This window comes from Marinobacterium iners (genome assembly GCF_017310015.1).
In the GTDB taxonomy this organism is placed as follows: Bacteria; Pseudomonadota; Gammaproteobacteria; order Pseudomonadales; family Balneatricaceae; genus Marinobacterium; species Marinobacterium iners.
The window spans coordinates 115,344-173,014 of the sequence record NZ_CP022297.1 but is presented as its reverse complement, the minus strand read 5'-3'; the positions used below and the strand labels follow the sequence as shown (position 1 = coordinate 173,014).

49 protein-coding genes, 2 tRNA genes and 3 rRNA genes (2 of these 54 cut by a window edge) are annotated in these 57,671 nt (G+C 56.0%); 17 read left to right on the top strand and 37 right to left on the bottom strand.

Going from position 1 to position 57,671, the window contains the following annotated elements; genetic code table 11:
• Together CFI10_RS00810 and gshA are read left to right on the top strand one after the other, a co-directional pair.
• Positions 1-826, top strand: partial view of a Tex family protein gene (locus tag CFI10_RS00810; RefSeq protein WP_206838060.1) — the final stretch only. 1,439 nt of this gene lie to the left of the window's left edge; only the last 826 of its 2,265 coding nucleotides appear in the window; its start codon lies off the left edge, out of view; its stop codon occupies positions 824-826.
• 66 nt (positions 827-892) lie between these two features.
• Positions 893-2,464, top strand: coding sequence for a glutamate--cysteine ligase (gene gshA / locus CFI10_RS00805; RefSeq protein WP_242530070.1), 1,572 nt, complete (start codon positions 893-895; stop codon positions 2,462-2,464).
• Positions 2,465-2,467: 3 nt separating this feature from the next.
• Here the strand turns inward: gshA and CFI10_RS00800 are convergent, their stop codons facing one another.
• Positions 2,468-2,866 (bottom strand): flagellar basal body-associated FliL family protein, encoded by a 399-nt coding sequence (locus tag CFI10_RS00800; protein ID WP_206838055.1) that lies wholly within the window; start codon positions 2,864-2,866, stop codon positions 2,468-2,470.
• Positions 2,867-3,004: 138 nt separating this feature from the next.
• Here CFI10_RS00800 and rsd point away from each other — a divergent pair, with 138 nt between their 5' ends.
• On the top strand, positions 3,005-3,469 hold the full coding sequence (gene rsd / locus CFI10_RS00795; protein WP_091826265.1) for a sigma D regulator: 465 nt from the start codon (positions 3,005-3,007) through the stop codon (positions 3,467-3,469).
• 2 nt (positions 3,470-3,471) lie between these two features.
• Positions 3,472-4,452 (top strand): WD40 repeat domain-containing protein, encoded by a 981-nt coding sequence (locus CFI10_RS00790; RefSeq protein WP_091826264.1) that lies wholly within the window; start codon positions 3,472-3,474, stop codon positions 4,450-4,452.
• 89 nt (positions 4,453-4,541) lie between these two features.
• Here CFI10_RS00790 and bamJ read toward each other — a convergent pair whose 3' ends face one another.
• Both bamJ and CFI10_RS00780 read right to left on the bottom strand, forming a co-directional pair.
• A complete protein-coding gene (bamJ, locus tag CFI10_RS00785) occupies positions 4,542-5,240 on the bottom strand; it encodes a BamJ family beta-barrel-assembly machinery protein (RefSeq protein ID WP_341868542.1) in 699 nt (232 codons plus the stop codon).
• A gap of 59 nt (positions 5,241-5,299) precedes the next feature.
• Positions 5,300-5,785, bottom strand: a complete 486-nt coding sequence (locus tag CFI10_RS00780; protein WP_206838041.1) for a TIGR02444 family protein — start codon at positions 5,783-5,785, stop codon at positions 5,300-5,302.
• 21 nt (positions 5,786-5,806) lie between these two features.
• Here CFI10_RS00780 and CFI10_RS00775 point away from each other — a divergent pair, with 21 nt between their 5' ends.
• Entirely contained in the window at positions 5,807-7,735 is a 1,929-nt protein-coding gene (locus CFI10_RS00775) for an ATP-binding cassette domain-containing protein (RefSeq protein WP_206838038.1), read from the top strand.
• Here the strand turns inward: CFI10_RS00775 and CFI10_RS00770 are convergent, their stop codons facing one another.
• On the bottom strand, positions 7,736-9,052 hold the full coding sequence (locus tag CFI10_RS00770) for an HDOD domain-containing protein (protein ID WP_242530069.1): 1,317 nt from the start codon (positions 9,050-9,052) through the stop codon (positions 7,736-7,738). It abuts the gene before it with no gap.
• A 99-nt stretch (positions 9,053-9,151) separates the two neighbouring features.
• On the opposite strand from CFI10_RS00770, the gene CFI10_RS00765 reads away from it, so the two are divergent.
• Together CFI10_RS00765 and ggt are read left to right on the top strand one after the other, a co-directional pair.
• Positions 9,152-9,637 carry an asparaginase domain-containing protein gene (locus CFI10_RS00765; protein ID WP_206838021.1) on the top strand — a complete coding sequence of 162 codons (486 nt, stop codon included), beginning with the start codon at positions 9,152-9,154 and terminating at the stop codon, positions 9,635-9,637.
• Positions 9,634-11,376: a gamma-glutamyltransferase gene (gene ggt / locus CFI10_RS00760; protein ID WP_206838018.1), complete on the top strand. Its 1,743-nt coding sequence runs from the start codon at positions 9,634-9,636 to the stop codon at positions 11,374-11,376. Before CFI10_RS00765 ends, ggt begins: the two co-directional genes overlap by 4 nt.
• A 20-nt stretch (positions 11,377-11,396) precedes the next feature.
• Here the strand turns inward: ggt and spoT are convergent, their stop codons facing one another.
• The 6 genes from spoT to CFI10_RS00730 all read right to left on the bottom strand — a co-directional run bounded on the left by spoT (position 11,397) and on the right by CFI10_RS00730 (position 17,558).
• Positions 11,397-13,520: a bifunctional GTP diphosphokinase/guanosine-3',5'-bis pyrophosphate 3'-pyrophosphohydrolase gene (gene spoT, locus CFI10_RS00755; RefSeq protein WP_206838004.1), complete on the bottom strand. Its 2,124-nt coding sequence runs from the start codon at positions 13,518-13,520 to the stop codon at positions 11,397-11,399.
• Between the two features lie 81 nt (positions 13,521-13,601).
• On the bottom strand, positions 13,602-13,814 hold the full coding sequence (rpoZ, locus tag CFI10_RS00750; protein ID WP_091826252.1) for a DNA-directed RNA polymerase subunit omega: 213 nt from the start codon (positions 13,812-13,814) through the stop codon (positions 13,602-13,604).
• Positions 13,815-13,870: 56 nt separating this feature from the next.
• Complete coding sequence (gene gmk, locus CFI10_RS00745; RefSeq protein ID WP_206838002.1) at positions 13,871-14,497, bottom strand: guanylate kinase; 627 nt, start codon at positions 14,495-14,497, stop codon at positions 13,871-13,873.
• Positions 14,498-14,584: 87 nt separating this feature from the next.
• Positions 14,585-15,868, bottom strand: a complete 1,284-nt coding sequence (locus tag CFI10_RS00740; protein WP_091826248.1) for a TRAP transporter large permease — start codon at positions 15,866-15,868, stop codon at positions 14,585-14,587.
• A 37-nt stretch (positions 15,869-15,905) separates the two neighbouring features.
• Positions 15,906-16,478, bottom strand: a complete 573-nt coding sequence (locus CFI10_RS00735; RefSeq protein ID WP_091826246.1) for a TRAP transporter small permease — start codon at positions 16,476-16,478, stop codon at positions 15,906-15,908.
• Between the two features lie 60 nt (positions 16,479-16,538).
• Positions 16,539-17,558 carry a TRAP transporter substrate-binding protein gene (locus tag CFI10_RS00730; RefSeq protein WP_206837999.1) on the bottom strand — a complete coding sequence of 340 codons (1,020 nt, stop codon included), beginning with the start codon at positions 17,556-17,558 and terminating at the stop codon, positions 16,539-16,541.
• A gap of 357 nt (positions 17,559-17,915) precedes the next feature.
• On the opposite strand from CFI10_RS00730, the gene CFI10_RS00725 reads away from it, so the two are divergent.
• The 3 genes from CFI10_RS00725 to CFI10_RS00715 are packed head-to-tail and all read left to right on the top strand — an operon-like array spanning position 17,916 to position 20,872.
• Entirely contained in the window at positions 17,916-19,238 is a 1,323-nt protein-coding gene (locus tag CFI10_RS00725) for a DASH family cryptochrome (RefSeq protein ID WP_206837996.1), read from the top strand.
• Positions 19,231-20,742, top strand: a complete 1,512-nt coding sequence (locus CFI10_RS00720) for a cryptochrome/deoxyribodipyrimidine photo-lyase family protein (RefSeq protein WP_206837981.1) — start codon at positions 19,231-19,233, stop codon at positions 20,740-20,742. Before CFI10_RS00725 ends, CFI10_RS00720 begins: the two co-directional genes overlap by 8 nt.
• Positions 20,720-20,872, top strand: a complete 153-nt coding sequence (locus CFI10_RS00715) for a DUF2256 domain-containing protein (RefSeq protein WP_206837978.1) — start codon at positions 20,720-20,722, stop codon at positions 20,870-20,872. The genes CFI10_RS00720 and CFI10_RS00715 overlap by 23 nt, the downstream gene beginning before the upstream one ends.
• Positions 20,873-20,875: 3 nt before the next feature.
• Here CFI10_RS00715 and CFI10_RS00710 read toward each other — a convergent pair whose 3' ends face one another.
• Positions 20,876-21,727, bottom strand: a complete 852-nt coding sequence (locus CFI10_RS00710) for a YicC/YloC family endoribonuclease (protein ID WP_242530068.1) — start codon at positions 21,725-21,727, stop codon at positions 20,876-20,878.
• A 107-nt stretch (positions 21,728-21,834) separates the two neighbouring features.
• Between CFI10_RS00710 and rph the strand changes: the two genes are divergently transcribed.
• Positions 21,835-22,605, top strand: coding sequence for a ribonuclease PH (rph, locus tag CFI10_RS00705; RefSeq protein ID WP_277987736.1), 771 nt, complete (start codon positions 21,835-21,837; stop codon positions 22,603-22,605).
• A gap of 39 nt (positions 22,606-22,644) precedes the next feature.
• Here the strand turns inward: rph and CFI10_RS00700 are convergent, their stop codons facing one another.
• Positions 22,645-23,418 carry an exodeoxyribonuclease III gene (locus CFI10_RS00700; protein WP_091826237.1) on the bottom strand — a complete coding sequence of 258 codons (774 nt, stop codon included), beginning with the start codon at positions 23,416-23,418 and terminating at the stop codon, positions 22,645-22,647.
• 169 nt (positions 23,419-23,587) lie between these two features.
• Between CFI10_RS00700 and pyrE the strand changes: the two genes are divergently transcribed.
• On the top strand, positions 23,588-24,235 hold the full coding sequence (gene pyrE, locus CFI10_RS00695; RefSeq protein WP_091826235.1) for an orotate phosphoribosyltransferase: 648 nt from the start codon (positions 23,588-23,590) through the stop codon (positions 24,233-24,235).
• A 158-nt stretch (positions 24,236-24,393) separates the two neighbouring features.
• Here pyrE and rrf read toward each other — a convergent pair.
• From rrf to CFI10_RS00625, 14 genes are all read right to left on the bottom strand, one after another.
• Positions 24,394-24,509, bottom strand: a 5S ribosomal RNA gene (gene rrf / locus CFI10_RS00690).
• A gap of 167 nt (positions 24,510-24,676) precedes the next feature.
• Positions 24,677-27,563, bottom strand: a 23S ribosomal RNA gene (locus CFI10_RS00685).
• Positions 27,564-27,792: 229 nt separating this feature from the next.
• A tRNA-Ala gene (locus CFI10_RS00680) sits at positions 27,793-27,868 on the bottom strand.
• 38 nt (positions 27,869-27,906) lie between these two features.
• Positions 27,907-27,983: transfer RNA gene (locus CFI10_RS00675), tRNA-Ile, on the bottom strand.
• A gap of 98 nt (positions 27,984-28,081) precedes the next feature.
• Positions 28,082-29,624: ribosomal RNA gene (locus tag CFI10_RS00670) — 16S ribosomal RNA — on the bottom strand.
• The 16S, 23S and 5S rRNA genes sit together here with 2 tRNA genes alongside, the layout of an rRNA operon.
• A gap of 549 nt (positions 29,625-30,173) precedes the next feature.
• Positions 30,174-30,950, bottom strand: a complete 777-nt coding sequence (gene tatC, locus CFI10_RS00665) for a twin-arginine translocase subunit TatC (RefSeq protein WP_091827459.1) — start codon at positions 30,948-30,950, stop codon at positions 30,174-30,176.
• On the bottom strand, positions 30,947-31,297 hold the full coding sequence (gene tatB / locus CFI10_RS00660; RefSeq protein ID WP_091827460.1) for a Sec-independent protein translocase protein TatB: 351 nt from the start codon (positions 31,295-31,297) through the stop codon (positions 30,947-30,949). The genes tatC and tatB overlap by 4 nt, the downstream gene beginning before the upstream one ends.
• Positions 31,298-31,308: 11 nt before the next feature.
• Positions 31,309-31,563 (bottom strand): twin-arginine translocase TatA/TatE family subunit, encoded by a 255-nt coding sequence (gene tatA, locus CFI10_RS00655; protein ID WP_206837972.1) that lies wholly within the window; start codon positions 31,561-31,563, stop codon positions 31,309-31,311.
• 96 nt (positions 31,564-31,659) lie between these two features.
• Positions 31,660-31,992, bottom strand: a complete 333-nt coding sequence (locus tag CFI10_RS00650; RefSeq protein ID WP_206841800.1) for a phosphoribosyl-ATP diphosphatase — start codon at positions 31,990-31,992, stop codon at positions 31,660-31,662.
• Entirely contained in the window at positions 31,985-32,395 is a 411-nt protein-coding gene (gene hisI, locus CFI10_RS00645; RefSeq protein WP_091827463.1) for a phosphoribosyl-AMP cyclohydrolase, read from the bottom strand. The genes CFI10_RS00650 and hisI overlap by 8 nt, the downstream gene beginning before the upstream one ends.
• Positions 32,396-32,471: 76 nt before the next feature.
• On the bottom strand, positions 32,472-34,103 hold the full coding sequence (ubiB, locus tag CFI10_RS00640; RefSeq protein ID WP_206837969.1) for a ubiquinone biosynthesis regulatory protein kinase UbiB: 1,632 nt from the start codon (positions 34,101-34,103) through the stop codon (positions 32,472-32,474).
• Between the two features lie 37 nt (positions 34,104-34,140).
• Positions 34,141-35,709 carry a GGDEF domain-containing protein gene (locus tag CFI10_RS00635; protein WP_206837951.1) on the bottom strand — a complete coding sequence of 523 codons (1,569 nt, stop codon included), beginning with the start codon at positions 35,707-35,709 and terminating at the stop codon, positions 34,141-34,143.
• A gap of 122 nt (positions 35,710-35,831) precedes the next feature.
• Positions 35,832-36,455, bottom strand: coding sequence for a thiol:disulfide interchange protein DsbA/DsbL (locus CFI10_RS00630; RefSeq protein ID WP_206837948.1), 624 nt, complete (start codon positions 36,453-36,455; stop codon positions 35,832-35,834).
• A gap of 125 nt (positions 36,456-36,580) precedes the next feature.
• Complete coding sequence (locus CFI10_RS00625) at positions 36,581-37,183, bottom strand: c-type cytochrome (RefSeq protein WP_206837934.1); 603 nt, start codon at positions 37,181-37,183, stop codon at positions 36,581-36,583.
• Positions 37,184-37,385: 202 nt separating this feature from the next.
• Here CFI10_RS00625 and yihA point away from each other — a divergent pair, with 202 nt between their 5' ends.
• Complete coding sequence (yihA, locus tag CFI10_RS00620; protein WP_091827541.1) at positions 37,386-38,057, top strand: ribosome biogenesis GTP-binding protein YihA/YsxC; 672 nt, start codon at positions 37,386-37,388, stop codon at positions 38,055-38,057.
• A 166-nt stretch (positions 38,058-38,223) separates the two neighbouring features.
• Here the strand turns inward: yihA and polA are convergent, their stop codons facing one another.
• Entirely contained in the window at positions 38,224-40,968 is a 2,745-nt protein-coding gene (gene polA / locus CFI10_RS00615) for a DNA polymerase I (protein ID WP_206837930.1), read from the bottom strand.
• Between the two features lie 96 nt (positions 40,969-41,064).
• Between polA and CFI10_RS00610 the strand changes: the two genes are divergently transcribed.
• From CFI10_RS00610 to uvrD, 3 genes are all read left to right on the top strand, one after another.
• Complete coding sequence (locus CFI10_RS00610; RefSeq protein WP_242530067.1) at positions 41,065-41,346, top strand: DUF2782 domain-containing protein; 282 nt, start codon at positions 41,065-41,067, stop codon at positions 41,344-41,346.
• A 6-nt stretch (positions 41,347-41,352) separates the two neighbouring features.
• A complete protein-coding gene (locus CFI10_RS00605) occupies positions 41,353-42,324 on the top strand; it encodes a homoserine kinase (protein WP_206837925.1) in 972 nt (323 codons plus the stop codon).
• 103 nt (positions 42,325-42,427) lie between these two features.
• Positions 42,428-44,638, top strand: a complete 2,211-nt coding sequence (gene uvrD / locus CFI10_RS00600) for a DNA helicase II (protein ID WP_206837922.1) — start codon at positions 42,428-42,430, stop codon at positions 44,636-44,638.
• 4 nt (positions 44,639-44,642) lie between these two features.
• Here uvrD and astB read toward each other — a convergent pair whose 3' ends face one another.
• The 8 genes from astB to CFI10_RS00560 form a co-directional block, all read right to left on the bottom strand.
• Positions 44,643-45,968 (bottom strand): N-succinylarginine dihydrolase, encoded by a 1,326-nt coding sequence (gene astB, locus CFI10_RS00595; protein ID WP_206837919.1) that lies wholly within the window; start codon positions 45,966-45,968, stop codon positions 44,643-44,645.
• Positions 45,965-47,443, bottom strand: a complete 1,479-nt coding sequence (gene astD / locus CFI10_RS00590; protein ID WP_206837914.1) for a succinylglutamate-semialdehyde dehydrogenase — start codon at positions 47,441-47,443, stop codon at positions 45,965-45,967. Before astD ends, astB begins: the two co-directional genes overlap by 4 nt.
• A 2-nt stretch (positions 47,444-47,445) precedes the next feature.
• A complete protein-coding gene (locus CFI10_RS00585; protein ID WP_242530066.1) occupies positions 47,446-48,666 on the bottom strand; it encodes a hydrolase in 1,221 nt (406 codons plus the stop codon).
• A gap of 63 nt (positions 48,667-48,729) precedes the next feature.
• Entirely contained in the window at positions 48,730-49,485 is a 756-nt protein-coding gene (locus CFI10_RS00580; RefSeq protein WP_341868540.1) for a sulfite exporter TauE/SafE family protein, read from the bottom strand.
• The gene (locus CFI10_RS00575; RefSeq protein WP_091827544.1) at positions 49,482-50,705 is read right to left on the bottom strand and encodes an EAL and HDOD domain-containing protein; all 1,224 of its coding nucleotides are present in this window, start codon (positions 50,703-50,705) and stop codon (positions 49,482-49,484) included. The genes CFI10_RS00580 and CFI10_RS00575 overlap by 4 nt, the downstream gene beginning before the upstream one ends.
• A gap of 130 nt (positions 50,706-50,835) precedes the next feature.
• Positions 50,836-51,375, bottom strand: a complete 540-nt coding sequence (locus CFI10_RS00570; protein WP_206837911.1) for a DUF411 domain-containing protein — start codon at positions 51,373-51,375, stop codon at positions 50,836-50,838.
• 78 nt (positions 51,376-51,453) lie between these two features.
• On the bottom strand, positions 51,454-51,855 hold the full coding sequence (locus CFI10_RS00565) for a hypothetical protein (RefSeq protein WP_206837908.1): 402 nt from the start codon (positions 51,853-51,855) through the stop codon (positions 51,454-51,456).
• Positions 51,856-51,938: 83 nt separating this feature from the next.
• Entirely contained in the window at positions 51,939-52,838 is a 900-nt protein-coding gene (locus CFI10_RS00560; protein WP_175527688.1) for a DUF1853 family protein, read from the bottom strand.
• Between the two features lie 158 nt (positions 52,839-52,996).
• On the opposite strand from CFI10_RS00560, the gene CFI10_RS00555 reads away from it, so the two are divergent.
• Positions 52,997-53,785 (top strand): TIGR00266 family protein, encoded by a 789-nt coding sequence (locus CFI10_RS00555; protein ID WP_206837905.1) that lies wholly within the window; start codon positions 52,997-52,999, stop codon positions 53,783-53,785.
• Positions 53,786-53,831: 46 nt separating this feature from the next.
• On the opposite strand, the gene CFI10_RS00550 is transcribed toward CFI10_RS00555, so the two are convergent.
• Positions 53,832-56,978: a type I restriction endonuclease subunit R gene (locus CFI10_RS00550; protein WP_206837902.1), complete on the bottom strand. Its 3,147-nt coding sequence runs from the start codon at positions 56,976-56,978 to the stop codon at positions 53,832-53,834.
• A gap of 242 nt (positions 56,979-57,220) precedes the next feature.
• Positions 57,221-57,671 carry the 3' portion of a restriction endonuclease subunit S gene (locus tag CFI10_RS00545; protein WP_242530210.1) on the bottom strand. It continues 278 nt past the right edge of the window, so the window shows 451 of its 729 coding nt (coding positions 279-729); its start codon lies beyond the right edge, outside the window — the gene reads right to left on this strand; the stop codon is at positions 57,221-57,223.

Genomic DNA, 57,671 nt, shown 5'->3' with positions numbered 1-57,671 from the left:
TTGCGTCAACCATGTCGGTGTGGACGTGAATACCGCCTCGGCAGCCCTGTTAAGCCACGTGGCAGGCCTTAACCGCACCACGGCAGAGAACATTGTCGCCTGGCGCGATGCCAATGGCGCTCTACGCAACCGACGCCAGCTGCTGAAGATTCCGCGTCTTGGACCAAAAGCGTTTGAGCAGTGCGCCGGCTTCCTACGCATTCGTGAAGGTGAAGAGCCACTGGATAACTCGGCGGTACACCCGGAGAGCTATCCTCTTGCCGAAGCGATTGCCGACAGCTGCAAGTTGTCACTCAAAGCCCTGCTGCAACAGCCGGAGAAACTGCAGCGGGTCGACAGAGCCCGGCTGGAAGCACAGGGTTATGGCACCTATACCCTTCGTGATGTGATCGCCGAGCTGGAAAAGCCCGGCCGTGACCCACGTCCGGAGTTTCGATCGGTACAGTATGCCGCCGGCGTCGAAACCCTGAAGGACCTACAGCCTGACATGGAGCTGGAAGGTGTCGTTACCAACGTGACCCACTTCGGCGCCTTCGTCGATATCGGAGTGCATCAGGACGGGCTGGTGCACATATCTCAGCTGTCCGACCGCTTCATCAGCGATCCACATACAGTGGTCAGCAGCGGCCAGATCGTACAGGTCCGAGTGCTGGAGGTAGACGAAAAACGCAAGCGGATTGCGTTGAGCATGAAGTCAGGCTCCAGCAAGCAGCCAACCGGCGCGACGGGACAGTCCTCCGCCCCGCCGTCTCGTCCGGCACCAGCTGCTGCAGGTGGAACTCTGGCGGACAAACTGCGCGCGGCCGGCCTCAAACAAGGCCGTTGACAGCAAGCGGATGCATTTAAACCGGGGCAGGGCGTATAATGCGCCCCTTCAACGCAAGTGACAGGAATGATGACGGTGCTGGCAACTCTGGAACACCAACTTGAACTTCTGGCCCGCCAGGGCTGTGCCAACCTCCTTACCCGGACCCTGCAGGGCATCGAGAAGGAGGGCCTGAGAGTGCGTCCTGACGGGCAGATCGCACAGACACCCCACCCTCAAGGATTGGGGTCGGCACTGACTCACAAGTACATCACGACCGACTACTCTGAAGCGCTGCTGGAGTTCATCACCCCGGTACACGAAAGCCCGGAGTCTGCACTGGCGTTTCTTTCCGATCTGCACGCCTTCAGCTGGCAGCAGCTCGGTGATGAGCAGCTATGGTGTGCCAGCATGCCGTGTGAAATTGCTGGAGAGGATGCGATCCCCATCGCCAACTATGGCAGCTCAAACGTGGGCAGGCTCAAGCACGTGTACCGTCAGGGGCTGAAATACCGTTACGGCAAGATGATGCAGACCATTGCAGGCATCCACTACAACTTTTCCCTGCCGGAAGCCTTCTGGCCACAGTGGCAGGCGATATGTGAAAACAGTGACAGCCTGCAGGAGTTTCGCTCTGCCAGCTACTTCCGTTTGATCCGCAATTTCCGTCGCTACGGCTGGCTGCTGCTGTATCTGTTCGGAGCCTCTCCGGCACTGTCCGCCTCTTTCATGGCTGGACGGTCTCACCAGCTGGAAACACTGAATGCGAACACGCTCTATCTGCCATGGGCCACCTCCCTGCGTATGAGCGATCTGGGCTATTCAAACAAGGCTCAGGCATCACTGCAGATCTGTTTCAACCATCTGGACAGTTACGCCGACTCGCTGCAGCAGGCGATTCACACTTCGCACGCGGCCTATGAAGACATTGGTGTCAAAGTCGATGGCGAATACCGTCAGCTGAACACCAACGTGCTGCAGATCGAAAACGAATACTACAGTGACATCCGTCCAAAACGGGTGACACAGTCCGGGGAAAAGCCCGTGCACGCCCTGATCAAGCGCGGGGTTGAGTATATAGAGGTACGTAACACCGATATCAACCCACTGCTGCCCCTGGGCATGGATCTGGATCAGGCCCGCTTCCTCAATGTCTTCCTGATCAGCTGTTTGCTGGGACAGGCCGATGACCTGGACGAAGCCGAGTGCCGGATGGTGGCTGAAAACCACAGCCGTGTCGTCAACCGCGGTCGCGAGCCGGGTCTCAAGCTGCTGACGCCCGCCGGTGAAGTCAGCCGTGAGGCGCTGGGCTACCAAGTGCTGGAAAAAGTGGCCAAAACCGCTGCGCTGCTGGACGATGCACAGGGCACCGACCACTACCGCCGATCTGTCTCGCTGCAGCGCGCCAAGCTGGAAGACTCCGCGTTGACGCCATCGGCCCAAGTGCTTAAAGCCCTGCGTGAAAGCGGCATGGGCTACAGTGAATGGGTACTGGCAATCAGCTCAGAGCATCGAGCCAATCTTGAGCCCCTTATCGACCCCGCCGTGAAGCAATCCCTGCTGGACGAAGCCGCTCGCTCGCTGACGGAGCAGGCTGAACTGGAGCAGGCCGAACAACCGCCGTTTGACCAGTTCCTGGCCGACTACGTGGCACGCTGAAAACTACTGGGTTACAAAGCTGGTAAAAAAGAGGTCGGCCACATGTGTGTTGCCGGTCTCTTCCTTCAACAGCTGCTGTACCGTCTGCAGGGCCCGTTCTGCCAGTACCTGCTGGGCGGCGATGCTGCCTAGATCTTCTTCCGTAACACCCGAAAACAGAAACACCAGATCATTGCGGATGTGCGCAACGTGAGCATTGACGGCATGATGCGCTGACGGGGCATCCACCTGGATCGTCACTTCAGCCTTCAGGAAACGAACCGGTCCCGGGCCACCGTAGTTGGTCACAAAAGGCTTGAGCTCAATGTAGTTGATGTAGTCTTCAGCTGTTTTTTCCGCCTGCGCAGGCAGGCTGACACTGGCTGCCAACAGCAGTAATGCCAGCATTTTGCTTTTCCACATCCCAAAACTCTCCGCATCGTGTGTGCAAAAACTCAGTATACCGCTGCACGGTGCGCAATCTCCATGCCTTCGGATGCTTGTTGCACCCGCTGGCTGCCTGGCAGTAGTATTGAGGCAGTCAATCGGGAGGGATCGAACATGCTGGAAAAATGCCGCGACGCCAAAGAACGCTGGGGTGGTGTCAGCACAATCATTGATCACTGGCTGGAGGAGCGACAGCAGCTGATTTCGGTGTTCGTTTCCCTGCAGGGTCAGGAGGCCGGTGCCCCACTCAACAGTTCCCTGTCAGAGTTTTGTGTACTGCTGATGGACTACCTGTCTTCAGGCCACTTCGAGGTCTACGAGCAGCTGCTGCGAGAAGGCAGTGAATTCGCTGACGGCAGTCTCGAGCGCTCTCAGGCAATCTTTCCGAAAATTCAGCCTTCCACTGATGCATCGCTGGATTTCAACGATCATTATGGCAAGCTGGAACGCCCCACCTTGCGTCAATTGTGCCAACTTTCGAAAGATCTGTCGGCACTTGGCGAGGCCCTGGAGGAGCGTTTTGAGCTGGAAGATCAACTCATCGAAACGCTGCACAACGCCCACAAGGACATGGTGTAGCCGTGCAACGATCCGTCTGCCTGCTGTTGTCTGCATTCGCTCTTGCCGGCTGTGACGGCAGCGCTCACTCGCCAAGCCGCTGGCTTGAGCTGACCGAGCAAAGCGGTGCCTACAGCACGGCCATTGCCCCCGACGGAGGGCATGCACTGGTCGGTGCCGTGACCCATGGTGGCAGTCTCTGGGATCTGAATAATGAAGCGCGCCTGTATGACTGGAACCACCAGCCTGGCGTATTCTCGGTGTTACCGGCGGTGGACTTTTCCCCCGATGGCCGCTACGCCCTGACTGCAAACCCACAGGATCTTGTGCTGTGGAGCGTCGATACCGGCATGGCAGAAGGCTTCTGGAGCTCACCCGGCGAAATTCTGGCGGCCGATCTTTCCAGCGGCGGTGCCTATGCACTGCTTGGGCTGGCCAACCATGAGGCGGTCTACTTCGATATTCGCAACGGCGGTATCCGCACCAGCCTCCGCCACCAGGCGCGGGTACGCAGCGTCGCCCTCAGTGGCGACGAGCGCACGGCCCTGACCGGGGCTGATGACTACAGCGCCCGCCTGTGGGATCTAGACAGCGGCCAGATTCTGCAACAGGTGAAACTTGGCAATACGGTCGACACTGTTGCACTTTCACCCAATGGTCGCTTTGCGTTCAGTTCCGGCAGTTTGGATCAGGCACTGGTCTGGGATACATCCAGCGGCGAGACGTTGTTTCACCTCAGTGGGGGCGAGACCCTGTTTCCACGCAAGCTCAGCTATCTCAGCGCCCGTTTTTCGGACAACAGTGATCGCCTTCTGGCCGGACGTGCAGATGGTACGGTAGAGCTCTGGGATGTAAACCGGGGCGAGCTGATCAAACGCTGGAAGGGACACAAGCGAGCCGCCTACGGACCTACCAGTACCGGTATCATTGCACTGGCGTTTGGTGCGGACGGAAACAGCTGGCTGGCTGCAGGGTCCAACGGGGTCATGAACTGGCTCAGGTAGGACGGTACAGCTGGTGACAGGAGCAGCAGTGGCCGGCGAGCCCGCTGCCTCTGTCTGAAGGCAGCGGGCTCACCCTGACCGGAACAGCCTTACTCTGAAGGATTCACTTCCAGCAGCTCCACTTCGAACACCAGTGTCTCGTTCGGGCCGATCGCATTACCCATACCACCCGGGCCATAAGCCAGGTCTGCCGGAATCACCAGGCGGCTTTTGCCACCTTCTTTCATCAGCTGCAAGCCTTCGGTCCAGCCCGGAATCACACCATCGAGCGGGAAAGAAACCGGCTCATTGCGGGCGTAGGAACTGTCAAACTCAGTACCATCAATCAGGTGGCCACGGTAGTGGACCTTGACGGTATCCGTGGTTTTGGGGCTCTTGCCCTCGCCGGCTGTCAGAACTTCATACTGCAGCCCTGAATCAGTGGTTTTAACACCTTCCTTCGCGCCATTTTCAGCCATGTAGGCGGCGCCCTTGGCGCTGTTTTCATCGGCCAGCTTTGCCATCGCCTGACGCTGCTCTTCCATCTTGCGACTCTGGAACGCCTGCATCACCTCGGCAACCTGCTGCTGATCAAGTGCCGGCTCCTCGCCGGAAAACACAGCTTCGACACCCTGGCTGAATGCAGTGATATCCAGCTCTTCAACATCCGCCTGGATACGCTCGCCCAAAATCAGCCCCAGGCTGTAGCTCAGTTTCTGCTGTTCAGTTTCCAGTGCCTGTGCCTGCACTGTTGCCGTTGTGGCCAGTGCTCCACTTAGAGCCAGTGCCAGCATGCTTTTTTTCATCATGTGAATCCTTAGTGTTGTTCGGACATGTTCTTGTTAGTACATCTTGCCCGGAGGAAAGTTCAGTCATCATCAAGCAGTGCAATCGCAGCCGACTGCAGTTGCAGCAGAAGCACACCTGAGACCCGATTGTAGGGTTCGCCGAGCGCCTGCTGCAGGTTGTGCCGGAACAGCGCCGCGCCCACCTCACTGTCAGGTAACCAGCTCTGGCCATCTTGCCACAGCAGCATGAGCTCCAGCTGCTCTGCCACCAGCTCCGCCTGACGTAAAGCTCGATAACAGGCTTCAGCCTCAGGCAGCGCGGCCAACTGCTCACGCACCCTGAAGCGCACTGCCCGCAATGGCCGGGTAACCTCAGGCTGCCAACGGTTGCCTGATTGGTGTAACCGATCATGATCAAGCTTGATGCCCTGACTGGCAAGCCAGCAGGCAAACAGGAGGCGATTGACTACGGCTCCCTGATCCTGCAACTGCAGGCAGCATTGTTCAACCCCCGGCCGAGAATAAAGTGTCAATGCGTACTGCCAGAGAGGATTTTCCAGACTCATGCTGTGCTAAAATCTCGCGCCATGATTCAGATACAGAACCTAAGCTTACATCGCGGTACCCAACAGTTGCTAGCACAGACCAGCCTGACGTTTCATGCCGGCTGGAAGGTGGGTATTGTCGGCGCCAATGGCGTGGGCAAGTCATCCCTGTTCAAGCTGCTGCTGGGCCAGCTGCAACCCGACGGCGGTGAGCTGCAACTGCCCTCACGGCTTCGTATTGCCCATATGGCACAGGAAGTGGATACGTCCGAGCGCAGTGCACTGGACTATGTAGTGGATGGAGACCACCGTCTGCGTGCCGTTGAGGCCGCACTGGCAGTCGCAGAAGCGGAGCATCAGGCTAACCGGATCGGCGAGCTGCATGCCGAGCTGGATGCGATGGATGGCTATCGCGCCGAAGCACGCGCGCATCAGCTATTGGCCGGGCTCGGGTTTGCCCCGGATGACGCAGGACGGCCAGTCAACAGCTTTTCCGGCGGCTGGCGTATCCGGTTGAATCTGGCCCAGGCCCTGATGTGCCCGTCCGATCTGTTGCTACTGGACGAGCCCACCAACCATCTGGATCTGGATGCCACCATCTGGCTGGAGCAGTGGCTGCGCCAGTACCCCGGCACCCTGCTGCTGATCTCCCATGACCGAGACTTCCTCGACAACGTGGTGAGCCATATCGTGCATCAGGCCCAGCAGACCCTGACACTCTATAAAGGCAACTACACCGCGTTCGAAGGCCTCCGTGCCGAAAAACTGTCACAGCAGCAGGCTGCGTTCGAAAAACAGCAGGCCCGCGTCGAACAGATCGAACAGTTTGTACGCCGTTTCCGGGCCAAGGCCACCAAGGCCAAACAGGCTCAGAGTCGGCTCAAAGAGCTGGAACGCATGGAGCAGATTGCGCCGGCCCATGTAGACTCTCCTTTTTCCTTCCGCTTCGATACCAGCGACAAGATCTCCTCTCCCCTGCTTACGTTGGCGGAAGCAGATCTGGGCTATCCGGATCGTACTATTCTCAAGGGTCAGTCTCTGAGTCTGATCCCCGGAGCCCGCATTGGTCTGCTCGGTGCCAATGGTGCAGGCAAATCCACCCTGATTAAGACCCTGGTGGGCGATCTGGAGTTGCTGACCGGCGAACGCCACGAAGGGGAGCATCTGCGTATTGGCTACTTCGCTCAGCACCAGCTGGAGGCGCTGGATATGGACGCCTCTCCCCTGCTGCACCTGCAGCGCATCAGCCCCGACGCCACTGACCAGGAACTGCGCAACTTTCTCGGCAGCTTTGGCTTTATTGGTGATGACGCACTGGATCCAGTGGGTCGTTTTTCCGGCGGTGAGAAGGCGCGTGTGGCGCTGGCCCTGATCGCCTGGCAGCAACCCAATTTGTTGTTGCTTGACGAACCGACCAACCATCTGGATCTGGAGGTTCGACTCGCTCTAAGCCTGGCACTGCAGGCGTTCGAAGGTGCGTTGATACTGGTGTCACATGATCGCCATCTGCTGCGCAACACAGTCGATCAGTTCCTGTTGGTCGCCGATGGCCAGATCAGCGAGTTCGATGGCGATTTGGAGGACTATCACCAATGGCTGGCCCAACAGCGCCGAGAAGAGCAGAAACGCAGCGAGCCTGAAACCACCAACGACAGTGCCGCCGAGCGCTCACTCAGTGCCACCGAGCGCAAGGAGCTCAAGCGAGTCCAGGCTGAGCAGCGTGCTCGCTTGCGGCCGCTGAAACAGCAGGTCGCTCGCCTGGAGCAACAACTTGAGCAGGTCACCACCCAGATCGGCGATCTCGAAACACAGCTGGGGGATGCCGACCTGTACAGTGAGAACCGCAAGACAGAGCTGAAAACACTGCTGCAGCAACAAGCCGATCTGAAGCAGCGGCAGGTACAGATTGAAACCGACTGGCTGGACCAGCTGGAGGCACTGGAGCAACTGGAACAGTCACTTGAGGATTGATCAGCTCACTGAACCGCTGAATAGATCAGACAGCTGCGACAGCCCTTCCGCATCGGCTTTCAGCACCAGCATGGCCTGTTCCAGGTCCGCCTGCTGCAGGCCCAGCTCCTGGACCACCTCATCCGGCAGCGGCCCTGCCGGACCTGCACTCATGCCATGCTGACGCAGCAGCCGGCTGGCCAGATACAGCAGGCGCGCATACTCCGCGTGCTCACCTTCAAAGCCGGGTTCATGCTGATAGCGTACCGCAACCGACACTTCAGCCGGCAGCTTCCAGCTTTCCAGCAACCACCCACCCACCTGCTCACGGGTCACATGCAACACTTCCTGCTCAATCAGGCTTTGCTCCAGCTGAGGGTTGGCCTCGATATGACGTGACAGGCGCGAAAAGTGAGGCGGGAACAGATGCCCCAACACCAGATAACCAAAGTTGTGCAACAAGCCAGCCAGATAGGCCAGCCCTGGACGGGGCCGTCGCTCCAGCGGAATGGATCGCGCCAGCTTTTCGCTCAGCGTAGCCGTATAAACAGCCTGCTCCCAGTAGGGCACTGTACCCCGTGGAGTATCTTCGGGCAGCCGCAGCACCTGCCCCATGGCAACCCCCAGCGCCAGGTTGATTACCAGGTCGAACCCCAATACCCGAATGATCGCGTCCTCGATTGAGCGTACGCGTCCGGGGGCAGCATAATAGGGTGAAGACGCCCAGCCCATCACCTGTGCAGACAGACTCGGGTCCAGCTTCACGACCGGCACCAGCTCATCCACGCCGGCTTCCGGGTCGGAGCGCAGCATTACAATCTTGCGCATGGTCTGAGACAGACCCGGCAGACCCAGCGTATCTTCCAGTCGTTGCTGAACCCGCAAACTGGTGAATCGCTCAACGGCCCGGGTGATCACGGTCGCATCATCCAGCCCAGCGCTACCCACACCGCTGGTTGCCGGATCACAACTGACCTGACCGCGACTGACCTGGTCGTGCGTGGGCACGCTGCTGAGTGTAAAACAGAGACCGGAATGAAGCTCGTTGCAACTCAGTGGCGCTTCGCCAAGGCTACTGTCGAGCAGCAACGGCAACGACAGTAGTTTTGCCTGACCGGCCTCTGTCTGCAGACCCGGCTGAGTAAAAAAGCGTTGCGCATCATCCACTCGTGCAGCCTGAAGCTCGCGCCCATACAGTTTCGCTACCGAGGTCAGGTCCAGCATCCGTGACGGAGGCAGCAGCGCCAATACCTTACCCTGACGATCATGCAGCAGCACCAGCCGAACCTGCTGTGCCGGGGTGCTCATCTCTGAGAGTGTGCCGATATCTACAGACAAGACTTTTCTCCGCTGGCGGATTAGTTGGCGCTTTTGTGACACTATTCGATGCTTTAAGCTTGCATTAAGAATAACGGAAATAGAGGCTACAGGCATCCAATGCAGATCAAGATTCTGACAATCGGGGGCACAATCGACAAGGTCTACTACGATGCACTGAGTGACTATCGTATCGGTGAGCCGGCGGCGACAGAACTGCTGGCACAGGCCGGTGTGAGTTGCCAATACAGCATCGAAAGCCTGCTGCGCAAGGACAGCCTTGAAATGGATGCACATGACCGGGCGCTGATTCGTGACCATATTGAAGCCGATACCTGCCGACATATCGTCATTACACACGGTACCGACACCATGGTTGATACAGCCCGTGCCCTGCAGGCGCTGAATGACCGCACCATCGTCCTCACCGGCGCCATGCAACCGGCCCGATTTCGCGACAGTGATGCGGCCTTCAATCTGGGAGGAGCCATGGCCTTGGCCCAAACGCTGCCTGCGGGGGTCTACATCTTTATGAACGGACGTGTTTTCAACCCTGAGCACACCATCAAGAATCGTGCAGCCGGACAATTTCAGGTGTCTACATGAGCATTTTTCGCCAAGCAATTATCGCCCTGCTGGCTTTGCAGATCCCTTTCCTCTGGGCTGCTGATGAGTCGATCGCACCGGAAAGCGCTACCGGCTGGCAACACCCCCAGCGCGTCATCGCTGAGGATTCGCTGGTGGTCACGGCTCACCCACTGGCGACTGAAGCGGGCTTTGATATGCTCCGCCAGGGCGGCACCGCTGTGGATGCAGCCATCGCTGTTCAGGCAATGCTGACCTTGGTCGAGCCCCAGTCTTCTGGCCTTGGTGGCGGTGCCTTTCTGCTCTACTGGGACCAGTCCAGCCAAACATTGCACGCCTATGATGGCCGTGAAACCGCCCCGGCTGACGTCACTGAAAATCTCTTCCTACAATCTGACGGTAGCACTATGCCATGGCATGAAGCGCTTGTTGGCGGGCGCTCAGTTGGGGTTCCGGGAGTATTGCGGATGCTTGAACTGGCCCATCAGCGCCATGGCAGACTGGACTGGTCGATGCTGTTTGACGCCAGCATTGCCCGTGCCGAGCAGGGGTTCCATATCGGTAACCGGTTACACAAACTGATCTCAGACAGAGTCAATCCCGGGCTGGATCGCTATGCGGCCAGTCGCCAGTACTTTTTTGACCACTCCGGTGCGCCGCTGCCTGCCGGAGCTCTGCTGCGTAACCCTGAACTGGCCGAATCGTTGCGACTGATCGCCGCCCAAGGGGCGGACGCCCTGTATCACGGTCCTATTGCAGACCAGATTCTAACCAGCATATCCGAGGCTAAAGACAACCCGGGCATGATCAGCCGAACGGATCTGGCGAGCTATGTTGCACGGGAACGCAAGCCGATATGTTTGCCCTATCGCGAATACCGTGTCTGTGGCTTTCCACCACCGACTTCGGGTGGTGTGACGCTGCTGCAAATACTGGGCCTGCTGCAGCACACTCCGTTGGCTGCACTGCCTCACGACAGTAGTGGCTTTGCTCATCTGTTTACCCAGGCCAGCCGCCTGGCCTATGCCGACCGGGGTCGCTACCTAGCTGATCCGGACTTTGTGGAGGTCCCAACAGCGGCGCTCCTCGATCCCACATACTTGCGCCAGCGCGCCAGCCTGATCAGCTCTGAGCACGACATGGGGCAGGCCCAGCCAGGCCAGCCAATGGAACTGCCCCGTGCCGATGACCGCTCGCCCGAGTTGCCGTCAACCAGCCACTTCGTCATTCGAGACAGATATGGCAACCTGCTGTCGATGACCAGCAGTATTGAGATGGCATTCGGCTCGACCCTGATGGCAGGGGGCTTTCTGCTCAACAATCAGCTCACTGACTTTTCCTTTATCCCCGAGATCAACGGCGTGCCAGTGGCTAACCGGGTTGAACCAGGCAAGCGCCCACGCAGCTCAATGGCACCGGTGATGGTATTCAACGCCGATAATCGCCCGATCGCTGCGCTCGGCTCTCCTGGTGGCAGTCGTATCATCAACTATGTGGCACAAACTCTCCTGCTGATGCTGCATACCGATATGTCACTGCAGGAGATCCTCTACCAGCCCAATATAAGTAACCGTAACGGCGATACCGAACTGGAGGAAGCCACCTCCGCCGAGCAACTGCTGTTCGAGCTCAGGGATATGGGGCATCGCGTAAGCATTCGGGAACTCAACAGCGGAGTACACGCCATTCGTCAACGGTCCGATGGTCGCTGGGAGTCGGGGGTCGATCCGCGCCGCGAGGGAAAGGCACTGGGACGCTGAACTATCAGCCAGCCATATGTTTACTGGCGGTTAATGTGATTGACTGAACGCAGGCTGCGCAGCTTGCGAATCACCCGTGCCAGATGCACACGGTTGTAAACCGTCAGCTCCATGTTCACGCTGAACAGCTGACCATCACGCTCGCCACTGTCGATTTTAAGCAGGTTGGCACCCATACTGGCAGCGGCCGTCGCCAGGTTGGCAATGATGCCGCGCTGGGATTCAACCTCAAGGAAAAGCCCGACCACAAATTCTTCTTCGTTGCTTTGTGGTGCTGACCACTCCAGATAGATGGTTTTTTCGGGGTTATCACGCAGGTAACCTATGTTGCGACAGTCGGTACGATGTACCACAAGCCCACGACCACTGCTGATATGCCCGATGATGCTGTCTCCGGGAATGGGGTGGCAGCAGCGGGCATACTGCATGACCATCCCCTCAGCACCCCGAATAGCCAGAGGCCGGCCCTGTTCAGTCAACCCAGGGTCCTGCTCAACATGCTCGGCAGGGCGCAGACGGCGCGCTACCACATACGCCATGCGGTTGCCCATGCCGATATCTTCCAGCAGGTCATCCAGCTGCTTGAACTCAGCCTCGTCCAGCAGCTGCGCCAACTGATCAGGGTCAATGTCATCAAGGCTTGCACCGTAGTTGCCCAAAAACTGGCTCAACAGTCGACGCCCCAATTCGATCGATTCATTGCGTTGTTGATTCTTCAGAAAGTGTCGGATGCTGGTGCGTGCCTTGCCGGTCACCACAAAATTGAGCCATGCCATGTTCGGCTGGGCCCGCGGCGTAGTGATGATTTCGACCGTTTGACCGCTTTCCAGAGGTTCCGACAGTGGCGCCAGGCGACGGTTGATACGGCAGGAAACACAGGAGTTACCCACGTCCGTATGCACGGCGTAGGCAAAGTCGACCGGTGTTGCACCACGCGGCAACTCCAAAATCCGCCCTTTGGGGGTGAAGATGTAGACCTCGTCCGGGAACAGGTCTTTTTTCACGCTCTCGATAAATTCCATCGAGTCACCGGCACTTTGCTGCATCTCCAGCAGCCCCTGTACCCATTTACGAGCACGGTTGTAAGAACCCAGTGCGCTTTCAGTACTACCCTTGACCTTGTAATGACTGTGTTCGGCAATCCCCTGGCTGGCGACCGCATCCATGTCACGGGTACGGATCTGTACCTCGATGGTCATGCCCCGGGCGCCAAACAGCACCGTGTGCAACGACTGGTAACCATTGGCCTTGGGAATGGCAATATAATCCTTGAAGCAACCCGGTACCGGCTTGTACAGGTTGTGCACGGCCCCCAGAATACGGTAACAGTCATCAACGCTGCCGGTCACAATCCGAAAGGCAAACACATCCATAATGTCGGCGAACGCCTTACGCTGTACCTTCATTTTGCGATAGATGCTGTAGAGGTGTTTCTCGCGACCGGATACACTTCCGCTGAGCCCTTCCTGATCCAGCCGGGCCTGGATCGATTCTCGCACCTGTTCAATGATGTCCTTACGCTGTCCGCGCGCATGCACCACCGCTCGCCGAATGCGCTTGGCTCGCATCGGGTAATAGGACTGGAATGCCAGATCCTCCAGTTCAACCTGCAGGTCTCGCATACCCAGACGCGCGGCAATGGGTGCATAAATATCGAGGGTTTCGCGGGCAATACGACGCTGTTTGTCAGGCCGCATGGCACCGAGGGTACGCATGTTGTGCAGCCGATCTGCCAACTTGACCAGAATGACGCGGATATCTTCCGCCATCGCCAACACCATTTTCTGGAAATTCTCGGCCTGGGCTTCCGCCTTGGTCTCGAACTCCAAATGGGTCAGCTTGGAGACGCCATCGACAATATCCGCTACAGAGGTGCCGAACTGCCCCTCAATGCCCGCATATTCGATCTCGGTATCTTCGATTACATCGTGCAACATGGCCGCCATCAAGCTTTGATGGTCCATGTGCATCCCGGCCAGTACATTGGCTACGGCCAGTGGATGAGTCACATAGGGTTCGCCGCTTTTACGGCGCTGACCATCGTGGGCCTGCTCGGCATAGAAATAGGCGCGACGAACCCGAGCAATCTGATCCTGTGTCAGATACTCTTCGAGGCGATGTGAAAGGGCATCAATGGTCGGCATCTATCACTCCGTCAGGCCAGGGCTGGCACTTGGGCCAGCCATATACCCTGATGATGCCGTATTACGCGTGCGGGGGAAAGATCAGCGCTGTACCTGCTCATCCAGCACGCTGCGATCGACCAGTTTTTCAGCGATTTCACGCAGGGCAACAACGGTGGGCTTATCGTTTTCCCAATCGACCTTGGGGTCCTTGCCGCCAACTGCGATCTGGCGTGCACGCTTAGATGCGATCATCACCAATTCAAAACGGTTTTCGACATTTTCCAGACAATCTTCAACGGTTACTCGTGCCATTGCGGACCTCAGACAGGGTTGGAGCCAGAGAAAAGACCGATAAGTCTACGGGGGTTTCAGCGTTCAGACAAGAGCTCACTCAGCAGTTCAGCCTGCAACTGCTGTTGCACCTCCTGCCGCAACCGCCGTGCCTTGAAAAGACTGGCAAGCTGATCGAGTGCAACTTCGAACCGGTCGTTAATCACCAGATAGTCATACTCCGGGTAGTGGCTCATTTCGCTTACTGCAGCAGACATCCGTCCGGCGATGATGGCATCACTGTCCTGACCCCGGTTGGTCAGTCGCTCACGCAGAGCGGCTCGGCTGGGAGGCAGAATGAAAACCGTTACCGCTTCGGGCATCAAACGCCTGACCTGCTCGGCACCCTGCCAGTCAATTTCAAGGATTACATCCTGCCCTGCAGCCAGCTGCTCACGCACCCACTGCTGGGAGGTGCCGTATTTGTTGCCGAACACTTCGGCATACTCAAGAAACTGGCCCTGCTCGATCAGCTCGTTGAATGCATCCATGCTGACAAAATTGTAATCCTGGCCACCCACTTCACCAGGACGCCTTGCCCGGGTGGTATGGGATACCGATACCACCAGTTGGGGGTCCTGCTCCAGCAGAGCCTTGACTAGTGTGGTCTTGCCAGCGCCAGAGGGAGCCGAAAGAATGTACAGTGTGCCTGCGAGCTGAGTCATTGCCTGTTGTCCCGGTGTCATCCTGATTGCGAACCGAAACTATAGCACGCAGCTCCAGACTGACCCAGCACCCTGCTTCCAATACCCTCAGCCAAACGCCAGGTCACGCAGGAACAGAGAGATCTGCGGGAAGATGATCAGCAAGGCCGCAGCCAGTATCAGCATGAAGACAAAAGGAGGAGTGCCTTTGATCACTTCAATATAGGGACGCCTGAATATGGCGATCGCGGTGAATATATCGCAGCCAAACGGCGGGGTAGCGGAACCAATGGCCACCTGCAGCGTAATCAACACCCCAACCAGCACAGGATCAAGCCCTGCCGAAGCGACCAGCGGGGCAAAGATCGGCACCAGTACCAGAATCACCACGATCGGATCGACAAACATGCAGCCGATAAAAAACGCTATACAGATCGCGATCAGCACCCCTGTAGGGCTGGCATCGGCCAGCCCCAGTGAGGCGATAATGGTTTGGGGTATCTGCGCGAAGGAGATGATCCAGGAAAAGGCCGCTCCGGCCGCCACCAGAATGAACACAACCGCCGTGATAAGGCCGGTCGACTTGGCAATCTTGTACAGCTCAGCGGGTTTGAGAGCCCTGAACACGATGAATTCGAGGATTACGGCATAGAGGACACACACAGCTGCCGCTTCGGTCGGGCTGAATATACCGCCATAGATACCGCCCACAATGATGACCGGAAAGCCCAAGGGCCAAATCGCCTTGCGCACGGCCTGCCAGCGCTCGGGCCAGCTGGCTTTTTCCTCTGTGGGCACTCGGTTAATGCAGGCATAGATATAACTGTAGAGTGCAAACATGCCAAGAATCAGCAAACCCGGCCCGACACCTGCGATAAACAGTTCAGAAATTGAGGTGTTGGATACCACACCATAGATGATCATGCCGATGCTGGGGGGGATAAGGAAAGCGATATCGCTGGCGTTGATGATCAGCGCCAGCACGAAGCTGTCCTTGTAACCTGCCTTGAGCATTTTTGGGCGCAGGGGGGAGCCGACGGCGACTACGGTTGCCTGTGTTGAGCCGGAAACAGCTCCGAACAGGGTGCAGGCGGTCGCTGTACTGATCGCCAGCCCGCCCCGTACGTGGCCAATGAACTTCATCACCATATCGATCAAACGATCCGCCGAGTGCCCTCGGGTCATGATGTCCGCAGCCAGAATAAACATGGGAACTGCGATCAGGGAGGTAGGACGAATGCCGGCCATAAACTGCTGGATCATGAAATCCATCTGATCAAAGCCGCCAAACATGCTGTAAAAACCGATGAAAGCCGCAACAATCAGCGGAATCATCATCGGAAATCCAAGCAGCAACAGCACGATCATGGTACTGACCATAATGGCGGTCATCTATCGACTCCCTTCCGTAGTGGAACCATATACAGCATCAGTTGCGGTCATATCCATCTCTCACTTCTGTCGATAGATACACCGCGTCAGAAGAAACCAAATTTTTAAGTGCCGTCAGCAGATACTGAACCCCGGTCACGCTCAGTCCGACTGGCACCCACAGAAAAATCCACCATACCGGTACCTGCAAAGATGAAAGCACCCGTCCGGAACTGGCTACCGAACCGATGTAACGAATGGAAAAGAAAGCCAGTGCGAACATTACAAGCGACGTCACCAGCGCAATCAGCATCATCAGCCAACGTCTGCCGCCCGCTGGCAGCACATCAAACAGGGCCGACATGCGAATGTGACGCCCATGGCGTGCGGCATAGCCAATCCCCGCAAAGGTGATCATGACGATCAGAATGCGATTCACTTCTTCGGTAAAGAAGAAGCTGTGCTGAAATACAAACCGTCCAACCACATTCGCGACGGTATTCAGTGCCATCAGCAACACTCCGGCACCCAGAATGAATGCCTCGGCACGCCCAAGCCAGCGATCCAGATACCCGAGAGGTCCGGGCAGAGCTGAAACAGGCTTACTCGATATATCAGTGTCAGCGGACATCCAGCCCTCCACTCAGCGATCAGCCAAGGGAGAGCCAAGGCCCTCCCTTGTTCATCACGGTTATTCAGCGGTTGCCGCTTCCAGATCCTGCTTGAGCTGCTCCAGCAAGGCCTTGCCGCTGTCGCCTGTCATTTCGATGTATTTGGCTTCAACCTCTTTGGCTGCGGCACGGAAAGGCGCGCGCTGCTCCTCTGTCAGGCGCACGACCTCAATCTCGGGCTTCTGCTCAAAAATTTTCTCCAGTGACCGTTCACTGAGCCCCTTCTGGTACTCCATGATATGGTCGAACGCCACGTCCATCGCTTCATGTATCAGGGCTTGATCAGCCTCTGGCAGTCCATCAAAGAAGCGCTTGTTGGCCATCACGGCAGTGGTGAAGTTGTTATGGCCTGTAAAGGTAATCACGTCACTGACTTCATACATCTTGGCTGACTCAACCCAGAACAAGGGGTTTTCCTGTCCCTGGATGATGTTGGTCTGCAATCCGCCATACACCTCACCCCAGGCCAGTGGAGTGGGCGTTGCACCGAATGCCTTGTAGGACTCCACCAACAGCGGGTTAGTCATGACACGGATTTTGACGCCGTTAAGGTCAGCTGGCTTTTCAAACGGTTCCTGAGTGGTAATGACCACTTCACCTTCGGGAAACATTTTCAGCAATTCAAGGCCATGCTGTGCATAGATTTCCTTGAAGTCTTCATTGATCGCATTGCTGTTGCGGAAAAAACTGTCCAGTGCTTCATGAGTTTCCGGCAACAGATAGGGAATGAAGAACACTTGAGCTTCGGGAATCAGAGAGCCGGTAAAACCCGGAGACTGATCAACAAACTGCAGCAGTCCTGCCTGGGCCTGTTCCATGGTATCGGCAGACTCCCCCAACGTACCGTAGGGAAACAGCTGGATATTGTGGTCGGAGTTGGCTTCGATATGCTCCTTGAACTTGGTGGCATAGACACCTTGTACATCGGTAATGGCCTCCTCGAAAGCGTATCGCCAAGTTGCCGCCTGAGCTGTAGCGGCCGTTCCGAGTGTTGCCAGAGCCACCGTACAGGCGCCTACCAGTGTCTTGAGCTTGTGCATGATTTTGGTCTCCAATCCAGGGTTCGCAAAACGAGTGCTCGGCCAGATTATGGGTTCGAGGCACCGCCGCTCCCGTTACAGAATAGTTCCTTTTTAAATACTTAGCACATCTAAGCATCTTAACGCAAAAACAGGCCCCCTCTGTTGAGAGGCCCATACCCCCACCCAAAAAACCGCGAAAAATCGGCAAAAACTTAACTAAAAAACAACAAAAAACCTAATTGCGTTCTTTTTAAAGAAATGAAATTCCATCGAACAATGGCGTAATTTTCACAATTTTCGTTTCGTTCCTCATTGTATCGGATCTGACTTGGGTGCCATTTCGTACAGAACAAGGCTTTGGATGGAGAACACACAGTGAGCCTTACACTTTACTGGATAACCCAGGATCTGCGACTGGACGACAACCCGGCATTGCTCAAGGCCGTTGAGGACAGTACGGAGCTTGTATGTGTTTATTGTCTGGACAACCAATGGCGGCAACCTGATCGCTATCAGAGCCTGCCCATGGGCAGGCATCGCAGAGCGTTTCTCCAGCAAAGCCTGCTGCAGCTGGATCATGCATTGGCACTCAAGGGTCAGCGACTGCTGTTGTTGGAGGGTGACCCGGTTGAAAAACTGCTTTGGCTGGTGCGCGAACTGAAGCCCGAACGACTGGTGGTGAGCGAACAGGTTGGCCTGTACGAACAGCGACAGATCAACCGCGTCCGGGCCGCCCTGACCGAGATTGAGATTCTGTTAGTTTGCTGTCATACCCTGTTCAGCCCGGAGCAGCTGCCCTTTACACTGACACAGCTGCCAGACCAGTTCACACCCTTTCGCCATCAACTTGAAGCCGGACCCGATCCCACCAGCGCGGTTTCCGCCCCTGCGGCATTGCCACCCCCTCCGCATGGATTGCCCGGGGGTATGCTTCTGATGCCATCTATGGAGCTGCGGGACACTGCCTTTCGTGGCGGATGTACCGAGGCCATGGCACACCTGGAGCACTATTTCAGCCAGTCTCATGCCTCGATTTACAAACAGACCCGTAATGCGCTTCAGGGCTGGAGCAACAGCACCCGTTTCAGTCCCTGGCTAGCCAATGGCTGCCTGTCGCCACGTCGCATTCTGAGTCGACTGAAAGCCTACGAGCAGGCACAAGGCAGCAACGAGTCAACCTACTGGATCAGCTTTGAACTGCTTTGGCGCGAGTATTTCCAGTGGTATGCACTCAAGCACCGGGCGCGTCTGTTCGCACGCAGTGGCATAGCCACACGGACACCCCTGACCAGCTTTTATCCCGAACGTTTCAGGCGGTGGTGCCAGGGCACGACCCCCTGGCCACTGGTCAATGCCTGTATGCGTGAGCTCAACGTCACCGGCTTTATCTCCAACCGTGGGCGTCAGATTGCCGCCAGTTGTCTGGTAAACGAGATCAACATCGACTGGCGCTACGGTGCGGCCTGGTTCCAGCAGCAACTGATTGACCACGATGTGGCCAGCAACTGGGGCAACTGGCAGTATATTGCCGGTGTTGGCGCCGATCCCCGCGGCGGACGCCACTTCAACCTTGCGCGTCAGGCTGAACAGTTCGACCCCGATGGGGAGTATGTCAGCCGCTGGGCGCCGGAAACCGCCAGCAGTGCTCTCGACAGCCGCGACGCCGCCGACTGGCCTGTTTGGGTTCGTCATGACTGAGCGCAGGGCCATCAATGTAGTATGGTTCAAGCGCGATCTGCGCCTGCAGGACCACGCTCCGCTGCTCAGTGCCATTGAGGCCGGTCTGCCAACCCTGCTGCTGTTTATGGTTGAGCCGTCTCAACTGCAGAACCCTCATCTGAGCCTGCGTCACTGGCGCTTCATGCACGAATCAATCCGGGACATGAATCGACAGCTGGCAGCCGCATGCAGCAAGGCCGAAGTCACGCTGATGCATGGGGAGTGCATCGAGGTGATGGCGCGCCTGCAGCAACGGTATGCTGTCCAAAACGTGTTCAGTCACGAGGAAAGCGGGGATGCCAGTACCTTTTCTCGCGACAGAACCCTTAAGCACTGGTGCACGGAGCAGGGCATTCACTGGCGGGAGTTTCCCAGCAACGCGGTCGTGCGTGGCTGCTTCAATCGCGACAACTGGGACACACACTGGAAAGCTGTGATGCGTGCCCCCGTGTTTGATCCGACCCTGGCTCGGCTGCAGACTGTGTCTGTACCTCCCTCCTGGCACTGGCAGCCACCCGACAGCTGGTTGCTGGCTGAACCCGCTTTTCAATCCGGTGGAGAGTCCGCAGCACAGGCTTGGTTGAACGACTTCTTCGAGTTTCGTGGCAAGGGGTATGTCGCAGCCATTTCAAGCCCTTCACTCAGCCGCACAGGGTGCTCGCGCCTTTCACCCTATCTTGCCTTCGGTAACCTGAGTCTGCGTCAGGTCTATCAGAGGCTGCTGGCACACTGGCACACGCCCGGGTGGCGTCGCAGCCTGAGTGCACTGGCTTCCCGTCTGCACTGGCATTGCCATTTCATTCAGAAATTTGAAACCGAATGCGCCATGGAGTTTCGTCCGGTCAACAAGGCCTATCTGGATTTTCCCTATCGACATGATGAGCAGGTCGAGGCTGATTTCAACGCCTGGTTCAATGGGCAGACTGGCTACCCCCTGGTTGATGCGTGCATGCGTTGTCTGCATGCAACCGGTTACATCAACTTCCGCATGCGTGCCATGCTGGTGAGCTTTCTCTGCCACCAGCTCAACATTGACTGGAAACGGGGCGTGAAGCCACTGGCCAGACTGTTTCTCGATTACGAGCCCGGCATTCATTACCCCCAGTTCCAGATGCAGGCGGGCGTTACCGGGATCAATACCATTCGCATCTATAACCCGGTTCTGCAGTCGCAAGAGCAAGACCCGAACGGCGTGTTCATCCGTCAATGGGTTCCCGAACTGAATGGACTACCTGACGATCTACTGCACACTCCCTGGGAAATGACACCTATGGAGGAGCAGATGTTTCAGTTGCACATCGGTACTGATTATCCTGCCCCGCTGGTTGAACTGAAGACCACGGCTGCCGCTGCCCGTGAGCGCTTGTGGCAGTGGCGTAACCGGCCCGAAGTACAGACCGAAGTCCGCCGCCTGCTGCGTCGGCATGTTCGCAACCCCGGCAAACCGACAGGACGCAAACATGCACAAAAGGCATCTGCCTGAGAAGATCTGTCGTGGCTGCAACCGCCCGTTCAGTTGGAGACGCAAGTGGGCGCGCTGCTGGGATGAAGTGGTCTACTGCTCCGAACGCTGCAGACGCAACCGCAAACACCCTGTCGACAAAAGCAACTGAGGCTTATTCGATATTCTGGATCTGTTCTCGCATCTGCTCGATCAGAACCTTCAGCTCTACCGCACTGCGCGTAGTGGCCGCGACTATCGACTTGGAAGACAGTGTATTTGCCTCCCGATTCAGCTCCTGCATCAGGAAATCCAGCCGCCGTCCAACTGGACCTTTTTGTTTTAGCACACGGCGGACCTCCTGCACATGTGTCTGCAAGCGGTCAGTCTCTTCATCCACATCCGCCTTCTGCGCAATTAATACAATTTCTTGCTCAAGGCGCGCAGCATCCAACTCTGCACTAAGCTCCGTTAGCCGGGAACGCAAAGTGTCACGCTGTCCCTGCAGGATCTTCGGCATCAGGGTACGTACGTCCGACGTAATCTGCTCAATGGCAGTAAGCCGCTGCTGAATCAGCTCGGCCAGTTCAGTGCCTTCACGCTCACGTCCGACAACCAGATCCTTCAACGCCTGTGAAAACAAGAGCACTGCCTGGGCCCTGACCTCTGACATATCGATCGTTGATTCCTGCAGCACACCAGGCCAAGCCATTACCTCCATGGGGTTGATCGGCTGCGACTCTGGGATCAATTCGCTGACTTGGGTTAACGCTGATATGATCTCTTGAGCACGCACCTGATCAATGTGCACCGACTCAGTACTACGCTCCGGAATAAAGCGCAACGTGCACTCTACCTTGCCTCTACTCAACAGCTGACGCAGCTGTTCACGAAGTTTGCCCTCAATATCGCGCAAGGATTCCGGTAAACGGAAATGCGGCTCCAGATAGCGATGATTCACCGATCGCAGTTCCCAAATGAGGGTCCCCCAAGATTGTTGCTGCTCCTGGCGGGTAAAGGCGGTCATGCTTCGTGTCATAATCAGGCGATCTCTATTAGAATTGCTACCTGATCCATTTTAACAGTCATCGGCCAGTCCTGCGCGGGCCATGACAGCGACCAAGGGTAGGTAACATGAGTTCCAGCTTCTCCGAACAGATACAGAACCTCGGGCTGAACAAAATGCGTCCAAGCGGCCGACAAGCGGACCAGATGCGTGATATACGCATCACCCGCAATTTCACTCGCCACGCAGAAGGTTCTGTTCTGGTGGAGTTTGGTGATACCAAGGTGATCTGTACCGCTACTGTGGACCGCGGTGTTCCACGTTTCCTTCGCGGCAGTGGCTCAGGTTGGGTTACCGCCGAATATGGCATGCTACCCCGCTCAACCAACACTCGCTCCGACCGCGAAGCCGCCCGCGGCAAGCAGACAGGTCGTACCATTGAAATTCAGCGCCTGATCGGTCGTTCCCTCAGGGCAGCGCTTGATCTTAAAAAGCTAGGCGAGAACACTATCACTATAGACTGTGATGTCATTCAGGCGGATGGCGGCACACGCACGGCTTCAATTACCGGAGCCTGCGTGGCCCTGATGGATGCCATTAACGTACTGAAGAAGGACAAAAACGGCGCCATGAAGGGTAACCCCGTCAAGCAGATGATCGCTGCCGTATCCGTGGGTATTTACAGAGGTGAAGCAGTGCTGGATCTGGACTATGCCGAAGACTCAGCAGCGGAAACGGACATGAACGTCATCATGACTGAAGCGGGCGGTTTCATTGAAGTGCAGGGAACCGCAGAGGGTGCCCCCTACTCTCAGGAGGAGCTGAACGCAATGCTGGATCTGGCTCGCAAGGGCATTTCCGAGCTGGTTGAACTGCAAAAGCAGGCACTGGCAGGCTGAACAGCAAGCCGCCGGTTTTACGGCCGGCGGCTGATGCTGTCAGATATCGATGTCGTAATCGATTGTCAGGGGCGCGTGCTCCGAGAACCGTTGGTCACGGTAAATCCGCGCATTTTTTACAACCTTGCGCAGGTTTGCCGTTGTAATCTGATAATCCAAACGCGCACCTTCGTTCAGCGACCAGGCACGGTTATAGTCGGGCCACCATGTAAACTGTCGCTCAGCTTTATTAACCTCCCTGAAAGCATCGACATAGCCCATCTCATCCAGGACCTCTTCAATCCAGGTCCGCTCTTCTGCGAGAAAGCCCGAAACTCGCTGATTAACATACCAATTGCTCAGGTCGACTGGTCTGTGGGCAATATTGAAGGTTCCAGCGAAGATAAACTCTCTGCGTTTTCGTAGCGTTTTCTTCAGGTGCCCCATGAGCAGCTCCAAATACTCCATTTTTCCTGCCTGAGCTTCTTCACTGCGCAGACCGGAAGGGATGGTCATCGAGCTGACGCTGACCTTATCAAAGTCTGCCTGAATAAAGCGACCGTTGAAATCGCACTGCTCAAAGCCAAGACCAGTCATGATCGCCTTCGGCAGATGCCGTGTATAGATGGCTACACCACTGAAGCCATCTTCGAAAGCGTCAAAAAAATACGCATGATATCCATCCGGATGGTAGCGATCACCATCAAGCTGGTACTCTTTTGCCTTGAGATTCTGCAGACACACCACATCAGCATCCTGCTGGGCCATCCAGTCAAAAAAGCCATTATCTGCTGCCTGTTCAATACCCTGAGTATTGAAGGTAATAACACGCATACTGTCTTTGCCCCGTGAGCGTATTCGAACGAATCTGGGATGGAAGGTCAAAGCGGAATTGTACCGGCTGCGCACCGGAAATTGAAATTTTTCTACAGGCCTTCTCGTGGATGAGAACAGCCCCAGCAGGTATTATTAGCGCCACACTCACCTGCATGTGGAGAAAAAGATGCTCGACTACAAACGTGATTTTATCGACTTTGCCTTGAAAAAAGAGGTTCTTCGCTTTGGCGAGTTTACCTTGAAGTCAGGTCGTAAGAGCCCCTATTTCTTCAATGCAGGCTTGTTCAATACAGGATCTGCCTTGGCTCAGCTTGGCCGCTTCTATGCTGCAGCACTGCAGAATGCCGGCATTGAATACGACGTGATGCTTGGCCCTGCCTACAAGGGTATTCCTCTGGCAGCCGCCACTTGCGTGGCCCTGGCCAATGAATATGATCTCGATATCCCTTACGTATTCAACCGCAAGGAGGCCAAGGATCATGGTGAAGGTGGTAACCTGGTAGGTGCGCCGCTTACAGGCCGTGTTTTAATCATCGACGATGTAATAACGGCTGGCACAGCCATTCGCGAGGTAATGGCAATCATTGAACAGGCCGGTGCAGCACCTGCCGCAACACTGATTGCTCTGGACCGACAGGAGCGAGGCACAGGCGATTTATCTGCGATTCAGGAAGTGGAACGTGACTACGCCATGCCGGTCATCAGTATCATCAGTCTTGATGATCTGGTGCAGTACCTGCATGAACAAGGCAACATGCAACAGGAGTTGTCGGCTATTGAAGCCTATCGTGCCGAATATGGTATCAAAGACTGAGTACAACTGAGCTCTCGCAAGCTCAGTGACAGGGAAGTCAGTGACAGGGCCCGCCGCAGGGAATGCGCCGGGCCCTTTCTTTTGCCTGCCGTCTGCGCGTGTTTAGCCCCAATGCAAAAACCCCGGCCTCAACGAGACCGGGGTTTCTGGTATTAAGTGCCTGGCGATGACCTACTCTCACATGGGGAAGCCCCACACTACCATCGGCGATGACGCGTTTCACTGCTGAGTTCGGTATGGGATCAGGTGGTTCCACGTCTCTATGGTCGCCAGGCGAAACTGGTACAAACCGGATCTGATTGAGCCTCGTGCTGATATGTCACGTTGCTCTGATTGTCTGTGTTGTTGCTACAAGCGTTCAATCGGTGCTCTTGCGAGCCGATAATCGTGTCTTTGACTGTTTCCAGTCGAACCATTCATTTCAAACGCCTTGGGCGTTATATGGTCAAGCCTCACGAGCCATTAGTACAGGTTAGCTCAACGCCTTACAACGCTTACACACCCTGCCTATCAACGTCCTGGTCTCGGACGGCTCTTCAGGGGGCTCAAGGCCCCGGTGAGATCTCATCTTGAAGGGGGCTTCCCGCTTAGATGCTTTCAGCGGTTATCCCGTCCGAACGTAGCTACCCGGCAATGCCACTGGCGTGACAACCGGAACACCAGAGGTTCGTTCACTCCGGTCCTCTCGTACTAGGAGCAACTCTTCTCAAATCTCAAACGCCCACGGCAGATAGGGACCGAACTGTCTCACGACGTTCTAAACCCAGCTCGCGTACCACTTTAAATGGCGAACAGCCATACCCTTGGGACCGGCTTCAGCCCCAGGATGTGATGAGCCGACATCGAGGTGCCAAACACCGCCGTCGATGTGAACTCTTGGGCGGTATCAGCCTGTTATCCCCGGAGTACCTTTTATCCGTTGAGCGATGGCCCTTCCATACAGAACCACCGGATCACTAGAACCTGCTTTCGCACCTGCTCGACGTGTCTGTCTCGCAGTCAAGCACCCTTCTACTCTTGCGCTCATTGGCTGATTTCCGACCAGCCTGAGGGTACCTTCGTGCTCCTCCGTTACGCTTTGGGAGGAGACCGCCCCAGTCAAACTACCCACCACACAATGTCCTCGATCCGGGTAACGGATCTGAGTTAGAACCTCAACAGTACCAGGCTGGTATTTCAAGGTCGGCTCCACCGGAACTGGCGTCCCGGTTTCAAAGCCTCCCAGCTATCCTACACAAGTAATGTCAAAGTCCACTGTGAAGCTATAGTAAAGGTTCACGGGGTCTTTCCGTCTAGCCGCGGGGACGCTGCATCTTCACAGCGAGTTCAATTTCACTGAGTCTCGGGTGGAGACAGTGTGGCCATCGTTACGCCATTCGTGCAGGTCGGAACTTACCCGACAAGGAATTTCGCTACCTTAGGACCGTTATAGTTACGGCCGCCGTTTACCGGGGCTTCGATCAAGAGCTTCGCGTGAGCTAACCCCATCAATTAACCTTCCGGCACCGGGCAGGCGTCACACCCTATACGTCCACTTTCGTGTTTGCAGAGTGCTGTGTTTTTAATAAACAGTCGCAGCCACCTGGTATCTTCGACCGACATCAGCTTAGGAAGTAAATTCCATCACCGACATCGGCGTGCCTTCTCCCGAAGTTACGGCACCATTTTGCCTAGTTCCTTCACCCGAGTTCTCTCAAGCGCCTTGGTATTCTCAACCTGACCACCTGTGTCGGTTTGGGGTACGGTCGTCTGTAACCTGAAGCTTAGAAGCTTTTCCTGGAAGCATGGCATCAACCACTTCGTCTCACATGGAGACTCGTCATTAGGTCTCAGCCTTAAGGGAGAGCGGATTTGCCTACTCTCCCAGCCTACACCCTTAAACGCGGACAACCATCGCCGCGCTGGCCTAGCCTTCTCCGTCCCTTCATCGCAGTTACAGCCGGTACAGGAATATTAACCTGTTTCCCATCGACTACGCATTTCTGCCTCGCCTTAGGGGCCGACTCACCCTACCCTGATTAGCATTGGATAGGAAACCTTGGTCTTCCGGCGAGGGGGTTTTTCACCCCCTTTATCGTTACTTATGTCAGCATTCGCACTTCTGATACCTCCACCATGGTTTACACCTTTGGCTTCAACGGCTTACAGAACGCTCCTCTACCATGCCCTAAGGCATCCGCAGCTTCGGTGTCTGGTTTGAGCCCCGTTATATCTTCCGCGCAGGCCGACTCGACTAGTGAGCTATTACGCTTTCTTTAAAGGGTGGCTGCTTCTAAGCCAACCTCCTAGCTGTCTGAGCCTTCCCACATCGTTTCCCACTTAACCAGAACTTTGGGACCTTAGCTGGCGGTCTGGGTTGTTTCCCTTTCCACGACGGACGTTAGCACCCGCCGTGTGTCTCCCATGATTGCACTCTTGGGTATTCGGAGTTTGCATCGGGTTGGTAAGTCGGGATGACCCCCTAGCCGAAACAGTGCTCTACCCCCCAAGGTGAGACATGAGGCGCTACCTAAATAGCTTTCGAGGAGAACCAGCTATCTCCGGGCTTGATTAGCCTTTCACTCCGATCCACAGGTCATCCGCTAACTTTTCAACGGTAGTCGGTTCGGTCCTCCAGTTGATGTTACTCAACCTTCAACCTGCCCATGGATAGATCGCCCGGTTTCGGGTCTACTCCCAGCGACTGATCGCCCTATTAAGACTCGGTTTCCCTACGCCTCCCCTAAACGGTTAAGCTTGCCACTGAAAGTAAGTCGCTGACCCATTATACAAAAGGTACGCAGTCACCGTCCGAAAACGGCTCCCACTGCTTGTACGTACACGGTTTCAGGGTCTATTTCACTCCCCTCACAGGGGTTCTTTTCGCCTTTCCCTCACGGTACTGGTTCACTATCGGTCAGTCAGGAGTATTTAGCCTTGGAGGATGGTCCCCCCATATTCAGACAGGATAACACGTGTCCCGTCCTACTCGATTTCACTGCATATAGGTTTTCGCATACGGGGCTATCACCCACTATGGCCGCACTTTCCAGAGCGTTCTGCTAACCACAACACAGCTTAAGGGCTGGTCCCCGTTCGCTCGCCGCTACTAAGGGAATCTCGGTTGATTTCTTTTCCTCCGGGTACTTAGATGTTTCAGTTCCCCGGGTTCGCCTCTCAAAGCCTATGTATTCAGCTAAGAGATACCCGCAAGCGGGTGGGTTTCCCCATTCGGAAATCCTCGGATCAAAGTCTGTTTACCGACTCCCCGAGGCTTATCGCAGGTTACTACGTCCTTCATCGCCTCTGACTGCCAAGGCATCCACCGTGCACGCTTATTCACTTGACCATATAACCCGAAGGCGTCTGTTCAAATGAATGGTTCGTAACGATTATCGCCGATTGGCGCTTGTATCAAACAATACAAGACAATCTTTCAGATCCAATTTGTTAAAGAGCGTTTAAAGCATGATGCTTTAAAAGATAGACTCGGCATTGATGCAAGGGACAGACTGTCCAGTGACGGATACCTGAGCGTATGTTTTAAAACTCATTCAATCACCATTCCAGGCAAGGAATGGTGGAGCTATGCGGGATCGAACCGCAGACCTCCTGCGTGCAAAGCAGGCGCTCTCCCAGCTGAGCTATAGCCCCAACGAGATATTCCAAACAGCCATAACCGAATGGAAAATTGGTAGGCCTGAGTGGATTTGAACCACCGACCTCACCCTTATCAGGGGTGCGCTCTAACCAACTGAGCTACAAGCCTACTGTGCGAGCTATCGATTCAGATCGACAACTCTACGCTCTCTCTAACGTTATGATCAGGTAATATGTGTGAACGCTTGCCAGAATTTCACAATCGTTTAAGGAGGTGATCCAGCCCCAGGTTCCCCTAGGGCTACCTTGTTACGACTTCACCCCAGTCATGAATCACACCGTGGTAACCGTCCTCCCGAAGGTTAGACTAGCTACTTCTGGTGCAACCCACTCCCATGGTGTGACGGGCGGTGTGTACAAGGCCCGGGAACGTATTCACCGTGACATTCTGATTCACGATTACTAGCGATTCCGACTTCACGCAGTCGAGTTGCAGACTGCGATCCGGACTACGACCGGTTTTGTGAGATTAGCTTACTCTCGCGAGTTTGCAGCCCTCTGTACCGGCCATTGTAGCACGTGTGTAGCCCTACTCGTAAGGGCCATGATGACTTGACGTCATCCCCACCTTCCTCCGGTTTGTCACCGGCAGTCTCCTTAGAGTTCCCGACATTACTCGCTGGCAAATAAGGATAAGGGTTGCGCTCGTTACGGGACTTAACCCAACATTTCACAACACGAGCTGACGACAGCCATGCAGCACCTGTCTCAGAGTTCCCGAAGGCACCAATCCATCTCTGGAAAGTTCTCTGGATGTCAAGAGTAGGTAAGGTTCTTCGCGTTGCTTCGAATTAAACCACATGCTCCACCGCTTGTGCGGGCCCCCGTCAATTCATTTGAGTTTTAACCTTGCGGCCGTACTCCCCAGGCGGTCAACTTATCGCGTTAGCTTCGCCACTAAAGGATCAAGTCCCCCAACGGCTAGTTGACATCGTTTACGGCGTGGACTACCAGGGTATCTAATCCTGTTTGCTACCCACGCTTTCGCACCTCAGTGTCAGTATCGGTCCAGGTAGTCGCCTTCGCCACTGGTGTTCCTTCCGATCTCTACGCATTTCACCGCTACACCGGAAATTCCACTACCCTCTACCGTACTCTAGCTCAGCAGTATCAGGTGCAGTTCCCAGGTTGAGCCCGGGGCTTTCACATCTGACTGACTGAACCACCTACGCGCGCTTTACGCCCAGTAATTCCGATTAACGCTCGGACCCTCCGTATTACCGCGGCTGCTGGCACGGAGTTAGCCGGTCCTTCTTCTGCTGTTAACGTCACAGCAAGCGGGTATTAACCACTCGCCTTTCCTCACAGCTGAAAGTGCTTTACAACCCGAAGGCCTTCTTCACACACGCGGCATGGCTGGATCAGGGTTGCCCCCATTGTCCAATATTCCCCACTGCTGCCTCCCGTAGGAGTCTGGGCCGTGTCTCAGTCCCAGTGTGGCTGGTCATCCTCTCAGACCAGCTACGGATCATCGCCTTGGTGAGCCTTTACCTCACCAACAAGCTAATCCGACGCGGGCTCATCTGATAGCGTGAGGTCCGAAGATCCCCCACTTTCCCCCGAAGGGCGTATGCGGTATTAGCAGTCGTTTCCGACTGTTGTCCCCCACTACCAGGTAGATTCCCACGCGTTACTCACCCGTCCGCCGCTCGTCACCCAAGAAGCAAGCTTCTCTGTGCTACCGCTCGACTTGCATGTGTTAGGCCTGCCGCCAGCGTTCAATCTGAGCCATGATCAAACTCTTCAGTTTAAAATCTTGTGAACTCAAAGCTGCAAGCAGCTTTTCATTCGGCTCAAGGTATTACACAACGCTAAATGAATATTCAGTTAGGTTGCTTGCCTTGATTAAGCTTTGTGTGCTCAATCCTGACAAGCGCCCACACATATTACCTGATCAATTTGTTAAAGAGCGGGCTTGGCCAACCGCACCGTTCGGTGCAACCTGTTGTCTCAAGCGAGGCGCGCATTCTACCGCAACCCGTTTCAGTGTCAACCGTTTTTTTCGTTTTCTGTTTCAGTGCTGAGCACTCAAACAACGATTCGGCAGTCACTCAAGAAGCGCAATGATGAACCAAAAAACCACTTAATTCAACATCTTACCACTTGCTCAATCGATCTGCCCTGAACCGTTTCCGGTGGGGCGTCTCAAGCGAGGAGGCGAATTCTACAGACACCACTGAGGGAGTCAACACCTGCGTGTAAAAAAGTTTCAGAAAGATGAAAACCGGCATTGCCCGACCCCAAAACAACAACAACAGGCGCCAGAGCGCCTGTTGTTGTTGTTTTGGATGTAGTAACACTACTTATTAGGATCAGCCGCGGAGTCACTTTCATCCTCAGCTTCATCCGGCTTCCGAACCAGTATGGTTCCAAGCAGTATGCCAAGTTCAAACAGCAACCACATCGGAACAGCCAGCAGGCTCTGGGAAATTATATCGGGCGGAGTCAGCAGCATGCCAAGAACAAAACAGCCGACGACGACATAGGCACGCTTCTCTTTTAGGCTTTTGACCGTCACAGCACCAGACCATAACAGCAGCAGGGTAGCCACGGGTATTTCAAAGACGATGCCGAAAGCAAAAAACAGTTTGAGGACAAAATTGAGATAGCTGCTTATATCGGTCATTACCGCAATATTTTCAGGCCCTACACTGGTAAAGAAACCGAAGATGATCGGAAACACCACATAGTACGCAAACGCGATACCCATATAAAACAGCAGGATGCTCGAAATCAGCAATGGAATGGCTAGACGCTTTTCATGCTTGTACAAGCCAGGCGCAATGAAGCTCCAGGCCTGATGCAAAAGAAAGGGCATGGCAATGAAAGCTGATGCCACCAGTGTTAGCTTGAATGGCGCAAAGAAAGGAGAGGTCACATCCGTTGCGATCATGCTTGTGCCTTGCGGCAGCAAGGCTGTCAATGGCGCGGAAATCCACGTGTAGAGGTCGTTGGCAAAGTAGAACAGACCGAGAAAAATCACCAGTATCGCCAAGACGCTGTAAAGCAGTCGTTGACGAAGCTCCACCAGATGGGCAATCAAAGGTTGTTCCTGATCAGAGTGATCCACGCTCATGGTGTCTCTTTCTTGTCACTGGTTTTACTTTCATCCGTATTAATACCGGCCTCGCCTGAACCTTTGGCCTTATCGGCGGTGCCGGTTTCAAAAGGCGAGTCTGAGAATGGTTGGCTCATCTCCCGCAGTTCTCGCTCAAGTTGCTCTTTTTCGATCGCCGTTGTCCGCTTCAGCTCTTCCATTCTGAGCTCTTCCCTGATCTCACTCTGGATGGAGCCAACGGTACGCCGCAGACGCCCCAGCCACAGGCCGCAGGTGCGTGCGGCCATCGGCAGACGCTGAGGACCCAGCACCAGCAGCGCAACAACACCTATGACCAGAAGTTCAAAGAAACCGATATCAAACATCTGCCGTCAGCTTACTTGTCTGACTTGCTGTCGGATTTGGTATCAGTCTTTTCAGACTCTTTGAACTGAGCATCCTGCTCGGCCGATATCTTTTTCTGCTCGGCTTCACTGTCGCTCTTACCTGCATCATCCTCATTCACGGCCTTCTTAAAGCTTTTCAGGGCACCACCCAGATCACCACCAATATTGCGCAGCTTTTTCGTACCAAACAGCAGAACGATGATCACTAGAACAATCAACAGCTGCCAAAGGCCTATGTTACCCATCTACCACCTCCCGCGGTTATAAAGATTCACTGTAGTGAATATATCAGTCATATCTTATAGCACTGTTACAGCCCGCAGCTGAAACGGTTTTAATGTTTATTGCTTGCCTCGCGAGGCCTTCTCTTCCAGACCTGAAAGATCAAAACGACGTGCCAACTCCTGCAGTACAGCCGTATGACTCTCTCCCAGATGTGACAGCATCACGAGTGTATGGAACCAGAGGTCTGCGGTTTCATAGATCAGGTCGGTATTATCACCGCTGAGACCGGCATCCTTGGCAGCCAGTATCGTTTCGACACTCTCTTCACCGACCTTTTCCAGAATCTTGTTGAGCCCCTTGACATGCAGAGATGCCACATAGGAAGTTTCAGCATCCGCCTGCTTACGAGCCTCAAGTACCTGTTGTAGTTGATCAAGCACATCACTCATCATGCGAGCCTTTGCTGGTATAGATTTGATTCGGATCCTTGCGTACGGCATCAACGGTTTCCCATTCTGTGCCATTGCGCAGTACACGATAGAAGCAGCTCTCACGACCGGTATGACAGGCGATGTCGCCCAACTGTTCAACACTGAGCAGAATCACGTCCCCGTCACAGTCCAGTCTAAGTTCATGCAGTTTCTGCACATGTCCGGATTCTTCACCCTTGCGCCAAAGCCTGTTGCGCGAGCGCGACCAATAGATGGCTCGCTGTTCGGACACCGTCAACTGCAGCGCCTCTTCATTCATCCAGGCCACCATCAGGATGCGCCCGGTTCTGAAGTCCTGGGCGATGGCCGGGATCAGGCCCTTTTCGTCCCACTTGATCTGCTCAAGCCAGTCTGCAGACATGATGCCTCTCTGTACTGTTCCGATTGAATTGGAAGCGTCGAAGCATAACTGATCGTGACGACCTGAACCAGCAGCCTCAGGCTCGCCAGATCAACAGCCAGCCGCAGCCCCCCGCTAGCAGCGCATACCAAGGCAGATCCTGTAGGCTTTGTTGCAATGCTGGCAGTGCAGTCACCGTCGCGGCAGCCAGTAGGGTTATCCCCGTCAGCAGATAACGTCTTTTACGTTGTTCATCCCGTACCCGCTGTTGCTGAAGCTTGAGTTGCAGCCCCTCATTGTTCTCGGAACCAAGCTTGAGTTGTTGCAGGCTGTCATACACCAGCTGGGGTAAGTGGGGCATTTTTTCCAACCATTCCGGCGCCTGTTGCTTGATGCTTTGATAGGCTGCCTTAACGCCCATCCGCTGCTGCATCCAGTTTTCCAGAAACGGTTTGGCGGTCTGCCAAAGGTCAAGGTCAGGGTAGAGCTGGCGCCCCAGCCCTTCAATATTAAGCAGGGTCTTCTGCAACAATACCAGCTGCGGCTGAACTTCCATATTGAAGCGACGCGCGGTCTGAAACAGCCCCAGCAGCACCATACCAAAAGAGATATCCTTCAGCGGCTTCTCAAAAATCGGCTCACAAACGCTGCGGATCGCTGTCTCGAACGCATGCACGTTAGTATCTCTCGGTACCCAGCCTGAGTCGATGTGCAACTGCGCAACCTGCCGATAATCGCGCTTAAAAAAAGCGAGAATATTACGTGCCAGATAGTTTTGATCCTCGGCATTGAGTGAGCCGATGATGCCAAAGTCCACGGCAATATATTGTGGATTGGCCGGATTATCTCGTGATACGAAAATATTGCCCGGGTGCATGTCGGCATGGAAAAAGCTGTCACGGAATACTTGCGTGAAAAAGATCTCCACGCCACGCTCTGCCAGCAGTTTCATGTCAGTCCCCTGCGCCCGCAGCTGTGCCACATCAGCAACAGGGACCCCCTGTATACGCTCCATCACCAGAACTTGCTGACGGGTGTAATCCCAGAATATTTCGGGCACATACAGGATGTCAGAGTCATCAAAGTTGCGTCTCAGCTGCGACCCGTTGGCAGCTTCCTTGCGTAAATCCAGCTCGTCGAAAATGGTCTGTTCATACTCATGCACCACCTCGACAGGGCGCAGCCGTCGCCCTTCAGACCAGATCGCCTGCATCAGCCGCGCCAGCAGATACAGCAGCGCCACATCTTGACGGATAACGCTGCTGATACCGGGGCGTATCACCTTGACCACAACCGCCTTGCCATCATTCAGTGTCGCCGCATGTACCTGCGCCACCGAGGCAGACGCCATTGGCTCTACACTGAATGATGAGAAAATCTCCGTAACAGGTCGCTTCAATTCACGCTCGATTATCTTCTGCGCCAACTGACCGGAGAAAGGCGGTACCCGGTCCTGCAGTTTTGAGAGTTCCTGTGCGATGTCATCCGGCAGCAGATCTCGACGCGTAGACAGCATCTGACCAAACTTGATGAACACCGGCCCCAATGCCTCAAGCGCCAGGCGCAAACGTTCCGCCTGCGGGTGGCGAGCAGGAATAAGGTAGCGGGATGGGAGTAGCCAGAACAGAGCCCTCACATACCAGGGCAACAGTGGCTGATTGAAAAACGTGTCGAGACGATAGTAAGAGAAGATCCAGACGATCTTCAATGAGCGCAATACGGTCCGCACAGCTCAGGATATCCCGTGGTTGACGAAAAGCCCCATTCTACCCTGTCGTGGCCAGCTGTGTCTGGTTTCGGCCCTGTTGCTTGGCTCGATAAAGTGCCTGGTCCGCACGTGTAAACAGATTTTCTGCGTCATCTTCGGAGGCAACCTCAGCGACACCAAAGGAGATACTGACCTCAACCCGCTCACCCTTGAAGTTGAAGGGGCTGTCGGCAATGGCCTGACGCAACTTCTCGGTGGCACGGTAGGCCTCATCGGCACTGGTTGAGGGAAACAGAATAACAAACTCTTCACCGCCAAAACGGGCAATAAAATCAGTGCTGCGCAGACTATGCATCAACACCTTGGTTACAAGGCGCAACACTCTGTCACCAGCAAGGTGCCCCAAATCATCATTGATTTTCTTGAAAAAATCGATATCTCCGACAGCAAGGGAAAACCGTGTTTGATAGCGTCGCCAGCGATCCATCTCCGATTCCAGATGCTGCTCATAGGCAGTTCTGTTCGGCAGACCGGTCAGGGGGTCCGTGCGCGCACGCAGTTGCTCCTCTTTCATCCTTGCCTTGACCTTACTGGTTTCGACTTCCATCTGCTCAACCTTGTGCAGCAAGTCATCATAACGCCGGTTCAGACGGTCTTCGCGCGCCTGCTCCTGCTGTCGGTAGCTGTCCATGGTACGCACGATAGAGGCCAACTGCCGGGCAACACTCTGCTTCAGCAGGTTGAGGTCCTCGGACTCTTTCACCGTAAGATGAATGTTGCGTACGTCACGACGCACCGTCGAGTCCAGCTGATGATGCGCCTGCACCGCCTGCGCCTCATCAGTTCGACTTTCTTCCAGAAACTGTTGTACATACGAGAGCTGGGAGTTCAACGTCAGCAGGTAATTTTCAAAATCTTCCTGAGTGTTTCCTCCTGCAAGACGTACCAGCTCAACCACTGTAGACAGCATCTCAGGCAACTGCTCCAGTTCCAGCCCTTCCTCGAGCTGGCATACCAGGTTCCGAGCACGTTCAACACCCTCTGCCGGCACCTGCAATGCTTCAAGCAGCTGCAGCATCTCCGATGCGACACTGGCACGGAGCATATCAATATCCTGGCCCGCATCAGCGTTCAGTTCAAAATCATTTTCAGGGGAGCAAGAGGTTGCGTTACTCACCAGCATGCCATTTTGCAGCTCGACCAGGTCCATCAGCAAATCAGATAGCTTGTACAGACGCTCGACTGCATCAGGGATACGGTTTTCAACGTTGCCCAGAAGATTATCAACAGAAGGAACCTTATTGACCCGACGCAACTGCTGGCTCCAGCGGCGCAGCACCTTGGCAAGGCTGTCGGAGACTCCGTGCCGATCCTGATCCAGTTGCTTGACGCTTTTACGGACCTGACGTGACAACGATGCCACACGTTCGGTATTCTGTGACTTCAGTGAAGTCAGAAGGGAAGCAAGTTCACTGTCGAGTTCGGATCCATTGCCCTGCAGGCCCAGTGCCATGTGCTCGACCAGTGCAGTAAGCTCACTTTTGATACGGGCATCAGACTGCTGCTGCCGCTCAACTTCGAGCGTCAACTCCGTATATTTGCGCTTCCAGTTTTCCTGGTCAGACACTCACTTTCCTCACCACAAGACAATCTACGCTTCTGAGCTACAGCATATTACCTTGCGTTTCTGAATGGAAACGAAAAAACCGCCTGCAAAAGGCGGTTTTTGGTGTTGCGGCATGACCTGAATCAGAGTGCCGAGCGTTCGCGCTCAACCAGATAATCCACGACCTCAAGCATTTCCTTGTGCCCCCCGGCTGAAGCAGCACTTACACGGTACTTGCCATTCACAACCATGGCCGGCACACCGGTAATTTCATAGCCACGCAGCTTAGAGTCTCCCTGCTTGAGTTTCATGTTAACGGCAAAGGAGTCATAAAGCTTCGTGAACTCTTCCTTCTCAATACCCAAGGTAGCATAAAACTCAGCAAGCGCTTCCACACTGCTGAAACGCTTGCGCTGAAGGTGGATGGCATCAAACATTGGCTGGTGCGTTTCTTCAACTTTATCGCTCAGTTCGGCAACATAATAGGCCCGCGCCAGCGGCTCCCAGCTGCGACCAAACACCACAGGCAGACCAACGAAGGCAACATCATCAGCCTGCTGTTTGCGCCAGTGAGCCAACATAGGCTCAAAGGTGTTGCAGTGAGGACAGGCATACCCGAAGGCCTCAACCACTTCTACCTTGTCATCCGCGACCGTTTTAACCGGATGAGACAGAGCGAAATAGTGCTCACCCTCGCGATAGTCCTGCGCCCAGGACAGTGCGGCAAACAAAGACAGCGATGCTGTCAGCAACAGCTTTTTCAACATTTCAATTCTCCCAGAGCTGGCATCTTGTCGAATAGTGACCTCGACAAGCCTGAATAAGTTTCATGCTCAACAAAAAAGGCAGCCTATGCTGCCTTTTTGATCAGACTGGACGCAACGCCTGCCGCTTAGTGCAGGCCCTGAACGTACTGGGAAACCGCTTTCATTTCCGCTTCGCTCATTTTGGATGCAATATCGCGCATCATGTTGGCCGGATCGTTGTTGCGGTCACCGCTGGCAAACTTCTTCAGCGTAGACTCAACATACTGGGCGTGCTGACCGCTAAGCGACGGGTAGGCCGCAGAGTCGATCCCCTTGCCGTTGGGGCCGTGGCAGGCAGTACAGGCTGCTACGCCCTTATCTGCAACACCGGCGCGCCATATTTTCTGACCCGCCTCAACCTGGTCTGCTGCAGCCTGCCCCAGCTGAACTTTCTTGCTGGCGAAGAACGCCGCAATATCAGCCAAGTCCTGTTCATTGAGGTTATCCAGCATACCGGTCATTTCCGGCACGGAACGGACACCGCTTTTGATTTCGAGCATCTGCTTGAGCAGATATTTTTCACCTTGCCCAGCCAGTTTTGGGAAGTTACCCACGACGCTGTTACCATCGGTGCTGTGACAGGCAGTACATACGGCTGTCTTGCCCTGGCCTGCAGTTGCATCACCTGCCGCATGCGCGACGCCGGTGATACCGATGCTTACCAGTAAGCTGATCAGTAGTTTGTTCATTGACTAACCCAGACTCTTGCTTGACGAAATGTGTTTTAATCTACCGCTGATTTTGCAGTAAACAGCAGTAAACGGCCAATTTCCACTATTACCCTGACTGGAGACAGACTCGGTTCGCGGGTAAAATTGGCGGCATTATAAACCAATATCCCCACAAACTGGAACGTATATGTTCACTTTGTGGCCACCCGAGTCTTGCGCCATGTCTACGTTTGACCCCGTTATCCATTACAACCTTGCTCATTTCGAGACCAGCGCATCACGTCTCGACCAATGTCCGCCCGACACCGGTGCCGAGGTTGCCTTTGCCGGTCGTTCCAATGCCGGCAAATCCAGCGCGATCAACGCATTGACCGCGCAGACCGCGCTGGCACGCACCTCAAAAACCCCAGGACGTACGCAGCTGATCAACTTTTTCAGGCTCAACATTGAAGGCCTTAGACTGGTCGACCTGCCGGGTTACGGCTATGCCAAGGTGCCGGTTGCGATGAAACTTCACTGGCAGCGCCATCTGGATGCCTACCTGCAGCACCGCGAATGCCTGCAGGGTGTGGTACTGGTGATGGATATTCGCCATCCAATGAAGGAATTCGACGAGATGATGGTGCATTGGTGCTCATCGACCGGTGTACCCCTGCACGTGCTGCTGACCAAGGAAGACAAACTCAAGCGAGGTCCGGCCAAGAGCACCATGTTGCAGATTCAGAAGCAACTCAAGGAACGGTTGGGCGACAAGGTGAGTGTGCAGACGTTTTCGGCTCTGAAAAAGTCAGGTGTGGACCAGCTGCGCCAGAGGATCAACAGTTGGCTGCTGCCGGATCTGAAAGAGATGCAACCGGATGAGGTGGAGCTGATTCCACCCAAAGCAGACTGACAGCCAAGAAAAACCCCGGCAGATGGAAGGGGAGCACCACTACCGGGGTCAAGATGTCATGACAGACAGAGCCGCGACTCCACGCTGGCAAGACTGGGATTTCATGCCGCGGCTCAACAGTTAAGACCTTTGATTCGACAAAAGTTCACTTTTGTACAAAAAAAGATCAGTGTGCCTGTTCCCAGTTATCGCCGACACCGGCTTCAACCAGCAGGGGTACCGCAAGTTCGGCGGCATCTTCCATCAGCGGTTTGACCTGCGCGATAAAGTTATCCACTTCGCTTTCACGCACTTCGAACACCAGCTCATCGTGTACCTGCATGATCATGCGAGCATCCATCTGGCCCTGTTCCAGCCAGTTATCCACCGCAATCATCGCGCGTTTGATAATATCTGCTGCCGTACCCTGCATGGGTGCGTTAATCGCGGTACGTTCGGCGGCCTGACGCTTCATCGGATTGCGGTCGTTGATCTCCGGCAGGTAGAGACGGCGACCGAACAGTGTTTCTACATAGCCCTGATCCCGGGCCTGAGCACGAGTTTCGTCCATGTAGCGCTGTACGCCGGGATAGGTGGCGAAATAGTGCTCGATGTAGGTACCGGCCTCCTTGTTGCCGATTCCCAACTGCCGTGCCAAACCAAAGGCGGACATGCCATAGATCAGGCCAAAGTTGATCGCCTTGGCGCTGCGGCGCTGATCTGCCGTTACCTTGTCCACAGTAATACCGAACACTTCGGCGGCGGTCGCCTTGTGGATATCTTCACCGTGCCGGAAGGCGTTGAGCAGCCCCTCGTCACCGGACAGGTGCGCCATGATGCGCAGTTCAATCTGTGAATAGTCCGCCGCAATGATTTTGTAACCCTCGGGTGCAACAAAGGCGTTGCGGATACGACGCCCCTCGAGGGTACGTACCGGGATGTTCTGCAGGTTGGGCTCGGATGAGGACAAGCGTCCGGTCGCCGTCACTGCCTGATGATAGGAGGTATGGATACGCCCGGTAGCCGGATTGATCATCTGCGGCAGCTTGTCGGTGTAGGTACTCTTGAGCTTGCTCAAGCCTCGCTGTTCAATCAGCAGCTTGGGCAGCGGATAGTCCAGCGCCAACTCCTGCAGCACCTCTTCGGCCGTAGACGGCGCACCCTTCGGTGTTTTCTTTTTCACTGGCAGGCCCATCTTGTCGAACAGGATCGCCTGCAGCTGCTTGGTGGAGTTGAGGTTGAACTCTTCGCCGGCCAGTTCGAAAGCGTCCTTCTCGATCTCGTTCAGGCGCAATTCCAGTTCCTGACTCTGTTCGCCCAGAATATTGGCATCCACCAGCGCACCACGATACTCCATGCGTGACAGCACCGGGATCAGCGGACGTTCGATCTGCTCGAACACCTTGAGCAGTTCACCCTCGGCGGCCAGCTGCGGCAGCAGTTTATGATGCAGGCGCAGGGTGATGTCGGCGTCCTCCGCCGCATAGGGTGCGGCCTGTTCCAGCTCGATCTGGTTAAAGGTCAGCTGCTTCTTGCCCTTGCCCGCAATGGCTTCAAAGCTGGTGGAGGTCACACCCAGATGACGATCCGCCAGCGTATCCATGTCATGACGACTGGCGGTGGAGTTGAGTACGTAGGACTCCAGCATGGTATCGGCGCCGATACCCTGCAGCTCGACACCGTAGTGGCGCAATACGTTCATGTCGTACTTGATATGTTGGCCGATCTTTTTCAGCTCCGGATCTTCCAGCAGCGGCTTCAACTGCGCCAGAACAGCCTCGCGATCCAGCTGAGCCGGAGCACCCATGTAATCGTGCGCCAGCGGTACATAGGCGGCTTTGCCTGGCTCGACCGCGAAAGAGACACCCACCAGCTGCGCTTCCATGTAGTTCAGACTGGTGGTTTCAGTATCGAAGGCAAACTCCCCTGCGGCCTTGAGCTTCGCCAGCCAGGCATCAAAAGCGTCCTGCGTCAGGACCGTTTCATATTCGGTTTCGATGGCGTCTTCCAGAGCCACCGGCTCCTCAGCTCCCAACTCTTCAGCATCTCCTGCTTCCAGTTCACGCACCCAGCTCTTGAACTCGAACTGTTTGAACAGCTCCAGCAGCTGCTCCGGCTGGGGTTCAGGCAGGGTGATGTCGTGCAGGTCGATCTGCAGCGGTACATCGGTCTTGATGGTGGCCAACAGATAGGATAGCTCCGCCGCTTCGCGATTCTCCTCCAGCTTTTTCGGCATGGTCTTGGCGCCACGGAAGCCCAGCGTGGGTATTTTATCCAGGTTCTCATAAAGGTCCTGGATGCCGCCGATACCTTGCAGCAGTGCCAACGCGGTCTTTTCACCCACACCGGGCACACCGGGAATGTTGTCTACCTTGTCCCCCTGCAGCGCCAGCAGATCGATCACTAGCTGCGGCGGCACACCGAACTTTTCCTCGACCCCTGCCACATCCATCTTGCTGTCGTTCATGGTGTTGATCAGGGTGACATGTTCATCCACCAGCTGTGCCATATCCTTGTCACCGGTGGAGATGACCACCGCGCGGCCGGATTCGCTGGCCTGACGCGCCAGGGTACCGATCACATCGTCCGCTTCCACGCCGTCTTCGACGAACAGCGGCAGTCCCATGGCCCGAATGATGGCGTGGATCGGCTCCACCTGAGCGCGCAGGTCATCCGGCATGGGCGGGCGATGTGACTTATACTCAGCATATATCTCGTCGCGAAAGGTTTTGCCCTTGGCATCGAAAATAACGGCGACGGGGCTGCCCGGATAGTCCTTGAGCAGACGTTTGAGCATCGAGGTCACAACCCTGATGGCACCGGTTGGCGTACCGTCAGCTGTACGCAGATCAGCTTGCTGGGAGGCGAAAAATGCTCGATAAAGGTAGGAGGAGCCATCCACCAGAATGACCGGGGCGTGCTGTTCGCTCATGGGAGTATCCATTTAAAACTGTTTCGGGGTTGTCGGCGCCTGCGACAAGGCCCACAATCATAGACAATTCGACCCCGACTAACCAATTGGGAAGCAATGATGCTGAAAAAACTGACGCTGGCGGCGGTATTGGCACTGACGCCCCTGGCCCAAGCCGAAGTAGTGGATGACCCGGCCCTGACCGAGCCAGAGATAACCATCACCCACGATGGTGAAAGCACCTATTACGAGTACACCGTCAACGGCCAGCTGCGCGAAATAAAGGTCGTGCCCAAGGTTGGCAAGCCCTACTATCTGGTGCCGGCTGATGGCTCCAAATTCATTCGTGTAGAGGAATCGCAGCTGCTGATTCCGAAATGGGTCATCTTCCGCTGGTAACCGACATTGGCCGTATATACCGATATCAGCCGCGCTCAACTTGAAGCCCTGCTGGAAGACTATGCGCTGGGTAGACTGGTCAGCTTCGAAGGGATCGAAGGTGGCATCGAAAACAGCAACTTCTTCGTTACGCTGGACCTTGACGGCCACGAACAGCAGTACGTTCTGACACTGTTCGAAGAGTTGGCTTTCGACGAGATGCCATTCTTTGTCGAGCTGGGCCAGTGGCTGCATACGCGTCAGGTACCGGTTCCCTTTGCGATCAAGGATCGCAACGGTATTGCGCTGAAACAGGTGTGCGCCAAACCCGCCTTTTTCCAGCCCCGCTTCCAGGGACATCATGTCAGTCGCGAACAGCTGACAACGGCACACTGTACCGAGATCGGCACAGCACTGGCACAGCTCCACCTGGCCGGCGAAGAGTTCTACCTGCGCAGACAGGCTCAAAGGGGCGTTTTCTGGTGGCGACGCGAGAGTCAGGCCATTCGCCATCTGCTTAAACCGGAAGATGCCGAGCTGCTGCAGCAGGAAGTAGCCCTGTTTGACCAGTTGCGAGAAAAACCCTTCGGCTTGCCGCTTGGTACCATCCACGGCGACCTGTTCCATGACAACGCCCTGTTCCGTGATGGCCATCTGGAAGCGATCCTCGATATCTACAACGCGGCAACCGCTTTCCTGCTGTTTGATCTGGCCATTGTCGCCAACGACTGGTGTACCAACGCACAGGGGCAGGCTGATCCGGTACGGGAGCAGGCACTGCTCAAAGCCTATGCCAGTGTACGCCCGTTTACTGATGAAGAAGTCGCCGCCTGGCCGACGCTGGTTCGCACTGCTGCCATGCGTTTCTGGCTGTCGCGGCTAATACCCTGGCTCGGAGTTGAGCAAGCTTCACGCAGCGGCATCAGCACCAAACTGAAAGATCCGGACGAGTTCCGTCGTACCCTGCTGGCACGTATCGAAACACCCGCCTCAATCTGACGGTTGCGGCCCGGATCGGCTGTTGGCTTCAGGCCAAGTCGTCCGGGCTGGTATACTGCAGTCTTTCCACCTCGATTCATCTGATTTCAACTCGGCAGGGCCCATGGACGTTACACACATCATCGACTCGCTCAACGACGCCCAGCGGCAGGCGGTTACCGCTGATCTGAACAACCTGCTGGTTCTGGCAGGTGCCGGTTCCGGCAAAACGCGGGTACTGGTGCACCGCATCGCCTGGCTGATCGAAACCGAAGGCCTGTCACCCTATTCAATCATGGCGGTGACCTTTACCAACAAGGCGGCACGGGAGATGCGCGGGCGAATCGAGCACCTGCTGGGGATCAACACCCACGGCATGTGGGTGGGCACCTTCCACGGTCTGGCACATCGCCTGCTGCGTGCCCACTGGCGCGATGCCGGACTGCGCGACAACTTCCAGATCATGGACAGCGACGACCAGCTGCGCCTGGTCAAGCGCTTGTGCAAGGAAATGAACCTGGACGACAGCCGCTGGCCGGCACGTCAGTTTCAGTGGTTCATCAATGGCCAGAAAGACGAAGGCCTGCGCAGCGCCCATATCGAGCGGACGGGCGATCCGTTCCAGGCGATGATGATTCGGGTCTATGAAGCCTACGAAGAGGCCTGTGAACGAGGCGGCATGATCGATTTTGGCGAATTGTTGCTGCGGGCACTGGAACTGCTGCGCGACCGCGCGCCCCAGCTGCTCAAGCACTACCGCGAACGTTTCCGCTATGTGCTGGTGGACGAGTTTCAGGATACCAACGCCATTCAGTATGCCTGGCTGCGCCTGCTGTGTGAGGGCGAGAACAAACTGATGGCGGTGGGCGATGATGACCAGTCGATCTACGGCTGGCGCGGTGCTCGCATCGAGAACATCCAGCATCTTGAACAGCACTTCCCGGGTACCGAAACCATCCGTCTGGAGCAGAACTACCGCTCCACCGGCACCATTCTCGGCGCCGCCAACGCCGTGATCCAGAACAACTTCGGCCGCCTGGGCAAAGAGCTGTGGACCGAGCTTGGCGATGGTGAGCCGATATCGCTCTACAGCGCATTCAACGAGCAGGACGAGGCACGCTTCATCGTTGACCAGATCCAGAAGTGGGTAGAAGAGGGTAATCGCCGAGATGAATCGGCCATTCTATACCGCTCCAACGCCCAGTCGCGGGTGCTGGAGGAGATGCTGATCCGAGCGGGCATGCCCTATCGAATCTACGGTGGCCAACGCTTCTATGACCGGCTGGAGATCAAGAACGCACTGGCTTATCTGCGTCTGCTGGCCAACCGCGATGACGATACCGCCATGGAGCGAGTGATCAATGTTCCCACCCGCGGTATCGGTACCCGCACCATCGAGGCGATTCGCGAACACGCCCGAGACGAGAACGTTTCCATGTGGCGGGCCGCCAATGAAATCACCGAACTGAAAACCCTGCCCGCCCGCGCCAACAATGCGCTGCAGGCCTTTGTCGACCTGATCAATCAGCTGGACGCCAATACCCGTGGTACCGAGTTGCACGAACAGACCGAGCATGTGGTGCAGCATTCCGGCCTGATTGAGCACCACGAAAAAGAGAAGGGCGAGAAGGGCCAGTCTCGTATCGAGAACCTTGAGGAGCTGGTCAACGCCGCCCGCCAGTTTGCCGGCCAGTGGCAGGAAGACAACGAAGAGGGCTTCAATTCACCGCTGGCGGCATTCTTGGACCAGGCGGCACTGGATGCCGGTGAAGCCCAGGCCGATGTGCACACCGACAGTGTACAGCTGATGACGCTGCACTCCGCCAAGGGGCTGGAGTTCCCGCTGGTGTTCCTGGCGGGCATGGAGGAGGGTCTGTTCCCGCACAGCATGTCGGCGGAAGAACCGGGCAGGCTGGAGGAGGAACGCCGCCTCTGCTACGTGGGCATCACCCGCGCCATGCAGAAGCTGTACATGACCTACGCCGAGTCACGCCGCCTGCACGGCAAGGAGACCTTTAACCGCGTATCGCGCTTCATCAACGAGATACCGGCAGAGCATATCGAAGAGGTACGCCTTAACGCCACAGTACGCCGTCCCTACAGCAGCGGGTACGATTCAGAGAGCAGCCTGTTCGGGGGTGGCAGCTCGCTGTCCAGCGCCGAGATCCCCAGTACCGATCTGCGCTTGGGGCAAGCAGTAATGCACGCCAAATTCGGCGCAGGCATGGTGACCAACTTCGAGGGCAGTGGCCCCAAGGCACGGGTACAGGTCAACTTCGAAGAAGCCGGCAGCAAGTGGCTGGTGGTGGGTTTTGCCAACCTGCAACCCTTGTAAAACGTCAATGCTGGAACGGGTAGAGACTATCCAACTGCAGAATGCGCGTCAGCTCATCCAGAGCGGCGCGCGACTCATCCAGCAGTGCCGGGTCGGCCAGCTCGGAGGGTACCAGCCGATCACGGTAATGGCGCTCAACCCAGTCGATCAGCTGCGCATACAGTTGATCGCTGAACAGAACTCCCTGATGGCAGGCTTCCAGAGCTTCAGACTCCAGCACCACCCTTAGCCGCAGGCAGGCCGGACCGCCACCATTGCGCATGCTCTGGCGCAGATCTATCACTTCCACTGCGTCGATCCCTTTGCGTGCTTTCAGCAATGTTTGCAGGTAATGCCAGACCTGTTCGTTTTCGCGACATTCCAGTGGTACCAGCAGCAAAGTATGGCCCCCTGAAAGGGTCAACAGCTGGCTGTTGAACAGATAGCTCTGCACTGCTGCCTGCAGCGCCACTTCCTGCTCACTCACCTGAATCAGATTCAGCTTGCCATCGAGTGCATGGCTCAAGCGACCAATCACCTGTGTCTGATCTACAAAAGCGCCTTCATGACAGAACAGCAGGTTACGATTGGCGACTGCAATAACATCATTGTGGAAAACACCGGCATCGATGGCGTCAGGTTGCTGTTGTGCATAAATAACCCGTGCCGGATTCAGCCCATGCTGACGTGCCACCGCCTCACTGGCTTCAAGGGTTTGACGCGCAGGGAAGCGGTGCGGTCCTGACTGCTGCCGGCTGCGGCCATAAACAAACAGAGCAACACCCGGATCAGAATAACCTGTGCATAACCGATTGTGATTGGCACCACCTTCGTCACCGAGTGCCGAGCTGGCCGGCAGCGCGTTGTGGACACAAAAAAACTGCTCGTTGTGGAAAACCCGCTGCAGAATTTCTCCTGTCATCGCGCTTTCCATGCTGCGATGAAGCTGAGAGACCAGATTGGCTGGTGTAAAGTGCACACGCCCGTCCGCTGTATCAGCCGCCGGTGACACGGTCGCCGCGTTTGCTGTCCACATGGAAGAGGCGGAACAGGCAGCTGAAAGTAGCCAAGGAGCCTCGACTGCAGCGCGAGACAACACCTGAGAATCCGAGCCGGCAAAGCCCAGCCGACGCAGCAATTCAGGCTCCGGCCTGGGTTGCGGCGGCAGCACCCCCTGCGTCAGCCCCAAATCATGCAGTCGTTTCATCTTGGCCAGCCCCTGCAAGGCCGCTGCCCTTGGATTCGAGATCTGGTCACGATTACGGACCGAAGCCAGGTTGCCCGGCGCCAATCCGCTGTAGTTGTGGGTAGGCCCTACAAGACCATCAAAATTGACCTCTACCGCCTTCATCCCTTCGCTCCCAATACCATGCCCGGTGGCAGGCTCTGTGGCAGCTCAAGCCGTGCACTTTCCAACCCAGCCACGGGGTAGGCACAGTAATCCGCCGCATACCAGGCACCGGGGCGGTGGTTACCGCTGGCACCGATGCCGCCAAAAGGCAGTGCACCGGACGCCCCGGTCAAAGGCCTGTTCCAGTTCACCACACCGGCGCGAATATGGCGGTGAAAGTGCTCAAACTCTGCCTCATTGTCACTGATCAGCCCGGCACTGAGGCCATATCGGGTACGATTGGCCAGGGTAATGGCCTGATCAAAATCCTGGTAGCGAATCAGTTGCAGCAGAGGACCAAAGTACTCCTCATCAGGCGCCCGCGCACCCAGTTCGGTCACATCAATCAATCCCGGCGTCAGCAAAGCACTGCCTTCACGCACGGATTGCATCGCCAACACCACTTCAGCCCCCATCGACTGCAGCCGCAGCTGTGCAGCCAGCAGGTTATCCACAGCTTCAGGCGAAATCAGGCTGCCCATGAACGGCTGTGGATCAGCAAAGGGGGCATCCACTGTCAGCCTGCCCACCGCTTCAACCAACCTGTTGATAAACTCATCGCCCCAATTACCCACAGGTATCAGCAGACGGCGCGCACAACTGCAACGCTGCCCACTGCTTAAAAAGGCTGACTGGATAACACAGAACAGCGCTGCCTCAATATTATCCACAGACCGCACTACGAGCGGATTATTCCCTCCCATCTCCAGCGCCAGCAGTTTGCCGGGGCGGTTGCCAAACTGCTGCTGCAAGCGCTCTCCCGTGGCCGAACTGCCGGTAAAACAGATACCGTCAAGCTGCTCACTGGCCGCCAACGCCTGCCCGACTTCCGCGCCGCCCTGTAACAGGTTGAGCACGCCGTGCGGCAATCCGGCTCGTTGCCACAGTTGAACCATGTGACGGCTCACCAGTGGGGTCTGTTCACTGGGCTTAAACAGCAGTGTATTGCCCGCCAGCAGGGCCGGTACGATATGACCATTGGGCAGGTGACCGGGAAAGTTGTAGGGTCCAAACACCGCCAGCACGCCATGTGGCTTATGACGCACGGCTGTGCGAATACCATTCTGTTCGCTGATATGGCAACCGGTGCGTTCTGAATATGCCCGGATTGACAGAGCGGTTTTGCCGATCATGCTGGTGACTTCGGTACGTGCCTCCCACAACGGCTTGCCGGTTTCTTCCGCGATACAAATCGCCATTGGTTCGGCTTCCTGCTGCAGCAGGTCTGTATAACGTTCGACCAGCTGTCGACGCAGATCAAACCCCAGCCCACCCCAGTCCGACGCCGCCCGCCTCGCAGCAGACAACGCCCGGTCAACCTGTTCCAGACTGGCACTTTGGCCACTCCAGAGCCGCTCGCCATTCACTGGATTGATGGAAACCAGTGGCGTACCTTCACCGGTCACCCAGATGCCGTTGATCAGCAGATCCAGCATGCTTACCTCCGTTTACGGCGCCACTGCGCCGGGTCATCCTGGGCCAGTTCGAACAACAGCGCGGCTGTCAGTCGGGCGCGCTCTGAAAGACTGCCAACCAGCAGAAATTCATCGCTGGAATGAATTGAGCCACCACACACTCCCAGCGTATCAATGTTAGCCACTCCTGCAGCGGCCAGATTATTGCCATCGCAGCAGCCTCCACTGGGCAGCCAGTTCAGCTTGGTGCCCAACCCCTGGCCTATCTGGCGCAGGCGTTCAAACAAACGCAGGTGCGGCCCAAACGGTTTGGGCTTGCGCCCAAAACCACCGTCCTGCTCAATTTGAATACCCTCCTGCCGGAGGATTCGCTGTTGTAACTGCTCAAGATGCTGCAGGCACCAGAGCTCATCTTCAGCCTGTTCAATACGTATATTGAAACGCGCCATCGCCCGATCGGGCACCACGTTGACCGCACCACCTCCATGAATATAGCCGGGGTTGATGGTCACCCCTTTTCGCTGACCGTTAAGGTTATCCAGCGCACTGATGAAATCGCACAACGCCCGGATCGCGTTACGACCCAGGTGATGTTCGCGCCCCGCGTGGGCAGCACGTCCCGTTACACGCACACTGAAATTGCCACTGCCCTTGCGCGCGCCAGCGAGAGAACCATCGGCCAATGCCGGTTCAAACACCAGCCCCAGGTCAGCCTCTGCCGCACAGCTCGCAATCAGTTCAGCAGAGCAGGGCGAGCCGATCTCTTCATCCGGGTTAAGCAGCCATCGCCAGCCGATTTTGCCCGCCAGCGGCGAGGCTTCCAGCGCCGTCAGAGCATGCAGTGCTACCACCAGGCCACCTTTCATATCGGTTACCCCGGGGCCGTTGAGGCGCTCTGCATCAAGCCAGCGTATCTTCTGGAAGGGATGGTCAACGCCGTAGACCGTATCCAGATGTCCCATCAACAACAGCTGCAGCGGCGCATCTGGATGTTTTTGCAGCTGCAGCGCCTGTCCCAGTGGTTGCTCCTGCCATTCGGCCTTGTCCGTGAGCTGACGGTAATGCGGCAGATCGATCCGCTGCACCACGGCATTCAACCCAGCGGCCAGCTCAGCGAGCCTGTCAGCGACGGCATTAACGCCCGTGACATTGAACGTACCCGAATTGATTTCGGCCAGCGCAATTGTCTGCTCCAGCATCAGCGCCTGCTGATCGGGTAACCAGTGGTAATAGGATTGCCGCACACGACCTCCGATTCCGTTGCACGGTTTCAGTATCGGTCAGGCCGAAAGGGGATGCCAGTTCGTTTAGATAAGGGGTTGCAGTGCCTGCCACAGCAGACGCAATGCCAACACAGTGACGATGATGCGGAACAGGCGGTTGAACCAGACCGAGCTGACTTTCTGCAGCAGGTTAAGCCCGATCCAGGTGCCCAGCATACCACTGAGAATCATCAGGCCGATCAGTGGCAACCAGTCGATAAAGGAAAAGCCAATAAAGGAGAACACCACACCCTTGAGCAGGTGCTGACCAGTCATCGCCGCGGCAAAGGTGGCAACGGTCTGCATCTTGTCATAGCTGTGACGATGCACGAACGCAGCCACCAGTGGACCGCTGGCCCCGACGAACATGGAGACAAAAGTGGTTAATGAACCGGCCAGCAGGGTGCGCAAGGGTGTCAATGTGCGCATAGCCGGCTTTGGCCCCCACACCATCCACAGAATGAAACCGGCCACTGCCAGCTGAATCACCTGCAACGGCAGCTGTACCACAACCAGTGATGCGAGCCCTGCGCCAATCAGAGCACCAAGCAAAAATCGACCACACAGAGGCCAATCAATATGCTGACGGGTCATCAGGGCACGGTTGCCATTGGAGCCAAGCTGAACCAGACCATGCACGGGGATCAGTGCGGCGATCGGTACAATCTGTGCCATCGCAACCAGCAGCAAAACACCGCCACCAATACCAAGGGTCGCGGTCATAAGGGAGGTAAAGCCAGCGGTCAGGATCAGCCAAACAGCGTCCAGCGCCACCAGTTCAGGCGGTAACCAGCCGATCACGCCTGCTGCATGGCCAGCATCACCTGCTGTGCCCAGTTCAGGCTGTGGCGATAGGCCACCTCATAGAAGGGCTTGTCCAACTCTCGGCTGAGCTGCTCAAACTCACCCCTTTCATAATGTTCAACCTGCTGCAGCAGCTCACCGCATGAGCCTCTGCGGCCAACCAGAGCATCTTTCATATCCTGCTGCAGGGGGACCTGAGACAGAAGATCTTCCATCTCCATGTCCAGCAATACATCCAGCTGCGACAGCAGGCCTACGATGAAATGGTTGATCGGCTCATTTCGCCCCAGCATCTCGGCCAGCAGCTCGCAAAAACGGCCACGCACCAGCATGTTGCGCGTCAGCTCGTCCGGCTTGGTTTTATCGGTACTGGTCAGGAACAGCATCACCCAGCGTTTGATTTGATCGATACCAAGCAGGGAGATGGCGTGGGAGAGCGAGCTGATTTCACGTTTGAGATTGAAGGCAGCGGAGTTGACCACCCTCAGAATCCGATAGGTCAGCGCCGGATCATGCAGGGCAATCTGTTCAATGGACTGTGCCGTGGCGCTGGGACGCTGCATTTCGGTGAGCAACTCCAGCAGAACCACCTTGTTACCGGTGATTTTCTTGCCTTTGACCGCCTCGGGCTTGCTGAGGAAATAGCCCATATAGAGGGCAAAGCCCATCTCCAGACAGCGACGAAACTCTTCCTGAGTCTCCACCTTGTCGGCCAGCAGCTCAAGCTGATAGGTTCGCAGGCGCTGCAACAACGCAGGAATGTTATCCAGCCCCAGCAGCTGAATATCCAGCTTCAGTACATGAACGATGTTCAACAGTGGCTCGAACTTGGGGTCTCGCGGGTCGTAATCCGCCAAAGCCAGTCGGTAGCCCTGCTGCGCCAGTCCCTTCACTCGAGCAATGAACTCGGGCGTTACGTCCGAGTGGCCCAGAATTTCCAGCACAAAATTCTGCTTCGGCAATTCGGGCACATCATTATTGAGCAGGAAGCTGTCCGTCACCTTGAGGAAACAGGGCAGTGACTGAACCGCACCGCCCTTGGTGATACTGGAGTAAGTACCAAGCAACACACCGAGCGTGGCATCTTCATCCTTCAGACCTTCAACGAAATTGCCATCCGTATCACGGAACAGCAACTCAAAGGCGACCACATCCTGGCTCTTGGTATAAATCGGCTGTCGCGCCATTAATACCTGGAGCTGCTGTTCATCTGCCATGATTTGAGAGCCGGTCGACGCCACTGTTGACTCCTTGTTGGTCTGTTTCTGCTTGTTTTCAAACGAGGGTTAGAGTATAGCCACTCACCCTCGCCGAGAACAGAGCCTTACAAGGTTACATTGTATTGGATCAGTACTGATCAGCTTGCTCTTCGATGGTTGCGTAAACCTCGTAGCTGCCATCTTTCTTCACCAGCAGCACCTGGTACGGGCTGAAGCGATCATCAACCTCCATACCTGGACTGCCCATCGGCATGCCCGGTACCGCCAGCCCCAAAGCATCGGCGGGCGGCTGCTCCAGAAAGTCTTGCATCAGCTTCGCCGGCACATGGCCTTCAAATAGATAGCCTTGCTCGGATACAGCGGTGTGACAGGAGTGATACTGCCCCTGCAAACCCATATCCAGCTTCAGTTGGGTCAGGTTATCTGGGTGATGGGTCACCGAATGGAAGCCTGCATCTTCGACATGGTCAATCCAATCCACACAGCAGCCACAGGTAGGGCTCTTGTAGACACGCAGATTCATGGCATCAACGCTGGCTTGCTGGGCCGTTGCCTGTGTTGCCGGCTTCGGTGCTTCTGAAGTTGCCTGAGAATCGCTGCAGGCACTCAGCAAAGCGGTAGATACAACTAACGAAAGGGCCACAAGGCCAGTACGATAAAGGGACATGGAATTTCTCCTCTGTGCGAACGATCAGGCCGCACAATGCTGTTTCAAGGGGAGGGAGCCAGGCTCCCTGAACACACTTCAGACCAATGTGCGGGGTCTGGGTGGCTCATAGCGGGAGAAAACCGGTGCATCCGGTAGCTGTAACAGATCGATAGGGCGGTGCACTGCAGTCGGTCGCAACAGCACCATTTGGCTGTTTAGTACCAGTGCACTGCCCTGAGCACAGTGATCGGCGCAGTCAGCTTGAAAACTGTCGCAACAGGCCGCTTCATGAGGCTGCTCCAGATGACAGCTGCTACCCGAAGGTTGATGCGCAGTGTTCATCTGAGCCATGCAGTGACTACTGACGGCATGATGTTCAGCGGGGAGGGACGCCTGAACCAGACTAAACAGCTGCAGCACCAGAACAGCCATCAGCATCAGAACCACAAGGGCCTGAGGGCGATGAGAATCAAAATGGTCAGTGCGGGTCTGAAACACGTCGGGTTCGTCAATTGAAAGCTAAACGCCTAAGGTACCCACAAGCAGAAGCGGGTTCAATGCTGCTGACAGAACCACTGGTACTAAGCTTTCTCCATGCTGGTATAAGGCCATTCATCCGGCACCAGAAAAAAACGCTTTGTCTCGTGCCATACACCGCTATTTCCATCCTGCCCCAACTGTGCAAACAGCTTTGGTGGGCCTCCGGCGGCAATTCGAGAGGCCTGCGCATGCGCCAGCATTCCATCCGGGTGACATGTCTGGTGCCAGGGCCCCAGCCAGTCAGGCTTGTTCAGCTGCACACTGGTTTCCAGCCGTAATTCACTTACCTGCGATGCTCGCAGCCAGTCGCCACGCAAGTGGTTCTCCGACACATTGGGCGGCAACGGCAGCGCACTCTGTCCGGCTGGATAAAACAGATATCCCGGCATCAACACATGTGATCGAGCCGACTGCGGCAGCCCTTTCTCAGCCAGCATAGCCCGGCTGGCGGGCTGTTCAGCCATCTTTACCTGATGACCAAGCAAGCGCTCGGTTTTCAGATCCAGCCGGTCACGGCTGTTGGGGCCGTACCAGTGCGAGTCATCAGCACCGGCCGCCAGATAGAATTTCACCGCGATTTCGTGATGCTCAACTTCACCGCTGAGCGGATTTCGCAGCAGAAAGTCCAACTCGCCCAAGGTACGACCCTGCTCACGCACCTGAAGGTTGTGCCCCAGCAGTTCCCAGCCCAGTACATGGGTCATCAGGCAGGCATACAGCTGCTCAAAGTACAGGCCAAGGCGCAGCTCTGCCGCCATATTCAGCTGCTGCAGCACATCGGGACAATGTGCCAGACGATCAATCCGCAGCCTGTAGTCCTGTGGCAGCGCTGCTGTCAGGTCAAATACCCGCTCATGCCTCATCAGTGATGGCGCCTGACAGAGCCAGTACAAATGACGCAGGCTTCGCGGCAGGTATTCAATTTCATTTGCCCTGTACATCACCCTCTCCACTAACCTGAACCCGGTATTCGGCATGATAGCCCATATGGCTTGAGGTTTCGGAACTTGACCTTCATATTGCGCGACGAGCGGCAGCAGGGTGCTTTCCGTTATACTCATTCACAACAACACGGAGCAAATCGACAGGAGAGAGTGCCATGCGTTGCCATGAAGTGGATTACGAGCTGATCGGCTCGGAGATGCAGCTGGTTGAAGTGGAATTGGACCCGGGCGAAGCCGTCATCGCCGAAGCTGGTGCCATGACCTATATGGAAGAGGACATCGCTTTTGAAACCAAAATGGGTGATGGTTCCAATCCCGACGAGGGTCTGATGGGCAAGCTGTTTTCCGCCGGCAAGCGCGTGTTCACCGGCGAATCGATCTTCACCACTCACTTCAGCAACCGAGGCAGCCACAAACGCCGGGTAGCCTTTGCCGCGCCCTATCCAGGCAACATCGTGCCTCTTAACATGGCACAGCTGGGCGAAAAGGTGATCTGCCAGAAGGATGCCTTCCTCTGTGCCGCGCTGGGCACCCGCATCAGCATCACTTTCAACCGTCGCATCGGCGCCGGCTTTTTCGGTGGTGAAGGTTTTATCCTGCAGAAGCTGGAAGGCGATGGCATGGCCTTCATTCAAGCTGGCGGCACCGTGGTGGAAAAGAAACTGAACGGCGAAACCCTGCGCGTGGATACAGGTTGTCTGGTCGGCTTCACCGAAGGGATCGACTACGACATCCAGCGCGCCGGCAACCTGAAATCAATGGTGTTTGGCGGTGAGGGATTGTTTCTGGCCACGCTCAAAGGCACCGGCACTGTCTGGCTGCAAAGCCTGCCGTTCTCACGCATGGCAGACCGTATTCTGGCCCACGCCCCATCCAACGGCGGCAATGACCAAGGCGAAGGCTCGGTGCTGGGCGGTATCGGGCGGATGATTGGGGGACGTTGAGTTTTCGCACCTTTGTGCAGGCACCCCTTGCACAAAGGTGCTACCACTACATTCTTCTACTCTGCTCACCCAGCACCTGCTGCCTTAACCACGCCAGCATCAGCCCCTGCAGCTCTTTGGTGATCTGCGGTTCGGACAGATATTTCATCGCAATGCCCTGCTGGGTGTCCATGCGGGCGATCACGGCGTCATCCATCGCTTTGGGGAAGTCGCCATTCATGACCGCAGCGTCGGTGTTATGGCGAATCTGGTCCATCACGCTTTCGTTCTCGGTCAGCTTGCTGGCCAGCCCTTGCACGAAATCGAGTTTATCGCCATCGGTGGTTTCGGTGCCGAACAGTTCGTTCATCTTCTCGACGATGTGTGACAGCAGATCGTATTCGCCTTCCTTCGGCTTGCCGGTGCCCACGGCGGTGGTGCCGGTGTATTGGCCTTCACCGTCCTTCAGTTTCAGATCCTGAGTGCGCTTCTGTTTCAGGTTGTAATGACTCAGTGCTACGGCGGTGAGGTCGATTTCGTCCTCTTCGATCACTTCCTGACGCAGCAACGGCAGCAGGTGGCGGCTGTAGACGTTGAGCTGTTCCAGTGCCGGGTCTTCAAACGGGGTGATCTGGCTGATGAACTCGTAAAAGCGGATATAGCTGTTCACGTCTTTCTTGAACAGATCCAGGCTGTCGCGGGTTTCTTCTGCGGCTTTTACTGAGCGTTCGGCATTGGCACGTTCGCTGTCGCTGCCGGATTCGATCAAGCGCTTGAGCTGGATGCGGGCATCGCGCAGCACTTCGTTGGCATGGCGATAACGCTGGATGAAGCGATCCACGGCCGGTTTGATGTAGCCGGTCAGCGCCTCGGCGCCGCGTTTGGGGTCGAAGTAGGCATCGGCAAAGGCTTCCACCTCATGCCACTGGAGGATGCTGTTCTCCAGCAGCTTGTGCTGTAGGTCGTAGACCAGGTTCGGGTCCGAGGTCTGGTCAAGCTGGGCGGTTTCAAAATACTTCTGGAACTCGGCCAGCACCTCCTGCGGGTCGTTGGTGAAGTCCAGCACATAGGTGGTGTCCTTGCCCGGATAGGTGCGGTTGAGCCGTGACAGGGTCTGGATACAGTCCACGCCGGTCAGTTTCTTGTCCACGTACATGGCGCAGAGTTTGGGCTGGTCGAAACCGGTCTGGAACTTGTTCGCCACCAGCATCACTTGATAGTCGTCAGTATCGAACGCCTTGCGCATATCACGCCCCTTGAGGTCGGGGTTCATGTTGCGCTCGGTAAAGGGCTCAGGGCCGCTTTCCAGATCGTTGACCTCGCCGGAGAAGGCCACCATCGCCTGAATGCGCTCATAGCCCTGCTCTCTGACGTATTTATCGAACGCCAGCTTGTAGCGCACCGCTTCCATGCGGCTGCCGGTGACCACCATCGCCTTGGCTTCGCCCGCCAGCAGGTGCATCACATTCTCGCGGAAGTGCTCAATGATCACCTGCACCTTCTGGCCGATGTTGTGCGGGTGCAGGCGCACCCAGCGTGACAGGCGGGTTTTGGCCTTCTTGCTGTCCACCTCCTGATCGGCTTCCTGCTGCATCGCCAGCTTGTAGGCCAGCGCATAGCTGGTGTAGTTGCGCAGCACATCGAGGATAAAGCCCTCCTCAATCGCCTGGCGCATGGAGTACACATGGAAGGGGTGGGGCGGGTTGTTGTCGCTGATCGGCATGCTCGGGTCTTCGGGGCGCCCGAACAGCTCCAGCGTCTTGGCCTTGGGCGTAGCGGTAAAGGCGAAATAGCTGATCTTGTCGGAACCACCACGGGCCGCCAGAGTGGCGTTCATTACATCCTCGGCAGACAGTTCATCCTCGTCTTTCAGCTGCTCCGCCATCAGTACTTCACGCAGCTGGCGCGCGGTGCTGCCGGTCTGGCTGGAGTGGGCTTCGTCGGCAATGACGGCAAAGGTACGGTCCTGCAGGCCGGTGCTTTCCTGTATCGCCTTGAGCACGTGGGGGAAGGTCTGGATGGTGACGATGATGATCGGCGTGCCCCGGCTCAGGGCATCGGCCAACTGGGCCGATTTGCTGCCGTCGCCTTCTTCGCGGTTGATGCGGCTGACCACGCCGGACTTGTGTTCAAACTGGGAGATGGTTTCCTGCAACTGGCTGTCCAGTACGGTGCGGTCGGTAATCACGATCACCGAGTTGAACACCTTGTTGCCCTCGGCATTGCACAGGCTGGAGGCTTGATGCGCCAGCCAGGCGATGGAGTTGGACTTGCCGGAGCCAGCCGAATGCTGGATCAGGTACTTTTGGCCGGTGCCTTCCATGCGCACGGTATTGAGCAGGGTCTGCACTACCGCCCACTGGTGGTAACGCGGGAAGATCATGGTCTCTTTGGTATGGAGATGGCCCAGCTCGTCGAACACCTCTTTCGACTCCAGGTGCACAAAGCGATGCAGCAACTTGAGCCAGTTGTCGGGCTGGAACACCTCGTTCCACAGATACTCGGTGGCGTAGCCATCGGCTGGCTGATCGTTACCGGCGCCACCGGCCGCCGTGCCCCGGTTGAAGGGCAGGAAGAAGGTATCCTTGCCTGCCAGCTTGGTGGTCATCGCCACTTCAAACTGGTTAACGGCAAAGTGGACAATGGCACCGCGCTTGAACTTCAGCAGCGGTTCGTCCTTGCCGTTGGTTTTCGGCTTGCGGTCATAGCGGTACTGCTTCTTGGCGTTTTCAAGGCTCTGCTTGAAGCAGGACTTCAGCTCCAGCGTCGCTACCGGCAGGCCATTGACGAACAGCGTGAGATCGATGCGACCATCATAGCCGTGGGGGCTGTAGATCAGCTCCGGCACCACGCGCAGGCGGTTGGCGGCGTAGCGCTGTTCCAGCTCTGGGTTGAGGCTGTTGTCGGGCTTGAAGGTGGCGACCTTGAGGCGCACGCCGCGATCTTCGATCTGGTTACGCAGCAGCCAGAGAGTGCCCTTACGGCTCAGACTGCGCTCGGCAGCGTTGAGCAAGTGATGCTCCGGCTCGCGGCCATAGATTTTGCAGAACTTGGCCCAGGCATCGGGCTGGGTTTCCTGCACATAGGCGATCAGGTCGTCCGGGTAGAGGGCGCGTTTGCGGTCATACTGGCTCGACTGTCCCACCTGCCAGCCCTGTGCCTGCAGGGCGGCGATGATGTCGTTCTGAAATGCCAGTTCGCGGCTGTCAGCCATGACGGTTCCTCTTCCATGTATCGGTTTTTGATTGTTTTTTATTACTCTGTACTGATCATCACAGTGGCTTCAGCCAGCTTTGCGATGGCGCGTCTGCCCGGATTCCGTGTGCCGACACGCCGTAAATCCGTCCCTGGAGGCTCCACGGCGCCATCCATGGCGCCGAGGGTCGGCCCCCGGAACACCGTGCAGGCGCTGATGTTTGAGTGCTGCCCTTTGGATGCATCGACTGAATGCCTTGGTTAAACATGGTAGCGCCCGGCTTGCTCGGCGGCCATAGGCAGATCGGGTTCACCGGATTGGGTGCTGGTATTTGGCTGCCAGTTGCGTACATCGATTTTTCCGGTGACGGCGGCGGATATTAGGGCGGTGCGGCGTTCCTGGAGTAGGCCAACCGCCTCTTCAGCTTTGGATACTCCTTGTTGCAGCTGCTTTATTTTCTGAAATGCCCAATGAACGATTGCCCTTTGCTCAGCCAGAGGGGGGAAACTCGCTGACAGAGATCGAACATCATCCATTCCAATGGTCTTTATAGTCGCACCGGATGTGTAGCGTTCAAACTCTTTCTCCATGCCGTAGAACACTAGCAGGAGATACTCGGGTAATAGCTTCTGGCTTTTGCACAACCACGCAATGAGATGCTGAGAAACGGCCATCGGCCTTGTTGTTATGGCGCTTAACCCGATGGAGGCA

Excerpts from the sequence above, each read along its gene's own strand:
- gshA (WP_242530070.1), top strand. The coding sequence starts at position 893 with ATGATGACGGTGCTGGCAACTCTGGAACACCAACTTGAACTTCTGGCC.
- astD (WP_206837914.1), bottom strand. The coding sequence starts at position 47,443 with ATGCTGGATCTGCTGATCAACGGCATCTGGGTGACCGGTGAAGGTACG.
- yihA (WP_091827541.1), top strand. The coding sequence starts at position 37,386 with ATGTCTACGTTTGACCCCGTTATCCATTACAACCTTGCTCATTTCGAG.
- CFI10_RS00610 (WP_242530067.1), top strand. The coding sequence starts at position 41,065 with ATGATGCTGAAAAAACTGACGCTGGCGGCGGTATTGGCACTGACGCCC.
- CFI10_RS00740 (WP_091826248.1), bottom strand. The coding sequence starts at position 15,868 with ATGACCGCCATTATGGTCAGTACCATGATCGTGCTGTTGCTGCTTGGA.
- CFI10_RS00730 (WP_206837999.1), bottom strand. The coding sequence starts at position 17,558 with ATGCACAAGCTCAAGACACTGGTAGGCGCCTGTACGGTGGCTCTGGCA.
- rsd (WP_091826265.1), top strand. The coding sequence starts at position 3,005 with ATGCTGGAAAAATGCCGCGACGCCAAAGAACGCTGGGGTGGTGTCAGC.
- CFI10_RS00700 (WP_091826237.1), bottom strand. The coding sequence starts at position 23,418 with ATGCGTGTTATTACCTTCAATACTCAGGGTATTGAACAGGCAGCAGAT.
- astB (WP_206837919.1), bottom strand. The coding sequence starts at position 45,968 with ATGAAGGCGGTAGAGGTCAATTTTGATGGTCTTGTAGGGCCTACCCAC.
- gmk (WP_206838002.1), bottom strand. The coding sequence starts at position 14,497 with ATGACTCAGCTCGCAGGCACACTGTACATTCTTTCGGCTCCCTCTGGC.
- hisI (WP_091827463.1), bottom strand. The coding sequence starts at position 32,395 with ATGTCTGCAGACTGGCTTGAGCAGATCAAGTGGGACGAAAAGGGCCTG.
- CFI10_RS00715 (WP_206837978.1), top strand. The coding sequence starts at position 20,720 with ATGCACAAAAGGCATCTGCCTGAGAAGATCTGTCGTGGCTGCAACCGC.
- ggt (WP_206838018.1), top strand. The coding sequence starts at position 9,634 with ATGAGCATTTTTCGCCAAGCAATTATCGCCCTGCTGGCTTTGCAGATC.
- CFI10_RS00550 (WP_206837902.1), bottom strand. The coding sequence starts at position 56,978 with ATGGCTGACAGCCGCGAACTGGCATTTCAGAACGACATCATCGCCGCC.
- tatB (WP_091827460.1), bottom strand. The coding sequence starts at position 31,297 with ATGTTTGATATCGGTTTCTTTGAACTTCTGGTCATAGGTGTTGTTGCG.
- CFI10_RS00560 (WP_175527688.1), bottom strand. The coding sequence starts at position 52,838 with ATGTACAGGGCAAATGAAATTGAATACCTGCCGCGAAGCCTGCGTCAT.
- CFI10_RS00630 (WP_206837948.1), bottom strand. The coding sequence starts at position 36,455 with ATGTTGAAAAAGCTGTTGCTGACAGCATCGCTGTCTTTGTTTGCCGCA.
- CFI10_RS00720 (WP_206837981.1), top strand. The coding sequence starts at position 19,231 with ATGACTGAGCGCAGGGCCATCAATGTAGTATGGTTCAAGCGCGATCTG.
- pyrE (WP_091826235.1), top strand. The coding sequence starts at position 23,588 with ATGCTCGACTACAAACGTGATTTTATCGACTTTGCCTTGAAAAAAGAG.
- CFI10_RS00800 (WP_206838055.1), bottom strand. The coding sequence starts at position 2,866 with ATGTGGAAAAGCAAAATGCTGGCATTACTGCTGTTGGCAGCCAGTGTC.
- rpoZ (WP_091826252.1), bottom strand. The coding sequence starts at position 13,814 with ATGGCACGAGTAACCGTTGAAGATTGTCTGGAAAATGTCGAAAACCGT.
- CFI10_RS00780 (WP_206838041.1), bottom strand. The coding sequence starts at position 5,785 with ATGAGTCTGGAAAATCCTCTCTGGCAGTACGCATTGACACTTTATTCT.
- CFI10_RS00765 (WP_206838021.1), top strand. The coding sequence starts at position 9,152 with ATGCAGATCAAGATTCTGACAATCGGGGGCACAATCGACAAGGTCTAC.
- bamJ (WP_341868542.1), bottom strand. The coding sequence starts at position 5,240 with ATGATGAAAAAAAGCATGCTGGCACTGGCTCTAAGTGGAGCACTGGCC.
- tatC (WP_091827459.1), bottom strand. The coding sequence starts at position 30,950 with ATGAGCGTGGATCACTCTGATCAGGAACAACCTTTGATTGCCCATCTG.
- CFI10_RS00625 (WP_206837934.1), bottom strand. The coding sequence starts at position 37,183 with ATGAACAAACTACTGATCAGCTTACTGGTAAGCATCGGTATCACCGGC.
- polA (WP_206837930.1), bottom strand. The coding sequence starts at position 40,968 with ATGAGCGAACAGCACGCCCCGGTCATTCTGGTGGATGGCTCCTCCTAC.
- spoT (WP_206838004.1), bottom strand. The coding sequence starts at position 13,520 with ATGCCGACCATTGATGCCCTTTCACATCGCCTCGAAGAGTATCTGACA.
- CFI10_RS00575 (WP_091827544.1), bottom strand. The coding sequence starts at position 50,705 with ATGGCAGATGAACAGCAGCTCCAGGTATTAATGGCGCGACAGCCGATT.
- CFI10_RS00650 (WP_206841800.1), bottom strand. The coding sequence starts at position 31,992 with ATGAGTGATGTGCTTGATCAACTACAACAGGTACTTGAGGCTCGTAAG.
- tatA (WP_206837972.1), bottom strand. The coding sequence starts at position 31,563 with ATGGGTAACATAGGCCTTTGGCAGCTGTTGATTGTTCTAGTGATCATC.
- CFI10_RS00775 (WP_206838038.1), top strand. The coding sequence starts at position 5,807 with ATGATTCAGATACAGAACCTAAGCTTACATCGCGGTACCCAACAGTTG.
- CFI10_RS00555 (WP_206837905.1), top strand. The coding sequence starts at position 52,997 with ATGCGTTGCCATGAAGTGGATTACGAGCTGATCGGCTCGGAGATGCAG.
- CFI10_RS00710 (WP_242530068.1), bottom strand. The coding sequence starts at position 21,727 with ATGACCGCCTTTACCCGCCAGGAGCAGCAACAATCTTGGGGGACCCTC.
- CFI10_RS00570 (WP_206837911.1), bottom strand. The coding sequence starts at position 51,375 with ATGTCCCTTTATCGTACTGGCCTTGTGGCCCTTTCGTTAGTTGTATCT.
- rph (WP_277987736.1), top strand. The coding sequence starts at position 21,835 with ATGAGTTCCAGCTTCTCCGAACAGATACAGAACCTCGGGCTGAACAAA.
- CFI10_RS00735 (WP_091826246.1), bottom strand. The coding sequence starts at position 16,478 with ATGTCCGCTGACACTGATATATCGAGTAAGCCTGTTTCAGCTCTGCCC.
- uvrD (WP_206837922.1), top strand. The coding sequence starts at position 42,428 with ATGGACGTTACACACATCATCGACTCGCTCAACGACGCCCAGCGGCAG.